This window comes from Sphingomonas sp. Leaf343 (genome assembly GCF_001423765.1).
Taxonomy (GTDB): domain Bacteria; phylum Pseudomonadota; class Alphaproteobacteria; order Sphingomonadales; family Sphingomonadaceae; genus Sphingomonas.
On record NZ_LMPG01000011.1, the window covers coordinates 108,688 to 164,344 of the forward strand.

General features: G+C 67.4%; 57 protein-coding genes, 2 tRNA genes and 1 pseudogene (2 of these 60 running past the window's edge). 31 read left to right on the plus strand and 29 right to left on the minus strand.

Features of this window, described 5'->3' with window-relative positions; translation table 11 throughout:
* Positions 1-24, minus strand: partial view of a transferrin-binding protein-like solute binding protein gene (locus ASG07_RS08110; RefSeq protein WP_055844259.1) — the beginning only. It extends 1,119 nt beyond the left edge of the window; the window shows 24 of its 1,143 coding nt (coding positions 1-24); its start codon is at positions 22-24; its stop codon lies off the left edge, out of view.
* 127 nt (positions 25-151) lie between these two features.
* On the opposite strand from ASG07_RS08110, the gene nusB reads away from it, so the two are divergent.
* From nusB to ASG07_RS08180, 14 genes are all read left to right on the plus strand, one after another.
* A complete protein-coding gene (nusB, locus tag ASG07_RS08115; RefSeq protein ID WP_055844263.1) occupies positions 152-613 on the plus strand; it encodes a transcription antitermination factor NusB in 462 nt (153 codons plus the stop codon).
* Positions 613-792 (plus strand): DUF4169 family protein, encoded by a 180-nt coding sequence (locus ASG07_RS08120; RefSeq protein ID WP_055844266.1) that lies wholly within the window; start codon positions 613-615, stop codon positions 790-792. The genes nusB and ASG07_RS08120 overlap by 1 nt, the downstream gene beginning before the upstream one ends.
* Before the next feature lie 150 nt (positions 793-942).
* A complete protein-coding gene (locus ASG07_RS08125) occupies positions 943-2,958 on the plus strand; it encodes a serine hydrolase domain-containing protein (protein ID WP_201780982.1) in 2,016 nt (671 codons plus the stop codon).
* Between the two features lie 54 nt (positions 2,959-3,012).
* Positions 3,013-3,912, plus strand: coding sequence for a thiamine-phosphate kinase (thiL, locus tag ASG07_RS08130; protein ID WP_055844269.1), 900 nt, complete (start codon positions 3,013-3,015; stop codon positions 3,910-3,912).
* A 90-nt stretch (positions 3,913-4,002) separates the two neighbouring features.
* Positions 4,003-6,162 carry a sodium-translocating pyrophosphatase gene (locus ASG07_RS08135; protein WP_055844272.1) on the plus strand — a complete coding sequence of 720 codons (2,160 nt, stop codon included), beginning with the start codon at positions 4,003-4,005 and terminating at the stop codon, positions 6,160-6,162.
* Positions 6,163-6,267: 105 nt separating this feature from the next.
* Positions 6,268-8,244, plus strand: coding sequence for an alpha/beta hydrolase family protein (locus tag ASG07_RS08140; RefSeq protein ID WP_055844275.1), 1,977 nt, complete (start codon positions 6,268-6,270; stop codon positions 8,242-8,244).
* Positions 8,245-8,538: 294 nt separating this feature from the next.
* The gene (locus tag ASG07_RS08145) at positions 8,539-10,251 is read left to right on the plus strand and encodes a site-specific DNA-methyltransferase (protein WP_055844278.1); all 1,713 of its coding nucleotides are present in this window, start codon (positions 8,539-8,541) and stop codon (positions 10,249-10,251) included.
* Positions 10,252-10,453: 202 nt separating this feature from the next.
* Positions 10,454-10,699, plus strand: coding sequence for a translation initiation factor IF-1 (infA, locus tag ASG07_RS08150; RefSeq protein WP_055844981.1), 246 nt, complete (start codon positions 10,454-10,456; stop codon positions 10,697-10,699).
* 11 nt (positions 10,700-10,710) lie between these two features.
* The gene (locus ASG07_RS08155; protein WP_055844281.1) at positions 10,711-11,304 is read left to right on the plus strand and encodes a Maf family protein; all 594 of its coding nucleotides are present in this window, start codon (positions 10,711-10,713) and stop codon (positions 11,302-11,304) included.
* Positions 11,297-12,244 (plus strand): hypothetical protein, encoded by a 948-nt coding sequence (locus ASG07_RS08160; RefSeq protein ID WP_055844283.1) that lies wholly within the window; start codon positions 11,297-11,299, stop codon positions 12,242-12,244. The genes ASG07_RS08155 and ASG07_RS08160 overlap by 8 nt, the downstream gene beginning before the upstream one ends.
* On the plus strand, positions 12,244-12,426 hold the full coding sequence (locus tag ASG07_RS08165) for a DNA gyrase inhibitor YacG (RefSeq protein WP_236694600.1): 183 nt from the start codon (positions 12,244-12,246) through the stop codon (positions 12,424-12,426). Before ASG07_RS08160 ends, ASG07_RS08165 begins: the two co-directional genes overlap by 1 nt.
* A 28-nt stretch (positions 12,427-12,454) precedes the next feature.
* Positions 12,455-12,530 (plus strand) — tRNA-Phe (locus ASG07_RS08170).
* Positions 12,531-12,640: 110 nt separating this feature from the next.
* A complete protein-coding gene (locus ASG07_RS08175; RefSeq protein WP_055844984.1) occupies positions 12,641-15,130 on the plus strand; it encodes a DegT/DnrJ/EryC1/StrS family aminotransferase in 2,490 nt (829 codons plus the stop codon).
* On the plus strand, positions 15,127-16,236 hold the full coding sequence (locus ASG07_RS08180; RefSeq protein ID WP_055844289.1) for a glycosyltransferase family 2 protein: 1,110 nt from the start codon (positions 15,127-15,129) through the stop codon (positions 16,234-16,236). The genes ASG07_RS08175 and ASG07_RS08180 overlap by 4 nt, the downstream gene beginning before the upstream one ends.
* Here the strand turns inward: ASG07_RS08180 and ASG07_RS08185 are convergent.
* Positions 16,182-16,886 carry a murein L,D-transpeptidase catalytic domain family protein gene (locus ASG07_RS08185; protein ID WP_082474659.1) on the minus strand — a complete coding sequence of 235 codons (705 nt, stop codon included), beginning with the start codon at positions 16,884-16,886 and terminating at the stop codon, positions 16,182-16,184. The genes ASG07_RS08180 and ASG07_RS08185 overlap by 55 nt on opposite strands.
* Before the next feature lie 212 nt (positions 16,887-17,098).
* On the opposite strand from ASG07_RS08185, the gene ASG07_RS08190 reads away from it, so the two are divergent.
* Positions 17,099-17,692, plus strand: a complete 594-nt coding sequence (locus ASG07_RS08190) for a L,D-transpeptidase family protein (RefSeq protein ID WP_055844292.1) — start codon at positions 17,099-17,101, stop codon at positions 17,690-17,692.
* A gap of 158 nt (positions 17,693-17,850) precedes the next feature.
* Here the strand turns inward: ASG07_RS08190 and ASG07_RS08195 are convergent, their stop codons facing one another.
* Entirely contained in the window at positions 17,851-18,468 is a 618-nt protein-coding gene (locus ASG07_RS08195; protein WP_055844991.1) for an HAD family hydrolase, read from the minus strand.
* Positions 18,465-18,590 (minus strand): type B 50S ribosomal protein L36, encoded by a 126-nt coding sequence (ykgO, locus tag ASG07_RS08200; protein ID WP_003046794.1) that lies wholly within the window; start codon positions 18,588-18,590, stop codon positions 18,465-18,467. Before ykgO ends, ASG07_RS08195 begins: the two co-directional genes overlap by 4 nt.
* A 124-nt stretch (positions 18,591-18,714) precedes the next feature.
* On the opposite strand from ykgO, the gene ASG07_RS08205 reads away from it, so the two are divergent.
* Positions 18,715-19,332, plus strand: a complete 618-nt coding sequence (locus ASG07_RS08205; RefSeq protein WP_055844295.1) for a DUF4136 domain-containing protein — start codon at positions 18,715-18,717, stop codon at positions 19,330-19,332.
* A complete protein-coding gene (locus ASG07_RS08210; protein ID WP_055844297.1) occupies positions 19,329-20,447 on the plus strand; it encodes a M14 family metallopeptidase in 1,119 nt (372 codons plus the stop codon). The genes ASG07_RS08205 and ASG07_RS08210 overlap by 4 nt, the downstream gene beginning before the upstream one ends.
* A gap of 68 nt (positions 20,448-20,515) precedes the next feature.
* On the opposite strand, the gene ASG07_RS08215 is transcribed toward ASG07_RS08210, so the two are convergent.
* Entirely contained in the window at positions 20,516-21,238 is a 723-nt protein-coding gene (locus tag ASG07_RS08215; RefSeq protein WP_055844299.1) for a dienelactone hydrolase family protein, read from the minus strand.
* 57 nt (positions 21,239-21,295) lie between these two features.
* Here ASG07_RS08215 and ASG07_RS08220 point away from each other — a divergent pair, with 57 nt between their 5' ends.
* The 4 genes from ASG07_RS08220 to ASG07_RS08235 are packed head-to-tail and all read left to right on the plus strand — an operon-like array spanning position 21,296 to position 24,046.
* On the plus strand, positions 21,296-21,751 hold the full coding sequence (locus tag ASG07_RS08220; RefSeq protein WP_055844301.1) for a GNAT family N-acetyltransferase: 456 nt from the start codon (positions 21,296-21,298) through the stop codon (positions 21,749-21,751).
* A 9-nt stretch (positions 21,752-21,760) separates the two neighbouring features.
* Positions 21,761-22,447 carry a 2,3-diphosphoglycerate-dependent phosphoglycerate mutase gene (gene gpmA / locus ASG07_RS08225; protein WP_055844994.1) on the plus strand — a complete coding sequence of 229 codons (687 nt, stop codon included), beginning with the start codon at positions 21,761-21,763 and terminating at the stop codon, positions 22,445-22,447.
* A 58-nt stretch (positions 22,448-22,505) separates the two neighbouring features.
* The gene (purE, locus tag ASG07_RS08230) at positions 22,506-22,991 is read left to right on the plus strand and encodes a 5-(carboxyamino)imidazole ribonucleotide mutase (protein WP_055844303.1); all 486 of its coding nucleotides are present in this window, start codon (positions 22,506-22,508) and stop codon (positions 22,989-22,991) included.
* On the plus strand, positions 22,991-24,046 hold the full coding sequence (locus ASG07_RS08235) for a 5-(carboxyamino)imidazole ribonucleotide synthase (RefSeq protein ID WP_055844308.1): 1,056 nt from the start codon (positions 22,991-22,993) through the stop codon (positions 24,044-24,046). Before purE ends, ASG07_RS08235 begins: the two co-directional genes overlap by 1 nt.
* Before the next feature lie 156 nt (positions 24,047-24,202).
* Here the strand turns inward: ASG07_RS08235 and ASG07_RS08240 are convergent, their stop codons facing one another.
* The 3 genes from ASG07_RS08240 to ASG07_RS08250 form a co-directional block, all read right to left on the minus strand.
* Positions 24,203-26,143 (minus strand): CocE/NonD family hydrolase, encoded by a 1,941-nt coding sequence (locus tag ASG07_RS08240; protein ID WP_055844311.1) that lies wholly within the window; start codon positions 26,141-26,143, stop codon positions 24,203-24,205.
* A gap of 82 nt (positions 26,144-26,225) precedes the next feature.
* Entirely contained in the window at positions 26,226-26,525 is a 300-nt protein-coding gene (locus tag ASG07_RS08245) for a hypothetical protein (protein WP_055844312.1), read from the minus strand.
* Entirely contained in the window at positions 26,525-29,353 is a 2,829-nt protein-coding gene (locus ASG07_RS08250) for a M16 family metallopeptidase (RefSeq protein ID WP_055844317.1), read from the minus strand. Before ASG07_RS08250 ends, ASG07_RS08245 begins: the two co-directional genes overlap by 1 nt.
* Positions 29,354-29,494: 141 nt before the next feature.
* On the opposite strand from ASG07_RS08250, the gene clpB reads away from it, so the two are divergent.
* Positions 29,495-32,074: an ATP-dependent chaperone ClpB gene (clpB, locus tag ASG07_RS08255; RefSeq protein WP_055844318.1), complete on the plus strand. Its 2,580-nt coding sequence runs from the start codon at positions 29,495-29,497 to the stop codon at positions 32,072-32,074.
* A 235-nt stretch (positions 32,075-32,309) separates the two neighbouring features.
* Positions 32,310-32,852 carry a pseudouridine synthase gene (locus ASG07_RS08260; protein ID WP_055844321.1) on the plus strand — a complete coding sequence of 181 codons (543 nt, stop codon included), beginning with the start codon at positions 32,310-32,312 and terminating at the stop codon, positions 32,850-32,852.
* A gap of 112 nt (positions 32,853-32,964) precedes the next feature.
* On the opposite strand, the gene ASG07_RS08265 is transcribed toward ASG07_RS08260, so the two are convergent.
* From ASG07_RS08265 to ASG07_RS08275, 3 genes are all read right to left on the minus strand, one after another.
* Positions 32,965-34,089 (minus strand): OmpA family protein, encoded by a 1,125-nt coding sequence (locus tag ASG07_RS08265; RefSeq protein ID WP_055844996.1) that lies wholly within the window; start codon positions 34,087-34,089, stop codon positions 32,965-32,967.
* A gap of 119 nt (positions 34,090-34,208) precedes the next feature.
* Positions 34,209-34,706 carry a DUF2793 domain-containing protein gene (locus ASG07_RS08270; protein WP_236694601.1) on the minus strand — a complete coding sequence of 166 codons (498 nt, stop codon included), beginning with the start codon at positions 34,704-34,706 and terminating at the stop codon, positions 34,209-34,211.
* A 2-nt stretch (positions 34,707-34,708) separates the two neighbouring features.
* Complete coding sequence (locus ASG07_RS08275; protein WP_156361796.1) at positions 34,709-35,008, minus strand: hypothetical protein; 300 nt, start codon at positions 35,006-35,008, stop codon at positions 34,709-34,711.
* 529 nt (positions 35,009-35,537) lie between these two features.
* Between ASG07_RS08275 and ASG07_RS08280 the strand changes: the two genes are divergently transcribed.
* Positions 35,538-36,740 (plus strand): NF038122 family metalloprotease, encoded by a 1,203-nt coding sequence (locus ASG07_RS08280; protein WP_236694602.1) that lies wholly within the window; start codon positions 35,538-35,540, stop codon positions 36,738-36,740.
* Positions 36,741-36,773: 33 nt separating this feature from the next.
* Complete coding sequence (locus tag ASG07_RS08285; protein ID WP_082474661.1) at positions 36,774-37,373, plus strand: PEPxxWA-CTERM sorting domain-containing protein; 600 nt, start codon at positions 36,774-36,776, stop codon at positions 37,371-37,373.
* Positions 37,374-37,513: 140 nt separating this feature from the next.
* On the opposite strand, the pseudogene ASG07_RS08290 reads toward ASG07_RS08285, so the two are convergent.
* The 6 genes and pseudogenes from ASG07_RS08290 to ASG07_RS08315 form a co-directional block, all read right to left on the minus strand.
* A pseudogene (locus ASG07_RS08290) lies at positions 37,514-37,684 on the minus strand (type I methionyl aminopeptidase); the annotation flags it as partial.
* Positions 37,685-37,733: 49 nt separating this feature from the next.
* The gene (locus tag ASG07_RS08295; protein WP_055844338.1) at positions 37,734-38,222 is read right to left on the minus strand and encodes a DUF983 domain-containing protein; all 489 of its coding nucleotides are present in this window, start codon (positions 38,220-38,222) and stop codon (positions 37,734-37,736) included.
* A gap of 52 nt (positions 38,223-38,274) precedes the next feature.
* Entirely contained in the window at positions 38,275-39,009 is a 735-nt protein-coding gene (locus tag ASG07_RS08300) for a Crp/Fnr family transcriptional regulator (RefSeq protein ID WP_236694603.1), read from the minus strand.
* A gap of 122 nt (positions 39,010-39,131) precedes the next feature.
* Positions 39,132-39,971: an oxygenase MpaB family protein gene (locus ASG07_RS08305; RefSeq protein WP_236694604.1), complete on the minus strand. Its 840-nt coding sequence runs from the start codon at positions 39,969-39,971 to the stop codon at positions 39,132-39,134.
* A complete protein-coding gene (gene dapF, locus ASG07_RS08310) occupies positions 39,962-40,927 on the minus strand; it encodes a diaminopimelate epimerase (RefSeq protein ID WP_055844343.1) in 966 nt (321 codons plus the stop codon). Before dapF ends, ASG07_RS08305 begins: the two co-directional genes overlap by 10 nt.
* 37 nt (positions 40,928-40,964) lie before the next feature.
* Positions 40,965-41,405 carry a DUF6456 domain-containing protein gene (locus ASG07_RS08315; RefSeq protein ID WP_055844346.1) on the minus strand — a complete coding sequence of 147 codons (441 nt, stop codon included), beginning with the start codon at positions 41,403-41,405 and terminating at the stop codon, positions 40,965-40,967.
* Positions 41,406-41,569: 164 nt separating this feature from the next.
* On the opposite strand from ASG07_RS08315, the gene ASG07_RS16910 reads away from it, so the two are divergent.
* Positions 41,570-42,325, plus strand: coding sequence for a YopT-type cysteine protease domain-containing protein (locus ASG07_RS16910; RefSeq protein ID WP_168377326.1), 756 nt, complete (start codon positions 41,570-41,572; stop codon positions 42,323-42,325).
* On the opposite strand, the gene ASG07_RS08325 is transcribed toward ASG07_RS16910, so the two are convergent.
* The 8 genes from ASG07_RS08325 to ASG07_RS17205 form a co-directional block, all read right to left on the minus strand.
* Positions 42,313-42,388 (minus strand) — tRNA-Val (locus ASG07_RS08325). The genes ASG07_RS16910 and ASG07_RS08325 overlap by 13 nt on opposite strands.
* A gap of 26 nt (positions 42,389-42,414) precedes the next feature.
* Complete coding sequence (locus tag ASG07_RS08330) at positions 42,415-43,446, minus strand: hypothetical protein (RefSeq protein WP_055844352.1); 1,032 nt, start codon at positions 43,444-43,446, stop codon at positions 42,415-42,417.
* A 2-nt stretch (positions 43,447-43,448) separates the two neighbouring features.
* The gene (locus ASG07_RS08335; RefSeq protein WP_055844354.1) at positions 43,449-44,882 is read right to left on the minus strand and encodes an NAD(P)(+) transhydrogenase (Re/Si-specific) subunit beta; all 1,434 of its coding nucleotides are present in this window, start codon (positions 44,880-44,882) and stop codon (positions 43,449-43,451) included.
* A 21-nt stretch (positions 44,883-44,903) separates the two neighbouring features.
* A complete protein-coding gene (locus ASG07_RS08340; RefSeq protein WP_055844357.1) occupies positions 44,904-45,194 on the minus strand; it encodes an NAD(P) transhydrogenase subunit alpha in 291 nt (96 codons plus the stop codon).
* Between the two features lie 49 nt (positions 45,195-45,243).
* On the minus strand, positions 45,244-45,459 hold the full coding sequence (locus tag ASG07_RS08345) for a type II toxin-antitoxin system HicB family antitoxin (RefSeq protein ID WP_055844360.1): 216 nt from the start codon (positions 45,457-45,459) through the stop codon (positions 45,244-45,246).
* The gene (locus ASG07_RS08350) at positions 45,456-45,704 is read right to left on the minus strand and encodes a type II toxin-antitoxin system HicA family toxin (protein ID WP_055844363.1); all 249 of its coding nucleotides are present in this window, start codon (positions 45,702-45,704) and stop codon (positions 45,456-45,458) included. The genes ASG07_RS08345 and ASG07_RS08350 overlap by 4 nt, the downstream gene beginning before the upstream one ends.
* Before the next feature lie 9 nt (positions 45,705-45,713).
* Positions 45,714-46,841: an NAD(P) transhydrogenase subunit alpha gene (locus ASG07_RS08355; protein WP_055844365.1), complete on the minus strand. Its 1,128-nt coding sequence runs from the start codon at positions 46,839-46,841 to the stop codon at positions 45,714-45,716.
* Positions 46,842-46,848: 7 nt separating this feature from the next.
* A complete protein-coding gene (locus tag ASG07_RS17205; protein WP_236694605.1) occupies positions 46,849-46,974 on the minus strand; it encodes an aa3-type cytochrome c oxidase subunit IV in 126 nt (41 codons plus the stop codon).
* 166 nt (positions 46,975-47,140) lie between these two features.
* On the opposite strand from ASG07_RS17205, the gene ASG07_RS08360 reads away from it, so the two are divergent.
* The 3 genes from ASG07_RS08360 (at position 47,141) to ASG07_RS08370 (ending at position 51,276) form a co-directional block, all read left to right on the plus strand.
* A complete protein-coding gene (locus ASG07_RS08360) occupies positions 47,141-48,556 on the plus strand; it encodes a sigma-54-dependent transcriptional regulator (RefSeq protein ID WP_055844368.1) in 1,416 nt (471 codons plus the stop codon).
* Between the two features lie 96 nt (positions 48,557-48,652).
* Positions 48,653-50,071 carry a M48 family metalloprotease gene (locus tag ASG07_RS08365; protein WP_055844373.1) on the plus strand — a complete coding sequence of 473 codons (1,419 nt, stop codon included), beginning with the start codon at positions 48,653-48,655 and terminating at the stop codon, positions 50,069-50,071.
* 101 nt (positions 50,072-50,172) lie between these two features.
* Positions 50,173-51,276, plus strand: a complete 1,104-nt coding sequence (locus ASG07_RS08370; RefSeq protein WP_082474665.1) for a glycosyltransferase family 2 protein — start codon at positions 50,173-50,175, stop codon at positions 51,274-51,276.
* On the opposite strand, the gene ASG07_RS16915 is transcribed toward ASG07_RS08370, so the two are convergent.
* The 3 genes from ASG07_RS16915 to ASG07_RS08385 all read right to left on the minus strand — a co-directional run bounded on the left by ASG07_RS16915 (position 51,175) and on the right by ASG07_RS08385 (position 52,812).
* A complete protein-coding gene (locus ASG07_RS16915) occupies positions 51,175-51,900 on the minus strand; it encodes a class I SAM-dependent methyltransferase (protein ID WP_082474667.1) in 726 nt (241 codons plus the stop codon). The two genes, ASG07_RS08370 and ASG07_RS16915, sit on opposite strands and share 102 nt — an antisense overlap.
* Before the next feature lies 1 nt (position 51,901).
* Positions 51,902-52,312, minus strand: a complete 411-nt coding sequence (locus ASG07_RS08380; RefSeq protein ID WP_236694606.1) for a GtrA family protein — start codon at positions 52,310-52,312, stop codon at positions 51,902-51,904.
* Positions 52,313-52,464: 152 nt separating this feature from the next.
* Positions 52,465-52,812 carry a hypothetical protein gene (locus ASG07_RS08385; protein ID WP_055844382.1) on the minus strand — a complete coding sequence of 116 codons (348 nt, stop codon included), beginning with the start codon at positions 52,810-52,812 and terminating at the stop codon, positions 52,465-52,467.
* Between the two features lie 279 nt (positions 52,813-53,091).
* On the opposite strand from ASG07_RS08385, the gene ASG07_RS08390 reads away from it, so the two are divergent.
* Positions 53,092-53,871, plus strand: coding sequence for an SDR family oxidoreductase (locus tag ASG07_RS08390; RefSeq protein ID WP_055844385.1), 780 nt, complete (start codon positions 53,092-53,094; stop codon positions 53,869-53,871).
* A 115-nt stretch (positions 53,872-53,986) separates the two neighbouring features.
* Here ASG07_RS08390 and ASG07_RS08395 read toward each other — a convergent pair whose 3' ends face one another.
* The gene (locus ASG07_RS08395) at positions 53,987-55,039 is read right to left on the minus strand and encodes an alpha/beta hydrolase (protein WP_082474669.1); all 1,053 of its coding nucleotides are present in this window, start codon (positions 55,037-55,039) and stop codon (positions 53,987-53,989) included.
* Positions 55,040-55,509: 470 nt separating this feature from the next.
* Here ASG07_RS08395 and ASG07_RS08400 point away from each other — a divergent pair, with 470 nt between their 5' ends.
* On the plus strand, positions 55,510-55,657 hold the 5' end (the start) of the coding sequence (locus tag ASG07_RS08400) for a hypothetical protein (protein WP_055844388.1). Its footprint extends 1,625 nt past the window's final position; the window shows 148 of its 1,773 coding nt (coding positions 1-148); its start codon is at positions 55,510-55,512; its stop codon lies off the right edge, out of view.

The window sequence follows — 55,657 nt, forward strand, 5'->3', positions numbered from 1 at the left end:
AAGGGCCATGATCGTCGCGCGCATCGGTAATTCCTGTCCCGGGAAATCGTCGAGCGCGGGATTACATCGCTGTGGTTAACAACCTCTCAACCCCGCGCGACCCTCCGCGACCGGGGGTGACGGCGCGCGCGCATCGGCTTACAGCGCGCGCATGTCCCGTACCTCCGCACGAACCAAGGCGCGCGCCGCCGCTCGCCTTGCCGCCGTCCAGGCGCTGTATCAGCACGAGATGGAGGGGACGGCGATCCCCGCCCTGCTGCATGAATTCCATCACCATCGCATCGGCGCGACGATCGAGGACGTTGAATATGCCGAGGCCGACGTGATGTTCTTCGACGATCTGGTGAAGGGTGCCGCCGCCCGGCTGGCCGAGGTCGACCGCCTGATCGAGGAGAAGCTGACCGCCAGCTGGACGCTGACGCGACTCGACAAGCCGATGAAGGCGATCCTGCGCGCGGGCACCTATGAATTGCTCGCGCGGCGCGACGTGCCGGTCGGCGCGGTCATCAGCGAATATGTCGACGTGGCGCACGCCTTCTACGAAAAGCGCGAGACGGGCTTCGTCAACGGCCTGCTCGACGCGATCGCCAGGGACGCCCGCGCGAAAGGCTGATGACCGACATCGTCAATCTCAACCGCGCCCGGAAGGCGAAGGCGCGCGACGCCGCAAAGGCGACCGCCGCCGCCAACAGCGTCGCGTTCGGCCGCACCAGGGCGCAGAAGGCGGCGGACATCGCCGACGCCGACCGTCGCAAGGCGTTGCTGGACGGCGCGAAACTGGAGCGGGAATAGCCGGCGCAGACCATTGCGTCGTCACGTCGAGAATGAAGCAACATCGGCATCCCATAAAGAACTTCGTACGATGATCCCGTCCCTGCACGCAATTGCCAGCATCGACATCACGCCGTAAACTCCCGCATCACTCTGGGGGGAGTCACGATCATGCGTCCTGTTCATGCCACCTGCGCGATCCTGCTCGCGGGGACCGCCTCGCTTGCGGTCGCGCAGACCACCGCGACGCCAGCGGTGCCCGCGTCCGCGGCGGCACCGTCGCCCGCCGCCGGCGACCGGCCGGAAAGGACGCCGGCCGGCGTCACCGTCACCGCTCCCGGCGGCTGGACCTCCGCACCCGGCGCGACGTTCGTGGAGCTGACTGCGCCGGAGGGTGACATGCGCCTCGCCGTGGTCGATGTCGCCACCGCGGCCGATGCCCGCGCCGCCACGCTCGCCGCGTGGCAGGCATGGCGTCCCGCCCAGACCCGCACGCCCAAGCTGGTCACCGCTCGTCCGCCCCGCAATGGCTGGGAGGAACGTCAGGTCCTCGATTACGAGGTATCGCCCAACGAGAAGCGCGTCCTGATCGCGATGGCGCTGCGCAAGGGCACGGGCTGGACGGTGATGCTGGCCGACGGGTCGGAGGCGACCGCCGAAAAACGCGGCGCGGCGCTTGGGCTGATGCAGCAGAGCATCCGCCCCGCCGGTTATTCGCGCGAGAGTTTCGCCGGCCGGACCGCGCATCCGATGGATGCTGCCCGGATCGCGGAGCTGCGCAGCTTCGTCGAACAGGGGATGAAGGACCTCGGCGTACCCGGCGCGGCATTCGCGCTGACGACCCGCGCAAAGACGATCTACGCGACCGGGCTCGGCGTCCGCCTGCTCGGTGACCCGACGCCCATCGACGCCGACAGCGAATTCGCCGTCGCGTCGAATACCAAGGGGATGGCGACGCTGATGCTCGCCAAACTGGTCGATGAGGGCAAGCTGGCCTGGGACCAGCCGGTGACGCAGGTCTATGCGCCGTTCAAGCTCGGCAGCCCGCAGACAACCAGCAAGGTGCTCGTCCGCCACCTCGTCTGCGCGTGCACCGGGCTGCCGCGCAAGGACATGCAGGTGATCCTGAACTCCGACCCGAAAAGCGGCGCGGCGGATACGTTCCGGCAGCTGGCGGCGACGGAGCCGACCAGCGGCTTCGGTGAGGTGTTCCAGTACAACAATCTGATGGCCTCCGCCGCCGGCTATATCGGCGGGCACCTCTATTATCCGTCGATGGACCTCGACGCGGCCCTGTCAAAGGCGATGACGGACAAGGTCTGGTCGCCGCTCGGCATGACGCGCACCACGCTCGACTTCGACAAGGCGACGCAGGGCGACTGGGCGCGCCCGCACGGCGATTCGATCGACGGCGTGCCGGAACCGATGCTTGGACAAGGGATGCGCCTGAATTACGCCTTCACCCGCTACGGCGCGGCGGGCGGGGCGTGGTCGACCGCCAACGATATGATCCGCTATGTCCGGTTCGAACTGAACGAAGGCAGGCTGGATGACGGTCGCCAGTACGTCTCCGCAAAGAACCTGCTCCAGCGCCGCGTCGCCAATGTGCCGGTCGGCGAGGACCGCGTCTATGGCATGGGCATGCAGGTCGATCGCGACTACGGCATCGACGTCGTCCATCACGGCGGCAGCCTGGCCGGGTACAAGACCGACATCGTCATCATTCCCGGCGCGGATATCGGCGCGGTGATCCTGACCAATTCCGACAATGGGCAGGGCATGTTGCGCCCGTTCATGCGCCGCCTGCTCGAACTGCTCTACGATGGCAGGCCGGAGGCAGCGGACGACGTGGCCGCCACCGCCAAACGCTATCACGCCGAGATCGCCGAGGAGCGCAAGCGCGTCTCGCCGACGCCCGACGCGAAGGCCGCCGCCGCGCTGGCATCCGCCTATGTCAACGCCGACCTCGGCCGCGTGACGGTGACGCGCAAGGGCGAGGGCGTGACCTTCGACTTCCGCTCGATCGCCTCGCCGGTGGGCACGCGCCGCAACGACGACGGCACGACCAGCTTCGTCGCACTCGATCCGACCTTGCTGTTCTTCCCGATGGTGGTCGGCACGAAGGACGGCAAGCGCACGCTGACCGCGCGCGACGGCCAGCACGAATTCGTGTTCGTCGAGGCCTGACCGGTTCGGGCGGGGCGGTGGCGCGACGGCCCGCCCCGCCCTACACCTGCACGGGTGACCGAAGCCGACTTCATCGCCGCCCTGCGCACGCTGCCGCTCCACTCCGGTGCGCGGGGGCTGACCGACGACACCGCCGTCGTCGGCGGGCTGGTGATGACGACCGACACGCTGGTCGAGGGCGTACATTTCCTGTCGACCGATCCCGCCGCCGACGTCGCGTGGAAACTGGTCGCGACGAACCTGTCCGACCTTGCCGCCAAGGGGGCACTGGTCGAGGGCATCCTGCTCAACCTGCCGCTGTCCGATCCCGATCGGGATCGCGACCTGCTGAAGGGATTGCGGGAGATCATGATGGCGCATGACGTGCGGCTGATCGGCGGCGACACGGTATCGCTGCCGCCCGGCGCACCGCGCGTGCTGACCTGCACCGCGATCGGTCGCGACGCCGCCGCCCCGCCGCGCTCCGGCGCGCGGGCGGGCGATGCGCTGTGGGTGACGGGCACGATCGGCGATGCCGGCGCGGGGCTCGCGATCGCGCAGGGGCAAGCGGGGCCATCGTCGCTTCTCGCCGCGTATCGCCGCCCGCAGCCGCGACTCGCCGATGGCCGCACGCTCGGCCCGGTGGTCCATGCGATGATGGACGTGTCGGACGGCCTGCTGATCGACGCCGCGCGCATCGCCGACGCCAGCGGCCTCGCCGTCGCGATCGACCTCGCCGCCGTGCCGCTGTCCCCTGACTATATCGCCTTTGCCGGGGACGACAGGATCGCCGCGGCGACCGCCGGCGACGACTATCAGCTGCTGTTCGCGACAGACCGGGACCCGCCCGTTCCCGCGACCCGGATCGGCGCGTTCGCCCCGGGCGCCGGCCTGTCCCTTCACGACGGTGATGTCGTGATCGCGCTGCCCGATCGGCTCGGCTGGCTTCACGACGCGCCAAGCCGCTTGCGTTAGCGTCCTCCCCTGATACCTTCCCCGTAATCTCGGCGAACGATCCGCGCGGCACAGACCGTGGGGACGTCGCCCAGCAGGGGAAGGATAGGCATGACGACGGTGTATATCGCCATGGTCTGCGGCCTGATTGCCGTACTCTATGGATTCGTGACCAGCGGCCAGGTGCTGCGCCAACCCGCCGGCGACGCGAAGATGCAGGACATCGCCGCCGCCATTCAGGAGGGGGCGAAGGCATATCTGGGCCGGCAATACACCACCATCGCCATCGTCGGCGCGATCGTCGCCGTCATCCTCGCCTTCACTCTCGGCCTGCTGTCGACCGTCGGCTTCCTGATCGGCGCGATCCTGTCGGGCGTAGCCGGTTATGTCGGGATGCACATCTCGGTCCGCGCGAACGTCCGCACGGCGGAGGCGGCACGCACCTCGCTGCAAGGGGGACTCACCACCGCCTTCCGCTCGGGTGCGGTGACCGGCCTGCTCGTCGCCGGCCTCGGCCTGCTCTCGATCTGCATGTTCTTCTGGTATCTGGTCGGCCCCGCCGGCCACGCGCCCAACGACCGCATCATCGTCGAGGCGCTGACCGCGCTGGCGTTCGGCGCATCGCTGATCTCCATCTTCGCCCGACTGGGCGGCGGTATCTTCACCAAGGCGGCCGACGTCGGCGCGGACCTCGTCGGCAAGGTCGAGGCGGGCATTCCGGAGGACGACCCCCGCAACCCCGCCGTCATCGCGGATAACGTCGGCGACAATGTCGGCGATTGCGCGGGCATGGCCGCCGACCTGTTCGAAACCTATGTCGTCACGCTCGGCGTCACGATGATCTCGATCGCGCTGCTGATCCAGGCGAGCGCGGCAGAACTGCTGCGCCTGATGAGCCTGCCGCTGATCGTCGGCGGCGTGTGCATCATCACCTCGATCATCGGCACCTACATGGTCCGGCTCGGGGCCAGGGGCTCGATCATGGGCGCGCTGTACAAGGGGTTCTGGACCTCCGCGCTGCTGTCGATCCCCGCGATCTACGTTGCGTGCGTCTATACGCTGGGCGACCTCAACGCCGTGATCGGCGGCGCGGGCTTCCTCGACGCCGCGACCGACGACCTGACGACCAGCGTCGCTCCGGCGACCGCTGCGTCGTTCACGGGCATGGATCTGTTCTGGTCGATGCTCGTCGGGCTGGCGGTGACCGGCCTGATCGTGTGGATCACCGAATATTACACCGGGACGGCCTATCGCCCGGTCAAGTCGATCGCGAAGGCGTCCGAAACCGGCCATGGCACCAACGTCATTCAAGGGCTGGCGATCAGCCTCGAATCGACCGCGCTGCCGACGCTGGTGATCGTCGTCGCTGTCGTCGTGGCCTATCAACTTGCCGGCATCATCGGCATCGCCTTCGCCGCCACCGCCATGTTGTCGCAGGCGGGCATGGTCGTGGCGCTCGACGCCTATGGGCCGGTCACCGATAACGCCGGTGGTATCGCCGAGATGGCGGGCCTGCCGGACGACGTCCGCCACCGCACGGACGCGCTCGACGCGGTCGGCAACACGACGAAGGCGGTGACGAAGGGGTATGCGATCGGCTCGGCGGGTCTCGCGGCGCTGGTGCTGTTCGGCGCGTACACGACCGATCTGGCGACCTACTTCCCCAATCTGACCGTCGATTTCAGCCTGTCGAATCCGTACGTCATCGTCGGCCTGCTGCTCGGTGCGCTGCTGCCGTATCTGTTCGGCGCGTTCGGCATGACCGCCGTCGGTCGTGCGGCGGGCGCGGTGGTGGAGGAAGTCCGCGGCCAGTTCCGCGACAATCCGGGGATCATGGAGGGGACGACGCGCCCCAACTATGGCCGCACCGTCGACCTCGTCACCCGCGCCGCGATCAAGGAGATGATCGGCCCCTCGCTGCTGCCGGTCGTCAGCCCCATCGCCCTGTATTTCATCATCACCGCGGTGGCGGGGCAGGCGCAGGGCTTCGCCTCGCTGGGCGCGATGCTGCTCGGCGTGATCGTATCGGGCCTGTTCGTCGCGATCTCGATGACCAGCGGCGGCGGTGCGTGGGACAATGCCAAGAAATACATCGAGGACGGCAATCACGGCGGCAAGGGATCGGAGGCGCATAAGGCCGCCGTCACGGGCGACACCGTCGGCGATCCGTACAAGGACACCGCCGGCCCCGCCGTGAACCCGATGATCAAGATCACCAACATCGTCGCCCTCCTGCTGCTCGCTGCCCTCGCCGGAGGTGGCGCAGGGTGATCCGGTCGGGCGGGGGGCGACTGACCCACCCGGCTGATCCACGCTAGGTTGATCGAAGGGGAAGAATCGGGCCGGCAGGACGCCGGTCGATCGGGGGCAGTCTTCATGAAATATGCGTATGTGGTGGTCTTGGCCGCGCTGTCGGTCGGCGCGTCCGCGACGGCACAGGTCAATCTCGACGCCAAGGCCGCCGCCGCAGCATTCGGCGCGCGCGAACACGTCATCGACGCCAGCCTATCGCCCGACGGCTCCAAGGTCGCGATGGTCGTGCCCGGCCCGGTGCAATCGACGGTGGTGCAACTGCTCGATATGCAGACGGGCAGCGCCAAGGCGATCAACTACGCCAAGGGCGATCCGATGACGCTGACGACCTGCGGCTGGGCATCGAACGCACGCCTCGTCTGCTCACTGTACGGCATATCCAATGTCGCGATGGGCGGATATCTCGCCTATCAGCGGCTCATCGCCTTCGGTGCGGATGGCGCGGACCCGATCTCGCTCGGCACGAAGGAGCGAGTGAAGCTGTACGCCAGCCAGTCAGACGGCTACGTCGTCGACTGGCGCGACGGAGCGTCGGACAATGTCCTGATCGCGCGCAACTACATCCCGGCCCGCGCCGAGGCGAACTTCTCCGGCGGCATCGCGAACGGGCTGGGGGTCGACCTGATCGACACCCGCACCGGCAAAGTCGACCATGTCGAGGGCGCGCATCCCCGCGCCACCGGCTATCTGGGCGATGGCAAGGGCACGATCCGCCTGATGATGCTCGACAATCAGCGTCTCTCGGCCGAGACGCGCGGCATTACCGAAATCTTTTATCGCCAGCCGGGCAAGCGCGACTGGCTGCCGCTCGGCACCTACAATTCAGTCACGGAGACGGGCATCTATCCTGTCGCGATCGATAGTACCGCCAATGTAGCGTATGTGCTGAAAGGCCTGAACGGTCGCGACGCGCTATATCGCATCACCCTCGACGGCAGCGGCAAGGAAGAGCTCGCCTATTCGAACGCCGATGTCGATGTCAGCGGCGTCGTCCGGATCGGTCGATCCGGTCGCGTCGTCGCCGCCAGCTATGCGTCGGACGATCACAGCAGCACGATCTTCGATCCCGAGTTCAAGAAGCTCGTCGCAGGCTTTGGTCGCGCCCTCCCCGCCCTGCCGCTGATCCGCGTCGTGGATTCCAGCGCCGACGAGCAGGTCCACCTGGTCTACGCCGCCAGCGACACCGATCCGGGTCGCTACTTCCTGTTCGATTCCAACAACAAGAGCCTTAGTCCGCTTGGTCAGGATCGACCCGAACTCGCCGGCGTGACCTTGGGTACGGTCAAGCCGATCAGCTACAGGGCAGCGGATGGCACGATGATCCCCGCCTATTTGACGCTGCCGCCCGGTGGCACAGGCAAGAACCTGCCGGCGATCGTCATGCCGCACGGCGGACCGGCGGCACGTGACGAATGGGGTTTCGACTGGCTGGCGCAGTTCTTCGTCAATCGCGGCTATGCGGTCATCCAGCCCAATTATCGGGGTTCCGCCGGATACGGCCAGCAATGGTTCCAGCAGAACGGCTTCAAGTCATGGAAGACCGCGATCGGCGACGTGACCGATGCCGGACGCTGGCTGGTCGCAGAGGGGATCGCGGACCCGGCCAAGCTCGCGATCGTCGGCTGGTCCTATGGTGGCTATCCCGCGCTCCAGAGCCAGGTCGTCGCCCCCGATCTGTTCAAGGCCGTCGTCGCGATCGCGCCGGTGACCGATCTGGGCATGCTGCGCGCCGAAAAGGTGGGCTTCACGAATACGACACTGGCGCGCAATTATATCGGCGACGGGCCGCATCTGGAGGAGGGTTCCCCAGCCCGCCACGCCGCGGCTTTCAAGGCACCGGTACTGATGTTCCACGGCGACAAGGACATCAACGTCGATGTGGGCGAGTCGCGGGCCATGGACAGGCAATTGAAGGCGGCGAAAAAATCGTCCGGGCTGGTCGTCTATCCCGGCATCGACCATCAGCTTCGCGACAGTGCGGTGCGAACCGACATGCTGGCGAGGGCCGACGCGTTCCTGACCGCAACGATGATACGATAAATCGGGTGGTCGTGGTGCATGGCGTTGATTTGCTGGGTCACATTCACTGCGCCCAACATCGCGAGTCTCGCGACAGCCACATCGTAAACGCGTAACAGATCACGGATGCCGGCCCCTGGGCGCCGATGCTCGCCGGCATGGGCGTCGCCGGTGGCGCGCTCCTTACGCGATCGCGTCACGTGCGCTTCGCCGCCTGACGAACATTGTCCGTTATGGCGCCATTCGCGGGAGAAAGGTCCGGAACCGAGCCACTTGGTCGTGACGTGATCGACGTCGTGCGATTGTCTGCCGGGCATGACGCCCCCCGGCAACCGGCCCGCGAACCAGCTATTCTACGGCGACAACCTCGTCGTCCTGCGGCGCGACATCGCGGACGAGAGCGTCGACCTGATCTATCTCGATCCGCCGTTCAATTCGAACGCCACCTACAACGTCCTGTTCAAATCGCCGACCGGCGGCCATGCCGATGCGCAGATCGCCGCGTTCGAGGATAGCTGGCACTGGAATGCGGCCGCGGAAGAGGCGTTCGACGATGTCCGGCGCAGGGGCCACGCCCGCACCTTCGATCTGTTGAACGCGATGCGCGGGTTCCTCGGCGACAACGACATGATGGCCTATCTGGCGATGATGGCGGTCCGCCTGATCGAGCTGCACCGCGTGTTGAAGCCCACCGGCTCGCTCTATCTCCACTGCGACCCCACCGCGAGCCATTACCTGAAACTGCTGCTGGACGGCGTGTTCGGCGCGGCGTCGTTCCGCACCGAGATCAACTGGCGGCGATCGTCCGCGCACAACGACGGCAAGCAGGGTCGCGCGCAATATGGCAATATCCGCGATGTCATCCTGTTCTACAGCAAGTCCGCCGACTGGACCTGGCACTGGCAGTACACCGCCTACGACCAATCCTACGTCGCCAGCGCGTACCGCCATGTCGACGCGGCCGGGCGACGCTATCGGCGTGGCGACCTGACCGCGGCGAAGCCGGGCGGCGACGTCAGCTATGGCTGGCCCGTCAAGCGCCCGATCGGCGGCGCGTGGGAGGCCGATCTGGACGACGACCATCACGCGCCGCGAGAGGGTTGGGAGTATCGGCAGGTGCCCCCCTACAAAGGGCGTTTCTGGGCGTTCTCCCGCACGAACATGGCGGCGTTCGCGCGTGAGGATCGGCTCGCCTATGCGGCGTCGGGGATGCCCGAGTATAAACGCTATCTCGACGAGCAGCCGGGCGTGCCGTTGCAGAACGACTGGGGCGACATCTATCCGGTCACGGGCCACGAACGGCTCGGCTATCCGACGCAGAAGCCGGTGGCGCTGCTGGAACGGATCATCGCCGCCTCGTCCGATCCCGATGCCGTCATCCTCGATCCGTTCTGCGGCTGCGGCACCGCGATCCATGCCGCGCAGAAGCTGGGCCGGCGCTGGATCGGGATCGACGTGACGCATCTCGCCATCTCGCTGATCGAGAAGCGGTTGCGGGATGCGTTCCCGGCCATCGCCTTCACCGTCGAGGGGACGCCGCGCGATCTGGCGTCCGCGCTCGATCTGGCGGCGCGAGACAAATACCAGTTCCAGTGGTGGGTGGTGTCGCTGGTCGACGCGCAACCCTTCGGCGGTCGCAGGAAGGGCGCGGACGGCGGCATCGACGGGGTGATCTGGCTGCAACTGTCCGCCACGGGCAAGGCGGATCGGGCGCTGGTGTCGGTCAAGGCCGGCGCGAACGTCTCGGTGGCGATGATCCGCGACCTGAAAGGCACGATGGAGCGTGAGAAGGCCCCGTTCGGCCTTTTCCTGACCGTCACGCCGCCGACCCGCCCGATGCGCGAGGAGGCGGCGTCGGCCGGCACGTGGCGCGATCCGCTGACCGATCAGGCGTTCGAACGGCTGCAGATCATGACGTTGCAGGAGTTGATGGACGGCAAGCGCCCGCGCCTTCCCGTCGTTCACCGCACCGCCTCCGTCCGCCGCGCCGGGCGGGAGGACATGGCCCGGCAGACGCGATTATTGTAGCGTCGCCGGTATCCCGGAGTTCGCGACCGCCGAGCATTGTCGCCCCCGCCCCGAACACTATATACGCTGTGTGCCGCCCGGATACGGCGTCTTCGCCAGACCTTTCGCACTCCCGGATCGGCCGCGCTCCGCGCTCGCCTTTCCTTTGTGGTGCGATCGGCGTAAGGGCGGCGCGATATATTCCGATTTTGACGAGGTTTGTTTGGCCAAGGAAGAACTGCTCGAGATGCGCGGCCGCGTGGTGGAATTGCTCCCCAACGCGATGTTCCGCGTGCAGCTTGAGAACGATCACGAGATTCTGGGGCACACCGCCGGCAAGATGCGCAAGAACCGCATCCGCGTGCTGGTCGGTGACGAGGTGCTGGTCGAACTGACCCCGTACGACCTGACCAAGGGTCGCATCACCTATCGCTTCATGCCCGGCCGCGGCGGTCCCGGACCGTCGTAGTAGACGGGCCGATGATCGAAGCACGGGCGGCGATACCCGGACTGGTTCTCGCCTCCACATCGCCGCGCCGGCTGGAACTGCTCGGCCGGCTGGGACTTACCCCTGCCCGCATCGCCGCGCCGGATGTCGACGAGACGCCGCGGCGGGACGAGGAACCGCGCGCCTATGCCACCCGCATCGCGCTGGCCAAGGCGCAGGCGGTGGAACGTCACGACGGAGAGGTCGTGCTGGCGGGCGACACGACGATCGCCGCCGGCCGCCGCATTCTCGGCAAGCCCGCCGACGATGCCGACCTCGCCGCGATGCTGCGCCTGCTGTCGGGGCGCCGTCACCATTGCCTGTCCGCGATATGCGTGATCGACGCGGAGGGCCGCATCCGCAGCCGGCTGTCCGACACCGTCGTCGCCTTTCGTCCGCTGACGCATGCGGAAATCGACGCCTATGTCGCGTGCGGCGAGGGACAGGGAAAAGCCGGCGGCTACGCGATCCAGGGGCGCGCCGAGGCGTTCGTGCGCTTCCTCCACGGCAGCCATTCGGGCGTCGTCGGCCTGCCGCTGACGGAGACGCGCGCGCTCCTCAAGGCTGCCGGACTGCCACTTGCCTGAATGGCTTTACGAGGCGGGAATCGGCGAGGCGCGCGCCGCGCTGATCGATGACGATCGCATACTGATCGCCGCGATCGAGCCGGACGATGCCGGCCCGCTGGTCGGCGGCATCCACGCCGCGCGCCTGACCGAAATCCTGCCCGGGCGCAGCGGTCGCGCGACGCTGGCGACCGGCGAGGAGGTCTGGCTCCCGAAACTGCCCGCCGGCATCACGCAGGGCGCGGCGCTGACGGTCGAGATCGTCCGCGAATCGGTCCCGGAACCCGGCCGCACCAAACCGCCCCGCGCCTATGCCACCGACGCGGCTCCGGCTTCCGCCCCGACATTGCGCGATCGCATCGCCGCGACCGACCACCCGGTCCGTGAATATCGCGCGCACGAGGCGGACCGGCTGGAACAGGCCGACTGGTCGGAGGTGCTGGAGGAGGCACGGACCGGCGACATCGTCTTCCCCGGCGGCATGCTGCTGATGTACGCGACGCCCGCGATGACGCTGTTCGATATCGACGGGCCGCCCCCTGCCGACGCGCTGGCGCTCGCCGCAGCGCCGCACGTCGCCGCCGCGATCATGCGTCACGGCATCGGCGGATCGATCGGCGTCGACTTCCCGACGATCGAGGGCAAGACGCTGCGCAACACCGTTGCCGCCGCGATCGACGATGCCTTGCCGCAACCGTTCGAGCGTACCGCCGTCAACGGCTTCGGCTTCCTCCAGATCATCCGCCCGCGCCCGCGCGCTTCGCTGCCTGAACGGCTGCGCGCCGATCCTGCCGGAGCCGCCGCCCGCGCGCTGCTGCGTCGGCTGGAGCGGGAGCCGCCCGGATCGCCGCGACGTCACCGGATCCCCCCTGCCGTCCACGCGAAGCTCCTGACCCGCCCCGACTGGCTGGCCAAACTGGCCCGCCGCACCGGCATCACTCACGAATGGGAGAGCGGCTGATGGCCGGGATCACCTGCCCGATCTGCGGAGAACCCGCTGACCCCGACGTCCGCCCCTTCTGCTCCGCCCGCCACCGCGACCGCGACCTGCTGCAATGGCTGGGCGAGGGATATCGCATCCCCGCCGGTCCCGCGGACGAGGATGGCGAAGACGGACTGGACAAGACTTACGCGCCCGACTAAGGCCGCGCTTCGCCGTGATCCACGGTTGGCCCGGGTAGCTCAGTTGGTAGAGCATGCGACTGAAAATCGCAGTGTCGGCGGTTCGAATCCGTCCCCGGGCACCACGTCCTCCTCCCCAGACTCGTCGACCCCGCTCATCATCGATTAACCGCGTAACCGCTTCTTAGGACGCGGCGGCCCATAGGCGTCGGACCTTCCCGTCCGGATGCCGCCGATGATCCCGCTTCCCCTGATCGCCCCCAATCCGCCCCGCGCCAGCCGCCTGGGCGAGGCGTTCGCGCGGGTGGAGGCGTCGGGCATCTACAGCAATCACGGTCCCGAAGCGCGCGCGTTCGAGGCGGAGGCGACGATGCAGCTGTTCGCCGGTCGCGGCGCAAGCCTGGCCGTCGCCAACGCCACGCTCGGCCTGATGATCGCGATCCGCGAGGCGGCGGGTCTGCGCCATCGCCCCGGCGCGCAGGCGCTGATGCCCGCATTGACCTTCGCGGCGACGGCGCAGGCGGCGGAATGGGCCGGGCTCCAGCCACTGGTGATCGACATCGACCCGGACGACTGGGCGATGTGCGCCGCCGGGGAGGAGCGGATGCTGCGCGAGCGGCCCGGCCGCATCGCTGTCATCGTTCCCTATGCGACGTTCGGCAACGCCATCGACCTCGATCGCTATATGTGGTTGCGGCGGCGTTACGGCGTCGGCGTGGTGATCGACGCCGCCGCCTCGCTCGGCACGCTGGACGATCGCGGGATCGGCTTCGGAGCCGACGCCCCGTTCGCCGTGGTCCATTCGATGCACGCCACCAAGACCTTCGCGGTGGCCGAGGGCGGCCTGATCCACAGCGGCGACGCCGACCTGATCGAGCGGCTGCGCGTGATGACCAATTTCGGCTTCACCGGCGGCCGTTCTGCGACGATGCCTGGCATCAACGCCAAGCTGCCCGAAGTGCTGGCGGTGATGGCGCGCGAGAAGCTGACCGGAATCCAGCCGATCTGCGACGGGCGCGCGGCGGTGGAGCAGGCGTATCGCGAGGCACTGGGCGACGTCGCGTTGCAATCGGTCACGGGCCACCGCCGCGCGGTGCAGTTCATGCCCGTACTGCTCCCCGAATCGCTTGCGCCGCACCGCGAGGCGGTCGTCGCGGCCCTCGCCGCCGACGGCGTCGGTTGCGGCACCTATTTCAGCCCGCATCTGGGGCAGCAGCCGTGGCTGCGCGAGGTCGGCGAATGCCGGCCGACGCCGGTCGCGGACAGCGTCGCCGCGCGTATCCTGTCGCTGCCGATTACGGACGCGATGACAGCGGCTGACGCGCGCCGCGTCGTCGCCGCGCTCCAAACCGCTTGCGCCGCGCTGACGACGGTCGCGCGCATCCCGGCGCGCCTACGATCCGTGCCCGCCGTCGCACCGATGATGATCGTCGGCGGCGGCCCCGCCGGCACCGCGCTGCTCACCGCCGCGACCAAGCGCGGCCTGCTGCCCGATCTCGCGCGCGACCTGATCGTCGTGGAGCGCGATGCCCAGATCGGCGGCGGCCGACTCGGCCGCTACGCGATCACGTCCGATTCGACCGCGCAGACCTTCCTGACGGCGGTAAAGGACAATGTGCATCCCGCCATCGCCGCCCTGCACGACGCGCCGGAAGGGCGCGCCGTCGCCGCCCATGCCGATGCGTTGGGCGTGCCGCTGGTCGAGGTCGGCCCGCTGCTGCGCGCCACCGGCGAGCGGCTGGCCGATGTCGTGCGCGATCACGGCGGCACCGTCCTGACCGGGCATGAGGCGCTGGGTGCGGAGCGGACCGGCGACGGGCTGTGGCGAGTCACGTTGCGCCGCCTGCGCGATGGCGCGACCGTGCAACGACTGACGCGCGCGCTGGTCGTCGCGACCGGCGGCCATCAGCCGCTGGACCGGCTGGCGACGCAGCGCATCGCCGGTGCACCGCTCGTCGAACTGGCGGGCGAGCGGCTGATGCAGTCCGATGCGGTCCTGACGCTGGGCGGGTTCGCGCAGGTCGCCGACATCCTGTCGCGCCGGCGAGCGCCGAAGATCGCCGTCATCGGCGGCTCCACCAGCGCCCTGACCAGCGTGGCGCTGCTGCTGAAAGGGCAACCCGCGCTACCGCTCGGCGCGGGCGCGATCACGTTGCTGCACCGACGGCCGCTGCGCCCCTTCTACCACAGCGTGGAGGCCGCCCGCGCCGAGGGTTTCACCGATTTTGGTCTCGACGACATCTGTCCCGTCTCGGGCTTCGTCTATCGTCTCGCCGGGTTCCGGCTGGAGGCGCGCGACCTCGTGCTGCGGATGCTCGGCGTGGATGGCCGCGCGCCCGATCCGCGCGTCGCGCTCCACCGGATCGCGGGAGAGGATGACGCCACCGCCCGCGCGATCGTCCGCGATGCCGACCTCGTCGTCGCAGCCCTCGGCTATCGCCCGATCGGCCTGCCACTGACCGGTGTCGACGGGCGCCCGCTGGCGATTGCGGCGGACGAGGGCGCACCGATGGTCGACCGTTACTGTCGCATCGTCGGCGCGGACGGCCAGCCCGTGCCCGACGCCTATGGCATCGGCCTTGCCGCCGGCTTCGTGCCGTGGGGCGCGCTGGGCGGGGAGGCCAGTTTCGTGGGGCAGGCGAACGGCCTGTGGCTGTGGCAGAACGATGTCGGCCTGATGATCGTCGACCAGATCCTCGCACAGGCCGCGCGCGCCGCCGCATGAGCCACACCCGCACCGTCAGCGGCACGCCAACGGTCAGCGTCGTCATGGCCGCGTATAACGGCGCGGCCCTGATCGGCGAGACGCTGGCCAGCCTGCGCGACCAGAGCCTGCCCGACTGGGAAGCGATCGTCGTCGACGACGGATCGAGCGATGCCACGCGCGACGTCGTTGCCGCATGGCCGGATTCACGCGTCCGCCTGATCGCGCTGCCGCAGAATGGCGGCCCCGTCCGGGCGCGCAACGAAGCCCTGCGTCACGCCACCGGCCGCTACGTCGCCGGGCTGGATCAGGACGACCTCTGCCGCCCCGACCGGTTCGCGGCGCAGGTCGCGTTCCTCGAATCGCATCCCGATATCGCGCTGGTCGGCACCGCCGTGGAGTTCCTGCGCGACGGCCGCGTCCTGCCCTCCACCTACCCGCCGATCACCTCGCCCGCGCTGACCGGATGGCTGGCGTGGATCGAAAATCCGCTGGCATGGTCGTCGGTGATGGTTCGCGGGGAGGTCGCCCGCGCGCTCGATCCGTTTACCCGACCCGACATCCTCTATGCAGAGGATTTCGACCTCTATCACCGCGTCGCGCCGTTCGGCGGCATCGCCCGGCTCGACGCGCCGCTGGTCCGGTATCGCCAGCACGCGGGCGGTATCTCCCGCCGCTATCGCGACCGGATGGAAGCAAGCGCCACAGAGGTGCTGGCCGCACGTCACGCCGCCCTGCTCGGGAAGCGGGCGGAGGCGGCGGCGCGGGCGCTGGTGGTCCACAATATGGGCGGCCGGGCAGTGCGGGACCGCGCGACGCTGGCGCTGCTCGGCGGCGTGCTGGCGCAATTGCGCGACGCCTATCTGGCGGAGACTCGCCCCGGCGAGGCGGACCGTCGACTGATCCACTGGCACACCGCCGACCGCTGGGCGCGAATCGGCCGCACCGCGCTGCGGGAAGGAACGCTGACGCTCGCGGATATGGCGGCGATGCGCCACGGCCCGCTCGGCAGCCCCGCGCCCGCCGCCCCCGCCTGGTCGCGGCTGGTCGGCGCGGCGCGCAATCTGGGGCTTCAGACCTTGGCGGCGAAGATCATCCGGCCCGGCCCGAGCCGCGCGAACACCTGATCCAGATCGCGCTCGCCGACTGCGAAACAGCCCTGGCTGCGGCCGAGCATACCGTGCGACTTCACCATGTCCGGGTTGGCGTACCACGCCGAATGGATCACGATGGCGCGGCCCAGCGCGTTGTTGTTGGTCGGGTCGAGCCCGACCAGCCGCTGCGACCGGCCATGCTTGCCGACATAATAATCCGCCGTCGCGAATGCGCCTTCGGACGACGCATTCGAGCCGAAGTCGTTCGAGAAGCGCTTCAGATAGCCGGTATGCGACGGGTCCGACCCGCTGCCATGCGCGACCAACAACGTCGTCGTCCTGCCGTTCAGCAGGTCGACGAGATGGAAGCGCGGCTGCGACGAGCCAGCGGTGAAATCGGCGATGGCGATCCGGTCGCGCTGCGCGACGCGGCTGCCATGCTGCTGGAGCGCCGCGAGCGCCTTCCTGAACAGGTCGGGCCGTACCACACGCGGCGACACCAGCGCCTTCGCCTCCGCCGGCATCGGCGGCTGGCCCGTCGGTTTCAGATCGCGTGCCGTCAGTTTCCGCGTCGCCGACGACACGGTCCCCGGCACTGCCAATGCCCCCACCATGACCAGACCGTTGCGAATCAGCGCGCGCCGACCCAGACCCGATCCCTGCTCCACCTGTTGCTCGTGCATCGATGCTCCGACTTGTCGTTCAAACCCCGCAAGATTCGCTATAGCGGATAATGAATGACTTTTCTGTAGGAGTTCCCGCCATTTGCGGGTGAATCGCGCCAACCCGTCGCAACTGTCCCACACTTCGTCGCTACAATCATCGAGGCCGGCCCGGCACCAACCGCGACGTGATGCGTTTAACCTGACGCAAGCGATCGACGAAAGGGACGACGATGAAAAGCTGGATCATGGCTACGGCCCTCGCCGCGGCAATCGCCACGACAGGTCCGGCCTACGCCGCCAATGGCAGCCTGGTCGCGGTGGACGAGGCCGCCGCAACGCTGATGCCCAATCGCTATATCTGGAACGATGCCGCACCGGAAGCGATTTCTGCGGAACCGGTGACCGTCGTCGTCAGCATCCCGCAACAGCGCGCATTCGTCTATCGCGGCGATGTGCTCGTCGCCGCGTCCAGCGTATCTACCGGGAAGGACGGCAAGGAAACGCCGGTCGGCGTCTACCCGATCCTTCAGAAGAACGAGGACCACAAGTCCAACCTGTACAACGCCGCGCCGATGCCTTTCATGCAGCGGCTGACATGGGATGGCATTGCACTCCACGCGGGTCGCAATCCGGGCTTTCCCGATTCGCATGGCTGCATCCGCTTGCCCGCCGCCTTCGCCAAGAAGCTGTTCGGCATCACCCAGCTCGGCACGACGGTAGTCGTAACGGACATGGACGTCGTGGGCAGCCAGCTCGACCGGAGCCTGCTGGAAACCGAAGCCTCTCGTGCGAACACAGAACAACTGGCAATGCTCGGGCAATAAGATCCGCCCCTCACCGGGAGGGAGCAGCGATGGAGTAACCGCAAACGCGACATCGTTGCCGCGCGTCGCGTAGACCGGGCTGCTGTCCTACTTTCCGGTGTCACGTAACCCGATCGAACGAAACGATCGAGCCGCCGAAGATCGCATGGGGCTAGACCTCAGACCGGCAAGCCCATCTCGCGCAGCGTCCCTCGCAACGCGACGGCGTCGGTGAACAGGATCGCCGGCAACCCGATCGCCTCCGCCCCCGCGACGTTCGCGGCATTGTCGTCGATGAACACCGCCTCGCCCGCCTTCAGCCCGAATCGGGTCAATGCCAGCCTGTAGATCGCCGCATCCGGCTTCACCAGTTTCTCCTCGCCCGACACCACGACGTCGCGGAACCGGTCGAACATTCTCGACTCCTGCGCCCGGAACGGCGGCCAGAACTCATGGCTGAAATTGGTGATTGCGAACAACGGGATACCGGCCGCGTTCAGCTCTTCGACCAAAGAGTGCATACCCGCGATCGGACCCGGAATACTGTCGAGGAAGCGCGGCTGCCACGCCGCGATCAGCTCCGCATGCTGCGGGTGCAACGCGATCAGCTCCGCCGAGGTTTCGGCGAAGTCGCGTCCCGCATCATGCTGGAAATGCCATTCATGCGTCAGAACATCGCGCAGGAACGCGTCGAGCGCCTCGCCCCGGGGGACGAGACGCTCGTACAGGAACCGTGGGTCCCAGTCGTAAAGAACGCGGCCGATATCAAAGATAACGGCTCGGGGCGTGATGCTCAGCCCTGACGCGCCTTGAAACGACGGTTGGTCTTGTTGATGACGTAGGTCCGGCCGCGACGACGGATCACGCGATTGTCGCGGTGGCGATCCTTGAGCGACTTCAGGCTGTTGCGAATCTTCATGGCGCGCTTCTGTCTGGATGGTGCTGGAAAGCGCTGGCGGGTAGAGACGGGGGCCGCCTAAGTCAAGCAACGCGGGCGCCCCTCGGGCGTTTCGACTCCGCAACGTCCATCCAGTGAGGCTTTCATGTCCTATCGCTCCGCCGCTCTTCTCGCCACCGTCGCGCTGGCACTGGCGGGGTGCGCCACTGGCTACACGCTGCCCCCCGCAGAGGTCGTCCGCTATCATCTGGGCGAGCCGATCGACCGCGGCACGATCGCCGTCGAGCCGCAGTCGACGCCGGGCGCGCCCGCCAGTCTGGAATTCAAGACCTATGCCGCCGCGGTCGAGACGCAGTTGTTGCGCAACGGCTATTCGGTCGCCGGCGCAGGCTCGCCGCCGCAACTGATCGCGACGGTCGCCTTCACCCGCCAGAACCGTGTCGGTCCGCCGAAGCGTTCGCCGATCTCGATCGGGCTGGGCGGCGGCGGGTTCAGCGGCGGTCGCGGGGGCGGCGGTGTCGGGCTGGGCGGCGGCATCGGCTTCCCGATCGGCGGCGGCGGCAACCGCGCGCTGATCGAGAGCGAGCTGGCCGTCACGATCAAGCGCCGCGTCGACCAATCGCCGGTCTGGGAGGGTCGTGCACACATGATCTCGCAGGCGCAGGGGCCGGACGGTACCGCCGACGCGATGGCCGCGCGCCTCGCCACCGCCCTGTTCACGGGGTTTCCCGGAGAGTCGGGCCGCACTATCGAGGTGAAATGACCATCAGCATCAACGCCGCCTTCGACGGCGGCAACATCCGTGTCGTCGCGATCGACGGCGATCGCATCGACCTGGAGATCGCGCGCGATCACCTATCGGACTTTTTCCAGTGGTTCTCGTTCCGCGTCGCCGGAGCAGCGGGCCGGACGCTGACCTTCCGCATCGTGAATGCGGGCGATTCGGCATACCCGTTCGGCTGGCCGGGCTACAAGGTCCGCGCGTCCACCGATCGTGTCGCATGGCGGATGACCGGCACGCGCTACGCCGGTGGCGTACTGGAGTGGGACTGGACGGCCGACACGCAACTGGCGTGGTTCGCCTATTTCGCGCCGTACACGATGGAGATGCACGAGGCGCTGGTCGCGCGTATCGCAACGCAGCCGGGCGTCACCCACCGCGAACTCGGCACCAGCCTCGACGGGCAGGCGATCGATGCCCTCACGATCGGCACCGGCGCGAAGCAGGTGTGGCTGTACGGCCGCCAGCATCCCGGCGAGTCGATGACGGAATGGTGGATGGAAGGCGCACTGGAGCGGCTGACGGACGCGGACGACCCGATCACCAGGGCGCTGCTGGAGAAGGCGACCTTCCACGTCGTGCCGAACATGAACCCGGACGGCACCCGCCGCGGCCATCTGCGCACCAACGCAGCCGGCGTGAACCTGAACCGCGAATGGCACGCACCCTCGGCGGAGCGCAGCCCGGAAGTCCTATGCGTCCGCAACGCGATGGATGCGACCGGCGTCCACGTCGCGATGGACATCCACGGCGACGAGGCGATCCCGGCCAACTTCATCGCCGGTTACGAGGGCATTCCGTCCTGGACCGACGATCACGGTGCGAAATTTTACGAATTCGGCCGTCGCCTCGCCGCGCACACGCCCGATTTCCAGACCGACAAGGGCTACGAGAAGTCGTCCGCCGGCAACGCCAACCTGTCGATGTCGACCAATCAGGTGGCGGAGCGATTCGGCGCGCTGTCGATGACGCTGGAAATGCCGTTCAAGGATCATGATCCGAACCCGGACGCGGAGTTCGGCTGGTCGCCGGAACGCTCGAAGCAACTGGCGCACGCAATGCTGGAAACGCTGGCGGACATGATCGACGAGGTTTGAAGACGCATTCGGGTGATCCGTTCTCCCGTCTTCGCGGGAGAACGGATCATGACAGCTATGCACGCGCGTTAGCCGAACACCTCCGCGAACAGGTTCTGCATCGCCTGCCAGCTCCGCCGATCCGCAGCGGCGTTGAAGCCGAAGCCGCTGCCCGTATCCTCCAGCTCGCGGTCGGTGAACGCATGCCCGGCACCGCCATAAGCGTGGATCTGCCAGTCCGCACCCGCCTCGGTCAGTTCCTCGCCCAGTGCCGTCACCGCTGGCGGCGGCCCCAGCGGATCGTTCCAGCCGTGACAGACCAGTATCTTCGCCGCGATCGGCGACACGCTGTCATAGTCCGGCCGGTCATAGACCCCGTGGAACGACACCACCGCAAGCACATCGCCCCCGAACCGCGCGACATCCAGCGCCGCCTTGCCGCCGAAGCAGAACCCGATCGCCGCGCATCGGTCGCCATCGACTACCGGCAGCGCCTTCAACGCAGCCAGCGACGCTTCCAGCCGCCCGCGCAGCAGGCGGCGATCGGCGTTCAGCTCGTCCATATATCTCGACGTTTCCGGCGTGTTGCGCTCGGTGCGCTTGCCCTGCCCGAACACGTCGCAGGCCAATGCCGCATAGCCCAGCTTCGCCAACCGCTCGGCCACGACGGTGTCGCTCTCCTTCTGGCCGAGGATGTTGGGGATGACGAGCACGCCGGGCCGCCGATCGTCGGTGGCGTCGTCCCATGCCGCGACGCCCTCGAACGGGCCGCCCGGACCTTCGTACACGATCGTTTCCCGCCGAATTCCCATGATGCGCTTCCTGTCCTAGAACCGCATCGCACAACCAGCGAAGGGGCGGCGCGGTCCATGGACATACGACAGGACGATCCGAATGCGCCGCATGTCGCGACGCTGCTGGCGTTTCACCTGTCCGAACTGCGTGCGGTGATGTCGGGCGAGTTCGCCTTCGCCCTCGACGCCCGCGGCCTGTCGGAACCGGGCGTGACGTTCTGGACGGTCTGGATCGACGACGCGCTCGCGGGGTTCGGTGCGCTGAAACGACTGGATGCGGGTCATGCCGAGGTGAAGTCGATGCGCGCCGATCCGGCCTTTCTCGGCCGTGGCGTCGGTCGCGCCATGATGGACCACATCGTCGCGGCGGCACGGGCGGACGGGTACGCGCGCCTCAGCCTGGAAACGGGCACCGCCGCCAGTCACGATGCTGCCGTCGCGCTCTATCACCGCACCGGCTTCGTGGACTGCCCGCCCTTCGCCGACTATCGTGCCAGCCCGCACAACCGCTTCATGACCCTTGCGCTCTAAGGAATGCCGATGCCGCAGCTCGTCCTCATCCGTCACGGCCAGTCGTCGTGGAACCTCGAGAACCGCTTCACCGGCTGGTGGGATGTCGACGTGACCGATCAGGGCGCGGCCGAGGCGAAGGCGGCGGGCGAGCTGATGGCGGCGAAGGGCCTCGACTTCGACCTGACCTTCACCAGCCTCCAGCTGCGCGCGATCAAGACGTTGAACCTAGCGCTGGAGGCGATGGGCCGGCTGTGGCTGCCGACCGAGAAAAGCTGGCGGCTGAACGAGCGGCATTATGGCGGCCTCACCGGCCTCGACAAGGCGGAGACGGCGGCGAAGCACGGCGAGGATCAGGTGAAGATCTGGCGCCGCAGCTTCGACATCCCCCCGCCCGCGCAGGAGGCCGGCAGCGCATTCGACCTGTCGAACGACATCCGGTACCGCGGCATCGCGATCCCCAACACCGAAAGCCTGAAGGACACGATCGTGCGCGTCCTGCCCTATTGGGACGACCGCATCGCGCCCGCGCTGAAGGCTGGCAACCGCGTCCTGATCTCGGCGCACGGCAATTCGCTCCGCGCGCTGGTCAAGCACCTGTCGCACATCAGCGACGAGGAAATCACCGGACTGGAGATCCCCACCGGCCAGCCGATCGTCTACGAACTGGACGACGCGCTGAACGCCACCGATCGCTATTATTTGCGCGACCGCTAGGCATCGGCCGCGTTCCTCGCGGATTGCCATGCAGGCCCAGGCTCGCTAACCGCCGCCCATGACGCTCGTTGGCATCATCATGGGTTCGACGTCCGATTGGGAGACGATGCGCCACGCCGCGGACACGCTGACGGCGCTCGGTGTCGCGCATGAGACCCAGGTGGTGTCGGCGCATCGTACGCCGCAGCGGTTGTACGATTACGCTACCGGCGCGGCCGACCGCGGGCTGAAGGTCGTGATCGCCGGTGCCGGCGGGGCGGCGCATCTGCCGGGTATGGCCGCCGCGATGACGCATCTGCCGGTGCTGGGCGTACCCGTCGAATCGAAGGCGCTGTCGGGCATGGATAGCCTGCTCTCGATCGTGCAGATGCCCGGCGGCATCCCGGTCGGCACGCTGGCGATCGGCAAGGCGGGGGCGATCAACGCCGGCCTGCTCGCCGCCGCCATCCTCGCGACGTATGACGAGGGGCTGGCGGAGCGGCTCAAGGCGTGGCGCGCGAAGCAGACGGAGTCCGTCGCGACCGATCCCGTTCCGGTCGGCTGATGCTCGAACCCGGCGCGACGATCGGCATCCTCGGTGGCGGCCAGCTCGGCCGTATGCTGGCGGTGGCCGCCGCGCAGCTTGGCTATCGCACGCACGTCCTCGCGCCGGATCGCCAGAGCGTCGCCGCGCAGACCGCGTCCAGCCTGACGCGCGCCGATTACCACAACCGCATCGTCCTCGCCGATTTCGCCGCTGCCTGCGACGTCGTGACGTACGAGTTCGAGAATGTCGCGATCGGCCCGGTCGAGTGGCTGGCCGAACGCGTGCCGGTCCACCCCCATCCCCGCGCGCTCGCCGCCGCGCAGGAGCGGATCGCCGAGAAGCGCTTCGTCGAGGAGGTCGGGGGTCGCCCCGCGCGCTGGGCAGCCGTATCGAGCCGCGAGGAACTGGAAGCGGCGGTCGCCGACGTCGGCACCCCTGCCGTCCTCAAGACCGCGCGTTTCGGCTATGACGGCAAGGGGCAGGCCCGGCTGCACACGCCCGCCGACGCCGATGCCGCATGGGAGTCGATCGGCGGCCCCGCCGTGCTGGAGGCGTTCGTGCCGTTCGAGCATGAATTCTCCGTCCTGATCGTCCGCGGGCAGGACGGCACGACCGCCCGCTACGACGCCCCGCTCAACATCCACCGCGACGCGATCCTGCGCACCTCGACCCTGCCCGCCCCGGCCGCCGTGCTGGCGCAGGTCGACGAGGCGACCGACCTCGCCTGCCGCATCGCCGCGCGGCTCGACTATGTCGGCGTGCTGGCGTGCGAGTTCTTCGTCGGCGTGGACGGGCCGGTCTTCAACGAGATGGCCCCGCGCGTCCACAATTCGGGCCACTGGACGATCGAGGGGGCGGAATGCTCCCAGTTCGAGAACCACATCCGCGCGATCTGCGGCCTCCCGCTCGGCAGCACCGCGCTGACGGGTACGCGGGTGGAGATGCAGAACCTGATCGGCGACGATCCGTGGCAGCCGGTGCTCGGCGAAGCGGGCGCACACCTGCACCTCTACGGCAAGGGCACGGCGCGTCCCGGCCGCAAGATGGGCCACGTCACGCGCGTCCGTCGCTGAGGGGAGCGGGGTCACGACGGACGGATAGACTTCCGCGTCGCAACAAGCTCGAGGACGCTGTCATTGCGAGCGTAGCGAAGCGATCCAGCGTTCCGCGCGCCGCGCTGGATTGCTTCGCTGTTCCCGCAATGACGCAACCGGGAAAGCCTCAGCCCCTCACCGCACCACCGGCAACGTCACGAAGCTCTCGTCCGGCCCGCCGACGGTGACCTTCTGGGTCGCCTTCACGTAATCCGCCGGCCTGGCGAACATGATGTTCGGCACGAACGTCTGCGGGTTGCGGTCGTAGAGCGGGAACCAGCTCGACTGAACCTGCACCATGATGCGATGCCCCGGCCGGAACACGTGGTTCGTCGTCGGCAGCGCGAAGCGGTAGGTCAGCGGCACGTTGGCGGCGATCGGCTTCGCCTCCGACAGGCTTTCGCGGTACCGACCGCGGAAGATGTCCATCGCCACGCCGAACTGATAGCCCGCCATATCAGCGTCGCTGGTGCGGCCGTCCGGATACACGTCGATCAGCTTCACCACCCAGTCGCTGTCGGTGCCCGTCGTGGAGGCATTCAAATTGACCTCCGGCGCACCCGCGACCGTCACCGCCTGCGTCAGCGGCTCCGTCTGAAACACCAGTACGTCAGGACGGCCCGACACCATCCGCTGGTCGCCGCCCAGCCAGTTGCGCCAGCCATTGCCCGAATCGGACTTGGGCAGCGGCCGCGCACGGTATCCGACCGGCGCGGCGGGATCGGAGATATACTCCGCCGTCGCCGCGTCGCCCGCCGCCGCGTCGAACCCCAGCGCACCGGCCGGCTTCAGGTACAGCTTCGCCGGGGTCGCCGCTCCCGCTCCCGGCCAGGCTGGCAACCGCTGCCACTCGTTCGCGCCCGACTGGAATGCCGTCACCGGGGCGACATCCATCGCCGGCTGATCGCTCTTCAGGTAATGCGCAAGGAACGGCGCCAGCACGGTGCGTCGCCACCAGAGCGCCGTGTCCGCACTCCACTTCACACCGCCCAGCGCGCTGCCGTCACCGGCTCCCTGCCCGTGGAACCACGGCCCCATGGTCAGGAACACCATGTCGTTGTTGGTGTCCTTGGCCTCCAGCGCCTTGTAGACCGCGGGACCGCCGTAGATATCCTCCTGATCCCACAGGCTGTGGACGACCATCACCGGCACCTTCAGCGGCTGCTTCGCCAGCACCTGGTCCATCGCCTGCGACTGCCAGTAGGTGTCGTAGGCGGGATGTTCGGCGACCTTGCGCCAGAATCCTACCTGCTCCAGCCCCTGCCTCTTCGCGATGGCGCCGGCGGAGCCGCCCTTCAGATACCAGTCGTAATCGTCGCTGATGTCCTGAATCCATTCGGCGGATGCGTCGCGCGTCGCCTCCTGCCCCAGCATGTATCCCATCATCGTCTGGCGGAACGCGCCGTTGTGGAACCAGTCGTCGCCGCGCCAGCCGTCGACCATCGGGTTCATCGGCACCGCGACCTTCAACGCAGGGTGCGGGTTGATGAGCGGCATCAGCGACAGGAATCCGTCATAACTGATGCCGATGATACCGACGCGCCCGTTCGATTCGGGAACGTGCTTCACCAGCCAGTCGATCGTGTCGTAGGTGTCGGTGCTGTCGTCGGTCTTCGTGGGGTTGAACGGCGTGCCGACGGGGGCCGGGTTCATCGAATACTGCCCCTCCGACCCGTGCATCCCGCGCACGTCCTGAAAGACGCGGATATAGCCCGAGGCGGTGATCGCATCCTCGCCCGTGGCCGCCGCGCCGGGCAGCGACGCGTAGATGCCCGGCCGGTCGCTGGCGGAGCTTTCCGCATCGTACGGCGTGCGCGTCATCAGCATGCCCGCGTCCTTCGCCCCGCGCGGGATCGCGATGATCGTGTGCAGCTTCACGCCGTCACGCATCGGGATCTCGACGACGCGCCGGATGTATCCGTATTTCTCCACCGCCGGCACGTATTTGGCCGGGCGCTCGTCGAACGCCTTCAGCGCGTTCGCCTGTGCGCTCTTCGACGCGGCGGGTCTGGTCTGTGCGGGCAGCGACGTGGCGATCGCTGCGATTGCGGTCGCGGCCAGCAGGGTACGGATCATCCGAGCATTCCTTTGAAAAACGAACGGCCCGCCGGTCCATGGGGGACAGGCGGGCCGCGAAACGTGCATCAAGCGGTGGCGATCACGCGGTGCGCGTGCCCGACATCGGAAAGCTGCCGAACGCCCCCGCGCCGACGGATCCGACCAGCGTGTCGCCCTCGATCGTGCCTTCGCAGTCCAGCGTCATCGGCATCGGCACGCTCACGCTCTGCTTCCACGCGATCGTGTCGCCGTCGACCGTGCCGTTGACGGCCATGCCGCCCATCGCACCGGTCACGTCGCCGGTGAAGGTGCCGCCGTCGCTCTTCACGGTCAGCGTCATCTTCTGGTCGCCCAGCGGCGACTTCACGACGCAATCATAGGTGCCGTCCACCCCAGCCATCACTTCATCTCCTGTTTTGCGTCCGTTACGGACGCCGCCGACACGGACTCGACCGGCAGGCCCAGCGTGTCAAGCTGCGGCCGCACAACCTTGGCGTCACCGACCACCACCCAGATCGCGCGCGACGGGTCCAGTGCCGCCTTCATCGCCGTATTCAGCTGCGGCAGCGTCATGCCACGATATCGCTGTGCGATCGTGGCGTAATAATCGTCGGGCCGGCGATACAGATCGTTGTTCTGCATCGCACCCAGCACCGCGCCGCCGGTTTCGAAATTGCCGCTGAGCGAGCGCACCGCGCCGCTGATCGCGCGATCGAACTCCACCTGCGTCATCGGCTCCGCACCGACGAACCCGCTCAGGTCGCCGCGCAGCGCCGCGATCGACGGCCCGGTCTTGTCCGCCTGCACCGGCGCCTGCACGTAGAAGGGCGCGGCATGTTCCAGCTGGCGGAAGATGCCGTAGACACCGTACGACCAATGCTTGCCCTCGCGCAGGTCCATGTTCAGGCGGCCCAGGAAACCGCCACCCAGCGCGTCGTTGGCGGTCTGGATCGGTAGCAGGTCCTCGGTCCCCGTCATCGCGTTCGGGATACCCGCGACGATCACCGACTGCGGGCTGTCCGGCCGGTCGATCAGTACGATCTTCGGAGCGGACGGCGTGCCCGCCCCCTCGAACCGCTTCACACCCGCCGTGCCGCTCGCCTTCCAGTCGCCGAACGCCGGCTCCAGCGCGGCCCGTACTTCGGCGAGCGGACGGTCGCTGACGACGAACAGCTTCGCCTTGTCCGGCCGCAGCCACGCCTGCTGGAACGCAACCAGTTCCGCGCGCGTCAGGCCCGCCACCGCCCGCGCATCGCCGCTGCCGGCGGTGCGCGCATAGGGGGAGTCCGGGCCGTACAGCAATGGCGGCAATGCCCGTTGCGACAGGCCACCGGGATTGGTCAGTTCCTGCGCGATCTGCGCGATCTGCTGGTCGCGTACACGGGCGACTTCGGCATCGGCGAAGGCGGGTCGGCGCACGATGTCGGCGAACAGCGCCGTCGCCGGCGACAGGTTCGCGCTCGGCACGCCCAGCGTCACATAGGTGCGATCCGCGCCGAAGCCGGTGTTGATGCTCGCGCCCAACCGCTCCTTGGCGATCGCGAGCTCGGCCGCCGACAGCGTCGTCGTGCCCTCGTCCATCGACGACAGCGTCAGTTGCTGCGTTCCCGACTTGCCCGGCACGTCCGCCGCCGCGCCGGCGTCGAAGCTCAGCGACATCTGCGTCATCGGCACCGCCGCCTGCTGCGCGTAGATCAGCTCGATGCCGTTCGACAGCTTCGTGCGCTGCACGGCCGGAAACTTCAACTCGCCGATCGTGCCGAGCGCGGGCAAGCCGCCGCGCGTGCCCTTCACCGGGGTCTCCGGGGCGGGCTTCACCGCGGCGGGCGGCGGCACCTTCGCCTCCTCATACGCATCGCGAGGGCCGGGTACGACCGTCAGCGTATAAGACGGCTTGGTCAACCATTGGTCCGCCGCCGCCTTGACCGACGCGGGCGTGGCCGCCGCCAGCCGCTCCAGTTCCTTTTTCGCGAACCCCGGATCGTTCGCCAGCAGCGCGCCGCTCGCCAGCACCCGCGCCTGACCGTTCACCGACTCCAGCGACGCGATACGCCCCGTCGCCTCGTTCGTCACGACCCGGCTCACCTCGTCCGCGGTCGGGCCGTCCTTCAGGAAATCGGCGGTGATCGCGTCCAGCCGCTGCATGACCTTGGCCGGATCGACGCCCTCCTTGACGATGACCTGGATCGTGAACTGGCCGATCTGGTTATAGCCGTAATTATAGGCCGATACGCTGGTCGCCAGCTTCTCCTGCCGGACCAGTGCCTCCTGCAGCCGCGAACTCGCCAGCCCACCCAGCACGTTCGCCGCGATGTCCAGGTTCACCGACTGCGGGTCGTTCGATCCCGGCACCGTCCAGCTGCGCGAGATCATGACCGCCGCGACGCGGTCCTTCATCGTCTCGACCTTGGGCGCGGTCAGCGTCGTCACCGGCACCACCCGCGCCGCCGTCTTCGGCCCGCTCGGAATCGCACCGAAATACTTCGTCACCAGCCGCTTGGCCGTCGCGACATCGACATCGCCCGCCAGCGCCAGCACCGCATTGTTCGGCCCGTAATGGCTGCGGAACCAGTCGCTCACCGTCGTCAGCGTCGCCGCGTCCAGATCGGCCATCGATCCGATCGTGTCGTGACCATAAGGGTGCGTCACCGGCAGCAGCCCGGCGGTGATCTTGTAGTCGACCAGTCCGTAAGGCTGGTTGTCGCCCTGCCGCTTCTCGTTCTGGACGACGCCGCGCTGCTCGTCGAGCTTCCCCTGCGTCACCGCACCAAGCAGATAGCCCATGCGGTCGCTCTCCAGGAACAGCGCCCGCTCCAGCGCCGCGGTCGGCACCGTCTCGTAATAGTTGGTCCGGTCGAGGTTCGTCGTCCCGTTGAAATCGGTCGCGCCGACCTGCTTCAGCGGTTCGAAGAAATCGTCCGGCGCATTCTCCGATCCGTTGAACATCAGATGCTCGAACAGGTGCGCGAAGCCCGTCTTCCCCGCCGGCTCGTGCTTGGCGCCGACATCGTACCACACCGACAGCGCCACGACCGGGGCCTTGCGATCGGTATGTACGACCACCCGTAATCCGTTCGGCAGCGTGAATTCCTCATAGGGCAGGTTCACCGCCTTCACGAGGGTCGCCGCGGGCACCGGCTGCGCCTGCTGCGCGACCGCTGGAGACAGGATCGGAGCTACGAGCGCGAGTGCAGCCGCGCCAGCCAGCGCGACGGATTTGATGGTCATGGGCAATACGTCTCCAACCTGTATCAAGACACGCTATAACGCGTGTGCTGCAGAGGCAATGGCGCGACGGTTTTCGTATACGGGAGTACTTGTGTTGCCCCAATACAACACCATGTGATCGCCAACAGACAGGGATCATCCATGAACCTCGACCGATTCACCGACCGCGCCAGGGGCTTTCTCCAGTCCGCGCAAACCGTTGCGATCCGCATGAGCCATCAGCGCATCGCCCCCGAACATTTGCTCAAGGCGTTGCTCGAAGACGACCAGGGGATGGCCGCCGGCCTGATCCAGGCCGCGGGCGGCGATGCGAAGCGCGCGGTGGCCGACACCGACACGGCGCTCGCGAAGATTCCGGCGGTCAGCGGCTCCGGCGCCCAACAGAGTCCCGGCCTCGACAACGACACCGTCCGCGTCCTCGATACCGCGGAACAGATCGCGCAAAAGGCCGGCGACAGCTTCGTCACCGTCGAACGCCTGCTCGTCGCGCTCGCGCTGTCGCTCACCACCGCCCCCGGCAAGGCGCTGAAGGCCGCCGGCGTCACGCCGGAAAGTCTGAACGCCGCGATCAACCAGTTGCGTCAGGGCCGCACCGCCGACACCGCCGGGGCCGAGGACCGCTACGACGCGCTCAAGAAGTTCGCGCGCGACCTGACGCAGGCGGCGCGTGACGGCAAGCTAGACCCGGTGATCGGCCGTGACGAGGAGATCCGCCGCACGATCCAGATTCTCGCCCGCCGCACCAAGAACAATCCCGCGCTGATCGGCGAACCCGGCGTCGGCAAGACCGCGATCGCCGAGGGGCTGGCGTTGCGCATCGCCAATGGCGACGTGCCCGACACGCTGAAGGACCGCCGCCTGATGGCGCTCGACATGGGCGCACTGATCGCGGGCGCGAAATATCGCGGCGAGTTCGAGGAACGGCTGAAAGGCGTGCTGGACGAGGTGAAGGCGGCCGAGGGCGACGTCGTCCTGTTCATCGACGAGATGCACCAGCTAATCGGCGCCGGTAAATCCGAAGGCGCGATGGACGCCGGCAATCTCCTGAAACCCGCCCTCGCCCGCGGCGAACTCCACTGCGTCGGCGCGACCACGCTCGACGAGTATCGCAAATATGTCGAGAAGGACCCCGCGCTCCAGCGGCGATTCCAGCCCGTCTTCGTCGGCGAACCCACGGTCGAGGATACGATCTCGATCCTGCGCGGCCTGAACGAGAAATACGAACTCCATCACGGCGTCCGCATCACCGACGGCGCGCTGGTCGCCGCTGCGACGCTGTCGAACCGCTACATCACCGACCGCTTCCTCCCCGACAAGGCGATCGACCTGATGGACGAGGCCGCCAGCCGCATCCGCATGGAAGTGGAATCGAAGCCGGAGGAGATCGAGACGCTCGACCGCCGCATCCTGCGCCTCAAGATCGAGCGCGAGGGTCTGCGCCGTGAAACCGACGCGGCATCGCTCGACCGGCTCGGGACGATCGAGCACGACCTCGCCAATCTGGAAGAACAATCGGCCGAACTGACCACGCGCTGGCAGGCCGAGAAGGACAAGATCGGCGCCGAGTCCAAGCTCAAGGAACAGCTCGAAGCCGCCCGCGTCGCGCTCGACCAGGCGCAGCGTCAGGGCGATCTCGCCCGCGCCGGCGAGCTGTCCTACGGCACGATCCCGCAACTCCAGAAACAGCTCGCCGACGCTGCCGGCGCGACCAAGGGCGCGATGCTGCGCGAGGAGGTCACCGCCGACGATATCGCCGGCGTCGTCAGCCGCTGGACCGGCATCCCCGTCGACCGGATGCTGTCCGGCGAACGCGAGAAGCTGCTCAGGATGGAGGAACTGCTCGGCAAGCGCGTGATCGGTCAGGGCGATGCGGTGCGCGCCGTCGCCACCGCCGTCCGCCGCGCCCGTGCCGGGCTACAGGATCCGAACCGCCCGCTCGGCTCGTTCCTGTTCCTCGGGCCGACGGGTGTAGGCAAGACCGAGCTGACCAAGGCGCTCGCCGAATTCCTGTTCGACGATCCCGCCGCGATGGTCCGCATCGACATGAGCGAGTTCATGGAAAAGCACGCCGTTGCCCGCCTGATCGGCGCGCCTCCCGGCTATGTCGGTTACGAGGAGGGCGGCGTCCTGACCGAAGCCGTCCGCCGCCGCCCCTATCAGGTCGTCCTCTTCGACGAAGTCGAAAAGGCGCATGGCGACGTGTTCAACGTGCTGTTGCAGGTGCTGGACGACGGTCGGCTGACCGACGGACAGGGCCGCACCGTCGACTTCTCGAACACGCTCATCATCCTGACCAGCAATCTCGGCAGCCAGTATCTGGCGAACCTCGACGAGGGTCAGGACGTCGACACCGTCGAACCGCAGGTGATGGAGATCGTCCGCGCGCATTTCCGCCCCGAATTTCTCAACCGGCTGGACGAGATCATCCTGTTCCACCGTCTGGGACAGGCGCATATGGGCCCGATCGTCGATATTCAGGTCGGCCGCGTCGGCAAGCTCCTCGCCGACCGGAAGGTCGTGCTCGACCTGACCGACGCCGCCCGCGCGTGGCTCGGCCGCGTCGGCTACGATCCGGTCTACGGCGCCCGCCCCCTGAAACGCGCCGTCCAGCGCCACCTCCAGGATCCGCTCGCCGACCTGATCCTGCGCGGCGACGTCAGGGACGGATCGACCATCCATGTCGACGAAGGCGACGGCAAGCTGGCGCTCCTCGTCAGTTGAAGCCCTGAAGAACGCCTTCCCTTCAGGAAAGGGCTGGCCCTTCAAGGAAGGGTTGGGGTGAAGCCTTCTCACCAGCGACCAGCGCGCCGCAGAAAGGCTCTCCCCCGCCCCTCCCCGAAGGGGCGGGGGAGAGTCGGCGCTATCGCCCGGGTGAGCCGCTGAACCGCAGGCCCCACTCCGAAAGCCTCGGCGATCGCACGCGACATTGCCGGCTGGCACTGGCACAGCATCGGCCATGGCCCGGCTGATCCTGTTCAACAAACCCTATGACGTACTCAGCCAGTTCACCGACCGCGGCACCGACACGCCCCGTTCGACGCTGTCGGACTTCATCGACCTGCCCGGGATCTATCCTGCCGGCCGGCTCGATCGCGATAGCGAGGGCCTCCTGCTGCTGACCGACGACGGCCGGCTTCAGGCGCGCATCGCCGATCCCCGTTTCAAGCTCGGCAAGACCTACCTGGTACAGGTGGAGGGCGATCCGGACCCGGCGACGCTCGACCAGTTGCGCCGCGGCGTCATGCTCAAGGATGGGGTGACGCGTCCCGCCGCGGTCGAGCGCATCGATCCGCCCGGCCTCTGGCCCCGCGACCCGCCGATCCGCGTCCGCGCCGCGATCCCGGATTGCTGGCTGAGCCTCACGATCCACGAGGGCCGCAACCGGCAGGTCCGCCGCATGACCGCCGCCATCGGTCATCCGACGCTCCGCCTCGTCCGCTGGAGCATCGGCGACTGGACACTCGCCGACCTCCTGCCGGGGCAGTTTCGTCCGGCCTGACGTAGCGGAACGACGTCGGGAGTGACGAGCGCCGCACACCGAAAACGCCGCACAAAAGAAAAGGGAGGCCGGCTTACGCCGACCTCCCCGATCTTGCTTCGAGAGGAGAGACTTACTGGCCCGAACCCGGACCGTAGGTGATCTCCACGCGACGGTTCTGCACTTCGCGGACGCCATCGGCAGTCTGCACGCGCAGGTTCGTCTCGCCGAATGCGCTTGTCGTGACGACGCCTTCCGGGATGGAACGCGAGGACATATACGCCTTCACCGCGTCTGCACGGCGCTGCGACAGGCCCTGGTTGTACTGCGACGAACCCGAGGTGTCGGTGTAACCGGCCAGCTGGACCTGAGCGTTGCCGCAGGTCTGGTACTGGGTGACGGCATTGTCGAGGATCGACGCCGCTTCCGGCGTGATGTCCGACTTGTCCCACTCGAAGAACACGATGAACGGTCCCGGCGAGCATGCAACCGGCTCCGGCGGAGGAGGCGGCGGCGGGGGAGGCGGCGGCGGCGGCGGCGGCGGCGGGGGAGGAGGCGGCGGCGTCGGCGAACCGAAGTTGTACGTCAGGCCACCCAGGATCGAGTGCGACCGGAAGCGACCGTCGAAGTTCCGGTTCGACACGTCGACCAGACCCACGTTCTCCGCATTGAAGAAACGGTACTTCAGGCTGACGTCGACGTGGTCGGTCAGGGGAGCGCGGACACCCGCAAGACCCTGATACGCGAACACGGTGTCCGAATCGCTGAGAGCGATCAGGCCGCTGTTGACGGCGACGTTGGTCTTGACGCGAGCGACGCCGACACCACCGCCGATGAAGCCCTGGATCCCGTCGTCTTCACCGAAGTCGAGCAGGCCGTTGACCATGAAGCTGAGCGCCGAGGTTGCGTAGCCCGCACCCTCATACACGCCTGCCGGGAAGTTCGTGCGAACGCCACCCGGAACGGTCGTGCCCGGCGTCGTCGTGGTCGACGAATAGCTGTCGATCGTGGCGCGCTTCCAGCCCACTTCGGTTTCCAGGCGGAAACCGCCGAAATCGTAGCCGATGACGCCATCGACGTCATAGCCGTACTTGGAATCGACAGTACCTGCGCTGTCGAGAGTTCCGATGTCATAGTCGATATCTTCGACCACCATCGCACCACCGTTAATGCCGATGTACCACGAATTATCGCGGGCCAGGGCGGGTGTGGCGAGTGCGGTGGATGCAAGTGCCAGAACGACGGCAAGCTTCCGCATCATATTCCCCTTTCTTGAAGTGTCACTACGGACAGGGCAAACTCACTATCCCGACGATGGTTTCCAGACAAGCCGACATTGTTCCGCGACTGTTGCCCAATAGCCACGCTTATTTGATGTCAGGGGGCGATCAGCCCGTGCGTGCGGAGCATCGCCAGCATCGCCGCAACCGCCTGACGCGCCTCTGTATCCACGAAATTCCCGCCCGTCGGCGCAGCGATCGCGTTCTGGCGCGGCCCCAGCACGGGGGTTCCGTCGATGACGATGCGGCGCGCGGGAACGATCCCGGTATCCCACTCGCCGTCGACATGGCGCAGCACCTGACGTCGCGCGATGTCCCACACCGTCCATCCCTCGGCCGGGATCAGGAACCGCCAGCCCCCGGCGGTCGCGCAGGCGATCGCCGTCGCGTGGCCGCTCCACGCCCCGGTCGCCGCCGGCCCGACGATCCAGCAGCGCCCCGGCGTCGGCGACACCGGCGGGACGTTCACCCCGGCGGCCACGACGCTGGCCTGCACGCCCGCATCGATCAGCATCAGCGCCTCGTTGTGAAAGAGTTCCTTCTGCGCCTGTCCCGGCTCGATCAGCGGCAGCGCCAGCCGTGCGGTCGTCTCCATCATCATTCTCCCACCATGATCGTCAGGGGCGGCGAGTCTCCCCACATGCCCCGTTGCCGCACCGTCACCGCGACACCGCCCGCGCATTCCGCCGCGCTCAAGACCAGCATCGCGGTATCGACCGACCGTTCCTCGACCGTTGCGCCACGGGCCAGCACGACGCGCCAGCCTTCGCGCTCCTCGCCCAGCGGCACGTCGACCCCGTCCAGCCAGCGCCAGCCGAGCCGGCTCCGCCGCGTCCAGCGCACCGTCGCGCCACCCTTCGCCGGCCGCTCGACGCGTCCGCCGACCGGCGCGGGCACCCGCGGCCGCGTGCCCCGCGATGACCAGCGCCCGTGCGCCGCTCGCGTCATCCGCCCGAACCTCGCCGTCCGGGCCAACCTGCCCCGCCACGTCATTCCGCCCCATATCCGCTCCCTCCGCTACCGATGGCGACCCCGACCCCATCGCCACCCCGCGCCCGCCGCCCCCGCAGGCGGTCGCGCCCCCCATCGCCGCCCCCGAAGCGGCCGAACGCAGGAAGGGCCGGTCGCGTATCCGGAGGCCCCCGCCCCCGGACCGCGCCGGCCCGACTTGCTAATTCTCGATGTTCCTGTTTTGTACACAAACAGCGTGACGCTGTCAAGCGGCGTTTCGATCCGGGGGTCTGTCATTCCCGCGGACGCGGATCGCCAACTGCCCGGAGAATGTTAACCCATTGAAAGAGAATAGAAGATCAAAGCTCTTATTATAAAGTGTCTTTTATATATGAATAAAGATAATTGACATTATTATGTCAGTGACTGAGCTTTCCACCCAGTCCGATGAAAATTCGGCAACGGGGAGCATACCATGCGTTTCAAAAAAGCTGTTTTATTGTTGTCCATGACGTTTTCCGTCATGACGGTACCTGCCGGGGCGGTAACATTTAAATTGAACAACCTCGGGGGTGCCGGCGCCGGAACTCAGGCCCGTGCCGGTTTCGACATGGCCGCCGCCTACTGGTCGTCGATCCTGACGAACAACGTCACGATCAACCTGGATATCGGTTTCAGTCGCCTCGGACCGAATGTCATCGGCGGAACAGCTTCTGCCGCGACGCCACTGTTCAACAGTCAGGTGTATCAGGCGCTGCGATCGACGGCGACCTCATCCGTGGACGCGCTGGCAATCAGCTCGCTTCAGACTTTGAAGGCTTCGCCTTATGGCGATCAGCAACTCACGGTGACGACGAACTATCTGAATGCGGCGGGCAACGGTTACCTCGACAAATATACCCGCGTCGTCGACAAGCCGATCATCACGAACATCGGTCTCCTGACGAACACGGCTCTCGCAAAGGCAATGGGCCAGACCATCAGTGCGACCGGTCTGCCTATCGACTACGCCGCGACGGATGGACGGGTGCTTTTCAGCAGCGATTTCGATTTCGATTTCGATCCCCGGGACGGAATCTCGTCGAAGAGCGTCGATTTTCTGGGCGTCGCCATTCACGAAATCGGTCACGCTCTCGGCTTCGTCAGCGGTGTGGACACGTACGACACCTATACGTCACCCGGAAGTTTGCAGCGGATGAATCTCGACAATTTCGTCTTCATGCATCCTCTGGATCTGTTCCGCTACAGCTCCGAGGGCGTGATCGACTGGTCGACCCAGAACACGCCCTATTTCTCGATCGACGGCGGAAAGTCCCAGTTGTTCGGCGATTCCAGAATGTCGACCGGGACGTATAACGGCGACAAACGCCAGGCATCCCATTTCAGGGACTCGCTGGCCGGAGCTCCGCAGCTCGGCATCATGGATCCGACGGTTTCCAACGGCCAGATGGCCGAGGTCACCGCGCTGGACATCGCTGCCTTCGATGCGATGGGCTGGACGACCCGTTTCGACGCACTTCGTCAGCCCGGATACCGGTTCTCGACCGCGGATATCTACCGGTCGCTGAGCGGAGCGGTGCCGGAGCCGGCGACATGGGCGATGATGTGCAGCGGTGTCGGCATGATCGGGGGATCGCTCCGCCGTCGCAAGCGCGCCGTCGCAACGCAAACCGCCTGATCGGCCACCACCACCTCGACCAAGGATTTCGACATGAAGATATCAAGGATTCTGGGCATCTCCGCCGCATTGATAGCGGCATCCATGAGCGGAGCGGCATCGGCCAAGTTGCTGGTTTTGAACGTCGCCGGATTCAAGATCAATGGGGAACTGGACGACCCGCGCAACACGATCAGGACACTTGATCTGAATGGATCGGTCAGCGATTACGTCGCGGTCAGGGTCGTGTCTTACGACATCAACCTGACGGCGTTTGATCCGAGCTGGCTATCCGAAATCAGAATGGGCGTCAGCGGCCGGTTCGGCCTGAGCTTGATCAGTACGCCGCTTTCCACCGAAGACCGTCCCGGAACCACCAATCTCAAGGGGGTGGCGACGTACAACTCCTATATATTCACGCCGCTGGACGGGATTACGCGATTTCAGTTCTTCGATGTCGTCGATGATCCTGCCATCATGCCTGACGCGATGGTCAACTCCGGAACCGTGACATTGGATTATTACGGCTATAGCGGACCCGTAAGCTATGTTCCCGAACCTGCGACATGGGCGATGATGATCGGCGGCTTCGGGATGGTGGGTGGCGCAGCACGCCGCCGCCGCACCGCCATCGGACGCGTCAGCTTCGCCTGATCGCCGTTTGAAGAAGGGAGCCATCGGTCACAGACGGGTGACCGATGGCTCCCCTATCGCCTCGCGCGAACTCGAACACCCGGCCGCGCCGGTTCCGCCCGCCGTACACGTCCGACATCACGACGGCGCGAACGATCCGTTTTGCTCGCCGGCCGCGCCTTCAGCGTGTCGGTGATGAACCGCTCGACCCGGTCGTTGACCGCCAGCGTCGACAGCCCCGCCAGATCCATCCTGTCCAGCATCTCGAACACCGATGCCAGCAGGCGTCCCGACACGCGCATCAGCGCCAGTTCTTCCCCGGTCTCGACCATGATCCGGCCCGTACCGGAACCCGCTCCGGCCCGCTACCGCCGCCGTATGTCACTGATCGAAATCGCTCCTTCCCGGCTCGGTGCCGTGCAGTTGCGACCACAACGCCCCCGTCCCATGCTCCTGCGCGCGGTTGACGTACTGGGATGCCACCAGCCACCCCTTGATCGGCCGCAGCGGCAGCAACGTACCGATCAGCATCACCGGCACCGACGTGAACAGATGCACCCACCATACCGGATCGAACGCGACCTGGATCCACACCACGAAGAACGCCAGCGGGAACGCGACGATGCACAGGGAAAAGAACGCCGGCCCGTCGTCCGGCGCCGCGAACCGGTAATCCAGCCCGCACGTCCCGCACCGGTCCGTCACCTTCAGCCACGACGCGAACATCGCCCCCCGTCCGCATCGCGGACAAAGCCCCTTCCAGCCGCATCGCAGGATCCAGCGAAACTTGTCCCCGTCGGAGGAGGGCGGGGCGGGGGCGGGGGCGGAGGCGGAGGCGGCGGGGGCCGCCGGATCGACCGGGTTTGTCATCCCGGCGATGTGGGCACGCCGGCGCGATCCGTCGATTGGACGAATTGTCCCGCTATCTGGACCCGGCCTGATCGAGATGCAGGTAGCGCGAATTGAAGTCCGCGACGTCAACGATCCGGCCCCAGTCGAGCAACCGGATGTGACGCCGGTCGCGCGCGATCAGCCCGTCGACCTCCAGCAATTTCAGCGTACGGTTGACATGCACGCTGGTCAGCCCGGTCGCGTCGCCCAGTTGCTCCTGCGTCATCGGCAATTCGTAGCTGGGGTGCCCCGCGACGCCCGCTGCGCGCGCGCGCAGCGTGAACTCGCACAACAGATGCGCGACGCGGGTCTTCGCATCGCGCCGGCCCAGATTGGTGACCCATTCGCGATAGACGGAACCGGCGATCAGCGCATCGACCCACAACGCCTCGCCGATCGCCGGATGCGTCAGCGCCAGCTTGCGCAGTCCGTCGCGGCTGACCTCCGCCGTTTCCAGCCGCGTCAGCGACTGGACGTTGTGATCCGCCACGCGCAGGAACAGGTGCTGGACGTCGACGAAATCGCCCTGCATCTCCAGCGAGACGATCTGCCGCGCTCCCTCGCGCGTCAGCTTCTGCCGATATGCGATGCCCGAAATGATGAATGCGCAGGTCGGCCGCGGCGGCTCGCCCTCGCGGATCAGATAGCTGCCGGGCTCGTAATGGCGATGCTGCAGAACCATCGCGGTGATGGCCGCGCGATCGGCATCGTCCAGCCGCGCCCGCATTTCCATTTTCCGGATGACGACCGCAGCGACATCTGACACAGACTTACTCCCAGGGCGGGAGCACAAGTCTCTCTCAGTCGCCGGAACCCAGAGCCTTAGCCGATCGGCGATCCGCGCTCTCTAACATGCTCCGGCGTTCAAAAGCCAACATAGATCAACGATCAGGGCTTCAGCGCCCAGCGCATCACCTGTCCGATCCCCGCCGCTCCCCATCGCGCTCCGATGCCGGCCCGCGCCTGCGCGGGCGCATCCCAGCCATGAAGCCGCTTCGCCCATACCGGCAAAAGATCGACAGAAGCTTTTAACATCAATGCGTTGGCCGGTCCACCAACCATCTCCCCCGTCGGCTGGTCGAGCAGGCGCCGGGCGACATCGCGCGTCCGGTGATCGACCCTCAGCGCAGGCCGCATCGCCTCCAGATAGCGCGACAGCGTCGCACGGCTGGTCGGCACGTTTTCTGCACCCAGCCTATGGGCAATTTGCGCCATTTCGAAAATATAGGCGTCCTGACGCGCCATCGGCATCGCCGGATCGCGATACGCCAGATGCGCGCGGAGGAAACAGTCCACCTCCGCCGCATGCACCCATGTCAGCAACGCCGGATCGTCCGCGGCATAGGGCGTGCCGTCCGGCAGTGTCCCGACGACCCTCGCGTGGATGCGCCGCACCCGCCCGATCGCGGCGTGCGCCGCCTCGGTCGACCCATAGGTGGTGACGGTGACGAACTGCGCCGTCCGCTTCAGCCGCCCGGCCATTCCGCGCCGGAAATCGCTGTGGTCCCAAACCCCCGCCAGCGCGCCGGGATGCAGCATCTGCATCAAAAGCGACGCGGTGCCGCCGATCAACATGCTCGGGAAATCGCCGTGCACCGCCCATGTCGCCGATCCCGGCCCGAACAGCCCGTCATCGCCGTCCGGCCGCGTCAGATCGATCTCGGTCGATCCGACCATGCCGCGCATCCGGTCGCCGATCGCGGTCCTGACCTGATCCGTCAGCGCCACGCCGCCGCCATCGTCAGCACCCCGCCCCACGCCGCGATCTCGTCGTCATGCCGGACGTGGATCGTCAGCGCGCAGGCATCGTCCTCCCCGATCGTGACCTCGCCCGTCCATTCCACGGTCGCATTACCCGACAGCGTCACCATCGCATCCTCGTTCGCGATCGCGCGCACCAGCCCGCCCCGGTTGAACACCGTCACGACCGTGTCCCAGCCGATCCGGCCGGTCAGCCCGGCGGCATAGGTCGATGCCGCCATCGCGCTGCCGCAACTGTTCGTCAGGCCGACGCCCCGCTCGAACGTCCGCACGAACAGACTGTCGTCGCGCACCATCACGAAACTGACGTTCGCCCGCCGCGGCAGCCACGCCGGGGCGGCCTCGCACCGTCGGCCGATCGCCGACAGTTCCGCATCGTCGATCGCATCGACGAAGGCGACCAGATGCGGGTTCGGGATCGCCACCGCCGTGAACCGCCGCTCGCTTTCCAGCATCGGCACCACCTGTTCCACCACGCGCGACAGATCGCCCAGCGGCCATGCCGCCGCATCGAGGGAGGCCGGGCCGGCGCGCTCCGACACGGTATAGACGCCCGGCGCCAGATCGGCGTCGCGTTCCACCCACGCGGTCGATCCGTTCAGCTGCACACCGCCCTGCGCGATCCCCAGCCGCTCGAACCCCAGCCGCGCGACGCAGCGCAGGCCGTTCAGGCACGTCTCCGCCTCCGATCCGTCGACGTTGAACATCCGGAACCCGATCGGCCGCTCGTCCGTGCCGTCAGTCATCAGCAACAGGCCGTCGCCGCCCACCGGCCCCGCCCGGTCCGCCAGCACCCGCGCGATCCGCGCCCAGCCCGCGTCCGGGCCCCCGTCCGGCTCCCCGCCCGGGATCGTCATCCCCCGCGCGTCGATCATCGGGAAATCATTGCCGGAGCCATGGCATTTGGTGATCGCGAACTTCATGCCCGTTATTTAGGGGCGCTGGCACGCGGATGAAAGTTCAGCCGATCCGGTAATGGCCCGCCAGCCGGTCCAGCGCCAGCGTCAGCACCAGCCGCCCCGATCGCGTCGGCCAGCCCAGTTCCTTTTCCGCCGCCGGCAACGCCTCCCCCGCGCACACCACCCGCCACAGGATATCGCACAGCCCCGGCCCGATGCCCGCGATCGCCTCGTCGAACCGCCGCTTGGCCGCGATCCGCGCGGTCGACGGGTCCAGCCCGTCGCCGCCGCCGCCGTCCACCCGCTCGCTCCAGCGCATCGTCGTCGCCGGAGCCATCGCCGCCCGCTCGTGATCCGCACGCAGCCGCTCGCCCGCCGCCAGTTGCCGCGCCGTCACCAGTCCGCGCGCCGCCAGCCACGATAGCGGCGATTCGGCGACGTTCACCGCCACCCGCCTGCCGCCGACCGTCCTCGCCGCCATCTCCCGCTGTAATTCCTGCATCGCCCGCTCCTCCGCTACGACATCGGCGTGACACGGACCGCGGCGTGTAGGACAGCGCCGGCCGTCATTTTGATGGACGCATGTCGGTTTTCAATTCGATTGACGGACAGCCTGTCCGGCGCGATGCGTTCGCGTGAAACTGGAGGGGGAATGACATGCCTGAAATGGACAGAGCCTGGAACAGCGTCCGCGACAAGTTGCCGGAGTTCATCAACCTGGCGCGCAAGTTCAGCGCGACAGATATCGTGCCGACCGCACAAGCCCTTATTCTTTCCGAACTTAGCCCGACATCCAGTGGCTGGTGCTTCGGTCTGTCGATGGCCTATGTCATCGGCATGGCAAAAGGGGAAACCCCGGCCTCGATCATCGCCAACGGCTATCAGGCGGCGGGACTCGCCAACGGACAGGCATCCCGGGTCGCGGTGAACGCACCGCCCGGCCTGAGCGATCTCGCCCAGCAGGCGCGCATTGGCCAATGGACCGGCAACGTCAAAAACTATCAAAGTCACCAGCATGCCGAATATCAGGTGTCGGACGATGTCGGCCCCGCGGGCCTCGTCACGACCCAATGGAACACCGAATATTCCGACGTCTTCCGCCGATTCGCGAAAGTCGCGAGGGGGCTGGTCGACATCGGCAATGGCTATGCGCTGGTCAATTCGCCCAACCACTCGATGGCGGCGGCGATCGGCCGGACGTTCAGCTTCTACGATCCCAATTTCGGGTCGGTGACCTTCGCGACGGCGCAGCAGTTCCAGGATTTCTTCACCGCCTGGTTCGACCGCGATTTCATCCAGAAGGCGTACAAGGGCACCGCCGGCGGTGCGAAGAACGGGCCGCCGGCCCGGTCGCTGGTGATAAAGCTCTGTGTCTTCCAGCCGCAGCGGCAGCGTTCCGGGGCCATGTCTGGTGGGCGCTGACGGGCTCGAACCGCCGACCCTCTCGGTGTAAACGAGATGCTCTACCAACTGAGCTAAGCGCCCCCGGCATGTCCGGGTGGACCAGTCTCCTATGCGATCGGCAGGCCGGCACGCCGGACCGCCGCCACATAGGCGTGCATCCCCTGCCGCGCTTTTTCGGACAATGCAACAAAGGCGCGGCGGCGGTCGCTCGGATCGGGCTGGCGGATCATCAGGCCGACATCGGTCAGCTTCCCGATCCAGCGCAGCGCCGTCGTCGGTGCCACCGCCGATGCGATGCACAGGCTCGACACCGACACGCGCTCCCCCTCCAGATGCGCGGCGTACAGGTCCAGCACCATGTCCCACGCCGGGTCCTCGAACAGCCCCTTGCCCAGGAACCCGTCGCGCAGCCGCCGCGCCCGGATCGTCTGCCGGACCAGTGCGGCATTGTCCGCCCGGTCGGCATGGCGCGCCTCCGCATCATCGGGCGCGATCGCGAAACGGCTGCGCCGGTCGGACACCTCGATGATCGAGTCGCGCGCGGCCGGCCGCCGGTCCACCCGATCGTGCCCCGAACCATAGGCGCTGCCCTCGCGCGTCAGTCGCGCCAGCAGGTCCGCGATCCGCGCCACCTCCTCGTTCAGGCGCGCGAGCGGCGATTCCTCGCCCTCGCGCACATGATCGCGCAGCACCGGGTCGCCCAGCCTTCCCGCCGCCGCCGCGACCGCCGCCAGCCGGTCGAACGCATCCGCCTCCACCAGCAGCGCCTGGTCGCGGGTCAGCAACTGCGCCGCAACCAGATCGATCTGCGCGGTGTCCAGCGCCACCACCACCGGCAGGCCCAGCGCCATCGCCACCGCGTCGATCCGCGGCAATGCGCCCAGCAGGATCGCCTCCGCCACGCCTTCGGCTTCGACCAGCAGCATCGGGCGGCCGGCATGACGGCCCAGCTCCAGCGGCAGGCTGGCCCAGTCGATCCGCGCCAGCAGCCGCCCGCCCAATCGCGCCACCGCCGCCTCGTACCCGCGATCGACCTCCCCGATCGTCAGCGCGGTGAACTTGGGCGGCGGCCCGCCCCACTCGCCGGTCCACTCGCCGGTCTGGTCGCTGGCCCGGCTCCGGGCCAGATCCTCTCCCACGGTCAGCCGATCGCCTTGACGATCTCTTCGACCATCTTCTTCGCGTCGGCCAGCAGCATCATCGTATTGTCCATATAGAACACGTCGTTGTCGACACCGGCATAGCCGACCCCGCCCATGCTGCGCTTGATGAACAGCACCGTCTTCGCCTTTTCCACGTCCAGCACCGGCATGCCGTAGATCGGCGACGTCCTGTCGGTCTTGGCGGCGGGATTGGTCACGTCGTTGGCACCGATCACGAACGCCACGTCGGTCTGCGCGAATTCGGAGTTGATGTCCTCCAGCTCGAACACCTCGTCATACGGCACGTTCGCCTCCGCCAGCAGCACGTTCATGTGCCCCGGCATCCGCCCCGCGACCGGATGGATCGCGTATTTCACGCGCACCCCGTGCTCCTTCAGCTTGTCGCCCATTTCGCGCAGCACGTGCTGCGCCTGCGCCACCGCCATGCCGTATCCGGGGACGATGATGACCTGCTCGGCCTGCTGCATCAGGAACGCCGCGTCCTCCGCGGATCCGCGCTTCCACGGGCGGTCGACCTTGTCGCCGCCGCCGCTCGTGTCCGCCACCGCGCCGAAGCCCCCGGCGATCACGCTGATGAAGCTGCGGTTCATCGCCCGGCACATGATATAGCTCAGGATCGCGCCGGACGATCCGACCAGCGCCCCGGTGATGATCATCGCCGTATTGCCCAGCGTGAACCCCATCGCCGCCGCCGCCCAGCCCGAATAGCTGTTCAGCATCGACACCACGACGGGCATGTCCGCGCCGCCGATCGGGATGATGAGCAGGAACCCGATCGCGAACGACAGCAGCGTCACGGTCCAGAACACCCACGGCGCCTGATCCTGCGTGAAATACATGACGAGCCCGACGATCGACCCCAGCACGCCCAGATTGAGCATGTGCCGCCCGGGCAACAGGATCGGCTTGCCGCCCATGTTGCCGTTCAGCTTCAGGAACGCGATGATCGACCCCGAAAACGTGATCGCACCGATCGCCACGCCCAGCCCCAGCTCGATGCGGCTGGCGGGGTGGATGACGGCGAACGGCTGGCCGATCATCGGCACCACCAGTTCGGCGATCCCGAACGCGGTCGGGTTCAGATACGCCGCCACGCCGACCAGCACCGCCGCCAGCCCGACCAGCGAGTGGAACGCCGCGACCAGTTGCGGCATCGCCGTCATCGCGATCCGCCGCGCGATGACGAAGCCGATCCCGCCGCCGACAGCGATCGCGGCGAGAATTTCCGGCAGGCTCGCGATCTCGTGCGTCACCAGCGTCGTGACGACGGCGATGCCCATGCCGATCATGCCCAGCCGGTTGCCCCGCTGGCTGGTCGCCGGGCTCGACAATCCCCTGAGCGCGAGGATGAAGCACACCCCCGCCGCCAGATAGGCGAGCGCCACCCACGGATTTACGGCGACTTCATGCACGGCGGCCCCCTTTCGCCCCCGTCACGCGGACGGACGCTCTTTTTTCTTGTACATCGCCAGCATCCGCGCGGTGACCGCGAAGCCGCCGAAGATATTGACGCTCGCCAGCACCACCGCCCCCAGCCCCAGCCACTTCGCCACCGGCGACCCGGCCGCCGCCGACGCGACCAGCGCGCCGACGATGATGACGGACGAGATGGCATTGGTCACCGCCATCAACGGCGTGTGCAACGCCGGCGTCACCGACCACACGACGTAATAGCCGACGAAACACGCCATGACGAAGATCGACAGGATCGCGATGAAGGTCATGCGTTCGCTCCCTTTCCGGCAGACCGATCAGCGCCGTCGCGACCGATGTTCATGCCGCCATACGACGCGGCGACGGGACCGGACGCCCCATTTCCTGCGCTGCCTCGATCCAGCATCCGATCGCATCGTACGCGTTGTCGAGCGCTTCCTGGGGTGTATCCCCGTCCGATCGACAACCCGGCAGTTCGGGAACGTACGCCATGAACCCACCGCCATCGCTGTCCGACAGCGGCATGATGTCGACCTCGTAATCCTGTGGCTTCATGTCTCGCTCTCCCGCACCGCATCGATGAACCGGACCAGCGCGCGGATATAGATCGGCTTGATCGGCCGGTGCGCGGGGATGGTCAGGATCTCGGCCATGCCTTGATGCTTCACCTTGTAATGTGATCCCTTGCGCGGAGGCGTGCAAGCCACACCCGATGCGGCGCAGACCGTAGCGACATCATCGATCCGCCAGTCGCGCGGGTTGGACCGCATCGCATCCAGCAACCTGTCCGGTCGGCTCATACGCGCGCGTCATGCCACATCCGTCAGTCTCGCATGCACCACCGCGCCGCCCTGCGTCAGGCGGATCGCGTCGCCGATCTCCGCGTCCAGCACCGGCCGCCCGGCCTCCTTGTCCCAGAAGGCGGACAGGAAATTGTACAGGTTGCGACTGAACAGCGCCGATGCGTCCGCCGCCAGCCGGCTCGGCACGTTGCGGTGGCCGACGATCCTGACGCCGTGGCGCACCACGACCTCGCCCGGCCGCGATCCCTCGACATTGCCGCCCTGCTCCACCGCCAGGTCGACGATCACGCTGCCCGGCCGCATCGTCGCGACCTGCGCGTCGGTAATCAGGCGCGGCGCGGCGCGGCCGGGGATCAGCGCGGTGGTGATGACGATGTCCTGCTTCGCGATATGGCCGGACACCAGTTCGGCCTGCGCGGCCTGATATTCCGGGCTCATCTCGCCGGCGTAACCGCCCGCGCCCTCGCCCTCGATGCCGGCGACCTTCTCGACGAAGATCGGCTTGGCGCCCAGCGACTGGATCTGCTCCTTCGTGGCCGAACGGACGTCGGTCGCCGACACCTGCGCACCCAGCCGCCGCGCGGTCGCGATCGCCTGAAGCCCCGCGACGCCGACCCCCATCACGAAGCATTTCGCCGCGCTGACCGTGCCCGCCGCGGTCATCATCATCGGAAATGCGCGGCCATATTCCGCCGCCGCGTCCAGCACCGCCTTGTACCCCGACAGGTTCGACTGCGACGACAATATGTCCATCGACTGCGCACGGGTGATGCGCGGCATCCACTCCATCGCCAGCGCTTCCAGCCCGGCCGCGGCATAGCCGTCGATCCGCGCGCGCTCCGCCACGGGGTTCAGCGCCGCGACCAGCCACGCGCCCGCCGCGGTCCCGGCCAGCGTCGACGCGTCCGGCCCCTGCACGCCCAGCACGATGTCCGCCCCCGCCAGCGTCGCCGCGCGATCGCCGATGCTCGCGCCCGCCTCGGCATAGGCGGCGTCGCCATATCCGGCGGCATCGCCGGCGCCGGCCTCGACCGCCACGGTCGCGCCCAGCGCGGCGAACTTCTTCGCGGTTTCGGGCGTCGCGGCGACGCGCTTTTCGCCGTCCGCAGTTTCGAGGAGGACGGCGATCTTCATGATTCGATCAGGCCGCGATCAGCCAGATGACGATCCCGACAACGATCGCGACGCCGACGGAACCCCACTTCATCATGCCGATCATCCGGTCGTAACTGGCGACATGTGCCTTCAAGTCGGTGTTCCCGGCCATAATTTCCTCTATCCCAGTTCCGAAAGGATGTTTGCTGCCCCGACACTAACCAGCCGATCCCTTACCCTCAAGCCCAACATTGCACGCCCGCATCGTCATCCGGACTTAAGCCGCCCTTTACCGGTGCCGCCTTATGCCCCGTCCCGAACGGGGACGGACGACACGCATGACGCGAAACGGGCAGCGATTGCTTCTCCTGATTGACGACGAACCGGCCCAGCGCCGGCTCGTGTCGGCCCTGGCCGCACGCGCGGGCTGGCGCTCGATCTTCGCCAGCGATGCGGAGATGGCGATCGCCACGCTCGGCACGCAGGACGGGATGCAGCTCGATGCGATCCTGATGGACCATTGGGGCACCGATGCGGATGCCGACGCGCTGCTCGGCGAGTTGCGTGCGCGGCGGCCGGCACTGCCGATCCTGGTGCTGACCGCCAACGGCTCGGTCGCGCATGCGGTGGCGGCGATGCGCGCCGGCGCGACCGACTTCCTCGTCAAGCCGCTGGCACCGGAACGGCTGCTCGCCGCGCTCGATACGGCGGTCGGCGGCAAGACGGCGGGCGAGTTGCGCCCGCTGACCGAGAAGATCCCGGCGCTGCTCGCATTCGACGAGATCGTCGGCTCCGCCCCCGATTTCCGCACCGCGCTGGCGATCGCCGCCAAGGCCGCCCGCGCCCGTGTCCCCGTCCTGCTGGAGGGCGAGAGCGGCGTCGGCAAGGAAGTCGTGGCGGAGGCGATCCACGCCGCCTCGCCGCGCGCGAAGAAGCCGCTGGTCGCGGTCAATTGCGGTGCGATCCCGGCCAATCTCGTGGAATCGGAGCTGTTCGGCCACGAGAAGGGCGCGTTCACCGGCGCGTTCGAACGCAAGATCGGCCGTTTTCAGGAAGCGGACGGCGGCACGCTGCTGCTCGACGAGGTCGGCGAGATGCCGCTGGAGGCGCAGGTCAAGCTGCTCCGCGTGCTCCAGACCGGCGAGGTGCAACCGCTCGGCAGCCGCCACCCGCGCGAGGTGGACGTGCGCGTCATCGCCGCCACCAACCGCCGCCTGCTCGACGAGGTGGAGGCGGGCCGCTTCCGCGAAGATCTCTACTACCGCCTCAACGTCGTGCAGGTGACGATCCCGCCCCTGCGCGAACGCACCGGCGACATTCCGGCGCTCGCCCGCCATCTGCTCGCGCGGATCGCCAAACAGCCCGGTCTGCGCCCGCTCGGCATCACCGACGATGCGCTGCAACTGCTCGGCGACTACGAATGGCCGGGCAATGTCCGCCAGCTCCAGAACGCCCTCTTCCGCGCCGCCATCCTGTGCGAGGGCGATGCGCTGACCGGGGCCGATTTCCCGCAGATCGCGGCGATGGGCCGGCGCGGCACCACGATGCGGACCGCGCCGGAGGGCGGCGGCGTCACGCTGTTCCGCCCCGATGGCCATATGCGCCCGCTGGAGGATATCGAGGCGGACGTCATCCGCCTCGCGATCGGCCATTATCGCGGCCGCATGACGGAGGTCGCGCGCCGTCTCGGCATCGGCCGCTCGACGCTGTACCGCAAGCTCGGCGAACTCGGGATCGACAACGCCGCCGCCTGATCGCGCCGCCGCCTGATGGACCCGCCGCCCTATTGCCCCGCGTCGGCGGGAACCGGGACCGGATCGGTGCTTTCTTCCGCCAAAGGGAGATTTCATATGATCCGGCCGATTGTCTGCGCGCTGTTGCTCGCCACCGTCGCGGCACCCGTCGCCGCCCAACAGACCCGCGCGATCTCCGCCTCCGACAAGCGTCAGGGGGCGCAGGCCAATCCGCAGCTCGTGACGGAGTTCGGCGGCGCGTATCGCGGCCCGCAGGCGGCCTATGTCGAACGCGTCGGCCGCCGCGTCGCGGTCCAGTCCGGCCTGTCGAACGCGACCGGCGATTTCACGATCACCATGCTCAACTCGCCGGTGGAGAACGCCTTCGCGATCCCCGGCGGCTATGTCTACGTCACGCGCCAGCTTCTCGCGCTGATGAATTCGGAGGCCGAACTCGCCTCCGTCCTCGGCCACGAGGTAGGCCACGTCGCCGCCCGCCATTCCGCCAGCCGCAACACCCGCTCGCAGATCGGCTCGATCGGGGCCGCCATCCTCGGCGCGGTCACCGGCAGCAACGCGATCGGCCAGCTCGCCGGCACCGGCGCGCAACTCTATACGCTCGGTTACGGCCGCAGTCAGGAATATCAGGCCGACGGCCTCGGCGTCCGCTACATCACCGCCGCCGGCTACGATCCCTATGCCGCCGCGTCGATGCTGACCCAGCTCGACGCGGAGACCACCCTGACCGCCCGCATCGCCGGGCGCGACGCGAAGGCCACGCCGGGCTGGGCCTCCACCCACCCCAACGGCGCGGACCGCATCGCCCGCGCGCGCAAGCTGGCGCAGGCCACCGGCCGTCCGGCCACCGCCGACACGCAGGACACCGCCTTCCTCCGCATGCTCGACGGCCTGCCCTATGACGACGATCCGGCTCAGGGCGTGATCGACGGCCAGACCTTCCGCCACCCCGAACTGCGCGTCCGTTTCGCCGCTCCGACCGGCTATACGATCGCCAACGGCACCGATGCGGTGACGATCGCCGGCAGCGGCGGTCAGGCGACGTTCCAGGGCAGCGAAGCCTCCAGCCCGGAGGCGGCGATCACCGCCCGCTTCCGCGCGCTCGGCGGCGACGTGCCGGAGGGCGCGGTGCAGACCGGCACCGCCAACGGCCTGTCCTATGCCTGGCGCACGATCCGCGCCGCCGCGAACAACCGCGCCGTCGACGCGACCGTCGTCGCCTATCGCTTTCCGGCCGCCGTCTACACCTTCACGCTGGTGACCCCCGGCGGCGCGGGCATCGGCCCGTTCCAGCCGCTGCTGAACAGCGTCGCCGCGCTGACCCCGGCACAGGCCGCGGCGATCAAGGGCAAGATCGTCCGGGTCGTCCCGGTCAAGGCCGGCGACACGATCGAATCGCTGGCGGCCCGCATGGCCTTCCCCGATTACCGCCGCGAACGCTTCCTGACGCTCAACGGCCTGTCCGCCGACGACCGGCTGGTCCCCGGCCGCCTCGTCAAGCTGGTCGTGACGGGCTGATCCCGCCGACCGGCACGCTCTCCGGTTGCCTCCCCCCGGGGGAGGCTCCCATCCGCAACAACGCCGATGACGCTCCCCGTCGCGGCGGCTATGACGGGGGGATGTCGCGTTCCCCGTCGTCCCCCGCCCTGTCGATCGTCATCCCCTGCTATAACGAGGCCGCCTGCCTCGACATCCTGCACGCCCGCGTCTCCGCCGCCGCGCGCGCCTCGGTCGGCGACGATTACGAGATCGTCCTCATCAACGACGGATCGCGGGACGACAGCTGGCCCGCGATGCAGCGCCTCAGCGCGACCGACCCGCGCCTCGTCGCGATCAACCTGTCGCGCAATCACGGCCACCAGCTGGCGCTGACCGCCGGGCTGGACCTGTGCGCCGGCCGACAGATCCTCATCATCGACGCCGATCTTCAGGACCCGCCCGAACTCCTCGCCGACATGCGCCGCATGATGGCCGATCTGGAGGCCGACGTGGTCTACGCCGTCCGCCGCAAGCGCGAGGGCGAGACGCTGTTCAAAAAGGCCACCGCCAAGCTCTTCTACCGCGTCCTCGACCGCGTCACCGACACCGACATCCCGCTCGACACCGGCGATTTCCGCCTCATGAGCCGCCGCGCGCTCGACGCCTTGCTGTCGCTGCCCGAACAGGCGCGCTTCATCCGCGGGATGGTCGCGTGGGTCGGCTTTCGTCAGGTGCCCTTCCCCTACGACCGCGCCGAGCGGCTGGCGGGGGAGACGCATTACCCGCTCGGCAAGATGATCCGCCTCGCCTTCGACGCGGTCACCGGCTTCTCGACCGCGCCCCTGCGCTGGGCCAGCCATGTCGGCCTCGCGCTGACCGGCGTGTCGCTGCTGCTGTTCGTCTATATCGCGGTCGGCTGGCTGTCGGGATCGGCGGTGCAGGGCTGGACCTCGACCATGCTCGTCACCGTCTTCCTCGGCGCGGTGCAGATGTTCGTGCTCGGCATGATCGGCGAGTATCTCGGCCGGCTCTACATCGAATCGAAGCGTCGCCCGCTCTACCTCGTCGCCGATGTCGCCGGCCCGGTCCGGGGCCGCGCCACCCTGGGCTTCACCGCCGCCCCTGCTCCCCTTCCCGTCGAATCAGGGCCTGGCGAGCGTGACGAGGGAGACGCCGGGCGGCATGGGCAAGCGACCGACCAGATGCCGCTCCAGCCGGAAAATGGCCTCGAACATCGTATTTAGCGGCTTGGCCGGCGGCGAATCGTCGCTGTCGTCGCGCCCCGTCATCCGCCCCGCGATCCGCGCCGCCGCCGCCAGCGGAAACAGCAGCGTGTTGAAATAGCCGAGCCTGTCCGGCTTCAGCCCGGCCCGCTCGATCGCCGTCTTCAGCGTCGTCTTCGAATAGCGGCGATGATGATGGTTCACCACGTCGTGCGCGCTCCACATCCACTGGTGCGCAGGCACCGCGATCAGGATCTTGCCCCCCGGCTTCAGCAGCGACTTCATCGCCGCCAGCGCCGCGACGTCGTCCTCGATATGCTCGACCACATCCAGCACCGCGACCAGATCGTACGCGCCCCGCTCCACGCCCGGCAGTTCCGGCAACGGCGCATCGCCGACCGGCCGCCCCAGCCGCTCGCTCGCGATCTCGCGCGCCGCCGGATCGATCTCGATCGCCTCGACCGAGCCGAACTTCGCCAGCATCGGCAGATTGTGCCCGGTGCCGCACCCGATCTCCAGAATCCGCGCGCCCGCCGGCACGTCGCCGTACCGCGTCAGGTAATCGGCCAGGATGTCGCGCCGCGCCCGGTACCACCAATGGGTGGAATCATGCGCCGCCATGCGGTCGTAGACTATGCGGTCCATATCACCTGAACACCCAGTTGCGTTGCAGCCCGAACGTCACCAGCGGCACGACGAACACCGCCGGCACCAGCGGCCACCATGTCGGCCCGTGCACGAACGGCCCCGTCACCAGCGCCCATGTAAACCCCTGATTGAGCAGGAAGCCCAGCGCCTGCACCACCGTGAAGCGCACTGCCGTGCTCCGGTCGCGCGTGCCGTGCCCGCGGAAACTGACCGCACCGTGCGCGAACCGGCCGACCGCGGTCGCCAGCACGAACGCGACCAGCACCGCCAGATTGGGGTTCATGACATAGGTGGCGAGCGGCCAGTACACCGCGGCATAGAACAGCGTCACCGCCACGCCGGTCACGCCGAACCGGACCAACTGGCCCAGCACGCCGCTCGTCCGCCATTGCTCGATCCTGGATGCCACGCTCGCCTGCCTGTTGGGTTGCCCGCCCTAGGGGGTGGACGGGGCGGGGGCAATGGTGGGGCGAGAGCCCGCGGCCGGCACCTCTGGCGGACCGCTGGTGCCGCTCCGATCCACCGGCATCCGGAGCGGGGATCGAAGCGCCTCCCCGATCCCTATTGCGCGAAACTCTTGACCTCGTCCTTCGTCAACAAGCCATCCGAATTCTTGTCCATCCCCCTGAAACCGGGGGCCATCATCCTCTCCCTAATCGCCACCCGCTGCTCCGCGCCGATCTTCTTCTGCGCGGCGGGATCCCCGGCGATCTTCGCGTCCAGCCGTCGATCCAGTTCCGCCTGAAACTCGCTCAGGCTCAACGCCCCGTCGCGGTTCGCATCCGCCGACGCGAGGAACGCGGCATCGAGCTGCATGTCCATCTTCAGCTCACGCTGTGGACTACCGGACGCCGACGGCGCAGCGCCGGATGCCGCCTGCAACAGGATCAGTAGAGACGCGCCAAGCATGTTCGGACTCCGTGATGGCCGGGGACGATGACGGGACAAGGTCGGATCCGGCCGGTGAACACTGCCTGAAGGCCGACCCTCCTATCGATAGCCGGCATTGCGCGATACGGCCGTCCTTCCCGCAGAGCATCGAGTTTCGGGAATTGCCGCCGATCGATCGTTGACGTAGCATCGTGACGTTCTCGGGAGTCTTTCGAAATGATCCAGCGTCACCGCTAAAGCGGCAAAGCATACGCCAGCGGAGTAATCCGCCGCCTAGACTCTGTTTTCGAGAACATCATGCAACGACTGAATAACAAGACGTGCGTCGTCACTGGCGCTGCGCGTGGCATCGGGCGCGCAATCGCAGCCCGTTTCCATGACGAAGGTGCCATGGTCATCGTCACCGACATTGACGAGGCGAAAGGAGCGGAAACGGCTGCTGAAATCGGGTGTCGGTTCGAACCGCTCGATGTGCGCGAGGAATCCGACTGGCGGCGGTTAGCCGGCGTCATTCCCGTAGCCGACGTGATGGTCAACAATGCTGGCGTGACGGGTTTCGAAGCCGGCATGGCTCCGCACGACCCGGAACACGCCAGCCTCGCGGATTGGCGCGAGGTTCACCGGGTCAACCTCGACGGGACGTTCCTTGGTTGTCGCTACGCGATCGGCGCGATGAAGACTGCGGGGGCGGGTTCGATCATCAACATATCCTCCCGCTCGGGGCTGGTCGGCATCCCCGGCGCTGCGGCTTATGCCTCGTCCAAAGCGGCGATCCGCAACCACAGTAAGACAGTCGCGCTCTACTGCGCGCAACAGGGTTGGAAGATACGCTGCAACTCGGTCCACCCGGCCGCTATCCTCACGTCGATCTGGGAGCCGATGCTTGGCAATGGTCCCGATCGGGACGCCAAGATGCGGGCGTTCGTTGCGGATACGCCGCTCAAGCGGTTCGGGATGCCCGATGAAGTCGCGGCGATTGCGGTAATGCTAGCTTCGGATGAAGCGACCTACGTCACCGGCACGGAGGTGAGCATCGACGGTGGGCTACTCGCCGGTTCTGCTGCTTCACCCCGCTAACAGCGGCGACGAGCGTGGTCGATCACGCCCGTCAGCCTTTCCCGCAAACGATGGTGTAATGGCAAACGCTGGTTTGACGAGAAGCATTATCTCGCCGTCGCGACCGGTAGCAGCCCTACAGCACGCCGATATTTTGCAGCCACTGCTTGACTTGGCCGGGCCACTCCCTTGTGATGGGATCAGCGGTCGGCCGCATTCCGAAAGCATGACCACCCTTGGCGTACAGGCGCATATCCACCGACACGCCAGCATCGTTCAATGCCAGCGCGTAAGCCATCGGCTCCCGGATATCGTCGACGGGATCGTTCATTGCATGGATGATGAGTGTGGGGGGTGCCTTGGGGCTGATCTTCACCCAAGGCTTAAGTTCGAGATTGTTCCTGCTCTTGCTGTTGTCCAGCATACGCGCCGTATAGACGACAATCGCAAAGTCGGGTCGGGGAGATTGCCGATCGGCTGCATCGGCAAGCGGGTAGGTACGCTCTTCGGTGTTACTCATGTTCGCTACCAGATAAGCACCTGCGGAGAAACCAATCACGCCGATCTTGTGTGGATCGATCCCATGGGTCGATGCCTGCTGTCGCAGTAGCCCCATTGCGCGCTGAGCGTCTTCCAATCCCAATAGCACCTTAGGCCGCTGCTGCTTTCCGTCCTCCTTCGGCCATACCTGCGGCGTCCGGTATTTCAGCATGACGCAGGTCATGCCCTGCTCGACTACCCAATCGCAGATCTCGGTGCCTTCCAAGTCGGTCGCGACCGCGTAGAAGCCGCCGCCTGGCAGAACCATCATCGTCGCGCCGGTATTTCGGCCGTTTGGCTTGTAGATGGTCATGGTCGGCCGGGTGACGTAGCTCGCCCAGTGCCACTTCCTGCCACCAACAAGCGGTGAGCCGTTGCCCGTTGCTTCGGCCTCAACGCCGGTGTCCGGCTTCGCAAGAGCGACGTTCGCAGGCCATAACGGCACCTGCGTGCCGCCAGCGGTCGGTTGCCACACGCCCTTTCGTTCCACCTTCGGAACTTCAATCCTGTCTGGCGAACTGTCGTTCTTGCTGGCTTGGCCGCAGGCCGCTCCAGCGAGGCCAAGTGCGAGGAGCAACGGCCCGACAAATCGGAAGCGCGACAAATCCGATCTCCAATTCTGAAGGCGCAACCCGCGGTTGAGAATCATCCGGGGTGCGATGGATGCAGGTTAATGGCGACTGCTATTCCCGCAAGCCGCTGCTTCCCACAAACGCAGGAATTGCGGGACAGTGGCCCAAGCGATTGCTCCGAGAGCCATCAAGATCTCCTGGTTTTCTCCAAATCTGTTCTCGATTGCTCTTTCCCGAAATGGCCGATTGGGGACGGAAAAATGGGAAAGGTTGCACTTAGCGGACGACCATGATCGGCAGCCTGAACGTGCGCCATGGAGCGCTTCGGGACATAGCCGATCACGGGCATTCCGCCTGATAGAACCACCATCGCGGCCCCGCCGCCGCACGCCGACACCTCGCCGCCCCGCCCCCCGTTGCTCCCGGCCCGGACACTCCCTAGAGCGACAGGCCACACCGCGGGGCGGACAGGGTTCGGGGAAGCAGCGTCTTGATCGCCAATGAAGATCGGTCCCGGCCCGTTCGGCCGCCATCCGGCACCCCCGCCATGTCCGGCCCGCTGGTCCGGGATCTCGAACGCCGCTGGCTCGGCTTCGCGCTGCTGGCATGGGCGGTCGTCGCAGCATGGTATGTGTTCGATCACTGGAATGCCGTCCGCTATCTGTCGCTGGGCGACACCGACGACAATATGCGCC

Bases quoted from the DNA above. Each gene is read 5' to 3' on its own strand.
- ASG07_RS08165 (WP_236694600.1), top strand. From the start codon at position 12,244: ATGGCCGGGATCACCTGCCCGATCTGCGGAGAACCCGCTGACCCCGAC.
- ASG07_RS17205 (WP_236694605.1), bottom strand. From the start codon at position 46,974: ATGGCCGGGAACACCGACTTGAAGGCACATGTCGCCAGTTACGACCGG.
- ASG07_RS08145 (WP_055844278.1), top strand. From the start codon at position 8,539: ATGACGCCCCCCGGCAACCGGCCCGCGAACCAGCTATTCTACGGCGAC.
- ASG07_RS08345 (WP_055844360.1), bottom strand. From the start codon at position 45,459: ATGAAGCCACAGGATTACGAGGTCGACATCATGCCGCTGTCGGACAGC.
- ASG07_RS08370 (WP_082474665.1), top strand. From the start codon at position 50,173: ATGTCGCGTTCCCCGTCGTCCCCCGCCCTGTCGATCGTCATCCCCTGC.
- ASG07_RS08355 (WP_055844365.1), bottom strand. From the start codon at position 46,841: ATGAAGATCGCCGTCCTCCTCGAAACTGCGGACGGCGAAAAGCGCGTC.
- dapF (WP_055844343.1), bottom strand. From the start codon at position 40,927: ATGAAGTTCGCGATCACCAAATGCCATGGCTCCGGCAATGATTTCCCG.
- clpB (WP_055844318.1), top strand. From the start codon at position 29,495: ATGAACCTCGACCGATTCACCGACCGCGCCAGGGGCTTTCTCCAGTCC.
- ASG07_RS08250 (WP_055844317.1), bottom strand. From the start codon at position 29,353: ATGACCATCAAATCCGTCGCGCTGGCTGGCGCGGCTGCACTCGCGCTC.
- ASG07_RS08235 (WP_055844308.1), top strand. From the start codon at position 22,991: ATGCTCGAACCCGGCGCGACGATCGGCATCCTCGGTGGCGGCCAGCTC.
- ASG07_RS08390 (WP_055844385.1), top strand. From the start codon at position 53,092: ATGCAACGACTGAATAACAAGACGTGCGTCGTCACTGGCGCTGCGCGT.
- ASG07_RS16915 (WP_082474667.1), bottom strand. From the start codon at position 51,900: ATGGACCGCATAGTCTACGACCGCATGGCGGCGCATGATTCCACCCAT.
- ASG07_RS08315 (WP_055844346.1), bottom strand. From the start codon at position 41,405: ATGCAGGAATTACAGCGGGAGATGGCGGCGAGGACGGTCGGCGGCAGG.
- ASG07_RS08385 (WP_055844382.1), bottom strand. From the start codon at position 52,812: ATGCTTGGCGCGTCTCTACTGATCCTGTTGCAGGCGGCATCCGGCGCT.
- ASG07_RS08125 (WP_201780982.1), top strand. From the start codon at position 943: ATGCGTCCTGTTCATGCCACCTGCGCGATCCTGCTCGCGGGGACCGCC.
- ykgO (WP_003046794.1), bottom strand. From the start codon at position 18,590: ATGAAGATTCGCAACAGCCTGAAGTCGCTCAAGGATCGCCACCGCGAC.
- ASG07_RS08285 (WP_082474661.1), top strand. From the start codon at position 36,774: ATGAAGATATCAAGGATTCTGGGCATCTCCGCCGCATTGATAGCGGCA.
- ASG07_RS08210 (WP_055844297.1), top strand. From the start codon at position 19,329: ATGACCATCAGCATCAACGCCGCCTTCGACGGCGGCAACATCCGTGTC.
- ASG07_RS08340 (WP_055844357.1), bottom strand. From the start codon at position 45,194: ATGACCTTCATCGCGATCCTGTCGATCTTCGTCATGGCGTGTTTCGTC.
- ASG07_RS08265 (WP_055844996.1), bottom strand. From the start codon at position 34,089: ATGCGGAAGCTTGCCGTCGTTCTGGCACTTGCATCCACCGCACTCGCC.
- gpmA (WP_055844994.1), top strand. From the start codon at position 21,761: ATGCCGCAGCTCGTCCTCATCCGTCACGGCCAGTCGTCGTGGAACCTC.
- ASG07_RS08215 (WP_055844299.1), bottom strand. From the start codon at position 21,238: ATGGGAATTCGGCGGGAAACGATCGTGTACGAAGGTCCGGGCGGCCCG.
- purE (WP_055844303.1), top strand. From the start codon at position 22,506: ATGACGCTCGTTGGCATCATCATGGGTTCGACGTCCGATTGGGAGACG.
- ASG07_RS08240 (WP_055844311.1), bottom strand. From the start codon at position 26,143: ATGATCCGTACCCTGCTGGCCGCGACCGCAATCGCAGCGATCGCCACG.
- ASG07_RS08135 (WP_055844272.1), top strand. From the start codon at position 4,003: ATGACGACGGTGTATATCGCCATGGTCTGCGGCCTGATTGCCGTACTC.
- ASG07_RS08175 (WP_055844984.1), top strand. From the start codon at position 12,641: ATGATCCCGCTTCCCCTGATCGCCCCCAATCCGCCCCGCGCCAGCCGC.
- ASG07_RS08365 (WP_055844373.1), top strand. From the start codon at position 48,653: ATGATCCGGCCGATTGTCTGCGCGCTGTTGCTCGCCACCGTCGCGGCA.
- ASG07_RS08280 (WP_236694602.1), top strand. From the start codon at position 35,538: ATGCGTTTCAAAAAAGCTGTTTTATTGTTGTCCATGACGTTTTCCGTC.
- ASG07_RS08395 (WP_082474669.1), bottom strand. From the start codon at position 55,039: ATGATTCTCAACCGCGGGTTGCGCCTTCAGAATTGGAGATCGGATTTG.
- ASG07_RS08295 (WP_055844338.1), bottom strand. From the start codon at position 38,222: ATGACAAACCCGGTCGATCCGGCGGCCCCCGCCGCCTCCGCCTCCGCC.
- ASG07_RS08205 (WP_055844295.1), top strand. From the start codon at position 18,715: ATGTCCTATCGCTCCGCCGCTCTTCTCGCCACCGTCGCGCTGGCACTG.
- ASG07_RS08140 (WP_055844275.1), top strand. From the start codon at position 6,268: ATGAAATATGCGTATGTGGTGGTCTTGGCCGCGCTGTCGGTCGGCGCG.
- ASG07_RS08120 (WP_055844266.1), top strand. From the start codon at position 613: ATGACCGACATCGTCAATCTCAACCGCGCCCGGAAGGCGAAGGCGCGC.
- ASG07_RS08220 (WP_055844301.1), top strand. From the start codon at position 21,296: ATGGACATACGACAGGACGATCCGAATGCGCCGCATGTCGCGACGCTG.
- ASG07_RS08350 (WP_055844363.1), bottom strand. From the start codon at position 45,704: ATGAGCCGACCGGACAGGTTGCTGGATGCGATGCGGTCCAACCCGCGC.
- ASG07_RS08270 (WP_236694601.1), bottom strand. From the start codon at position 34,706: ATGGAGACGACCGCACGGCTGGCGCTGCCGCTGATCGAGCCGGGACAG.
- ASG07_RS08185 (WP_082474659.1), bottom strand. From the start codon at position 16,886: ATGCACGAGCAACAGGTGGAGCAGGGATCGGGTCTGGGTCGGCGCGCG.
- ASG07_RS08245 (WP_055844312.1), bottom strand. From the start codon at position 26,525: ATGGCTGGGGTGGACGGCACCTATGATTGCGTCGTGAAGTCGCCGCTG.
- ASG07_RS08190 (WP_055844292.1), top strand. From the start codon at position 17,099: ATGAAAAGCTGGATCATGGCTACGGCCCTCGCCGCGGCAATCGCCACG.
- ASG07_RS16910 (WP_168377326.1), top strand. From the start codon at position 41,570: ATGGACAGAGCCTGGAACAGCGTCCGCGACAAGTTGCCGGAGTTCATC.
- ASG07_RS08360 (WP_055844368.1), top strand. From the start codon at position 47,141: ATGACGCGAAACGGGCAGCGATTGCTTCTCCTGATTGACGACGAACCG.
- nusB (WP_055844263.1), top strand. From the start codon at position 152: ATGTCCCGTACCTCCGCACGAACCAAGGCGCGCGCCGCCGCTCGCCTT.
- ASG07_RS08260 (WP_055844321.1), top strand. From the start codon at position 32,310: ATGGCCCGGCTGATCCTGTTCAACAAACCCTATGACGTACTCAGCCAG.
- ASG07_RS08155 (WP_055844281.1), top strand. From the start codon at position 10,711: ATGATCGAAGCACGGGCGGCGATACCCGGACTGGTTCTCGCCTCCACA.
- ASG07_RS08180 (WP_055844289.1), top strand. From the start codon at position 15,127: ATGAGCCACACCCGCACCGTCAGCGGCACGCCAACGGTCAGCGTCGTC.